The 49,631-nt window shown below is 69.5% G+C and carries 39 protein-coding genes, 1 pseudogene and 4 riboswitches; of the genes and pseudogenes, 29 read left to right on the top strand and 11 right to left on the bottom strand.

Annotated features, from left to right (window positions below; translation table 11 throughout):
- The 9 genes from mycP to AWC19_RS05820 all read left to right on the top strand — a co-directional run.
- On the top strand, nucleotides 1-1,060 hold a 1,060-nt coding region (mycP, locus tag AWC19_RS05860), incomplete at its 5' end, for a type VII secretion-associated serine protease mycosin (RefSeq protein WP_085077139.1).
- Between the two features lie 20 nt (nucleotides 1,061-1,080).
- Entirely contained in the window at nucleotides 1,081-2,277 is a 1,197-nt protein-coding gene (gene eccE, locus AWC19_RS05855) for a type VII secretion protein EccE (protein WP_085077132.1), read from the top strand.
- Complete coding sequence (gene eccA / locus AWC19_RS05850; protein WP_085077131.1) at nucleotides 2,274-4,106, top strand: type VII secretion AAA-ATPase EccA; 1,833 nt, start codon at nucleotides 2,274-2,276, stop codon at nucleotides 4,104-4,106. Before eccE ends, eccA begins: the two co-directional genes overlap by 4 nt.
- A gap of 505 nt (nucleotides 4,107-4,611) precedes the next feature.
- Nucleotides 4,612-4,789: riboswitch (M-box (ykoK) riboswitch) on the top strand.
- Nucleotides 4,790-5,075: 286 nt separating this feature from the next.
- Complete coding sequence (locus AWC19_RS05845; RefSeq protein WP_085077130.1) at nucleotides 5,076-5,375, top strand: PE family protein; 300 nt, start codon at nucleotides 5,076-5,078, stop codon at nucleotides 5,373-5,375.
- A 16-nt stretch (nucleotides 5,376-5,391) separates the two neighbouring features.
- Nucleotides 5,392-6,603, top strand: coding sequence for a PPE family protein (locus AWC19_RS05840; RefSeq protein WP_085077129.1), 1,212 nt, complete (start codon nucleotides 5,392-5,394; stop codon nucleotides 6,601-6,603).
- Nucleotides 6,604-7,418: 815 nt separating this feature from the next.
- Entirely contained in the window at nucleotides 7,419-8,714 is a 1,296-nt protein-coding gene (locus AWC19_RS05835) for a PPE family protein (protein ID WP_085077128.1), read from the top strand.
- Nucleotides 8,715-8,779: 65 nt separating this feature from the next.
- On the top strand, nucleotides 8,780-10,186 hold the full coding sequence (locus tag AWC19_RS05830; RefSeq protein WP_085077127.1) for a PPE family protein: 1,407 nt from the start codon (nucleotides 8,780-8,782) through the stop codon (nucleotides 10,184-10,186).
- 29 nt (nucleotides 10,187-10,215) lie between these two features.
- Nucleotides 10,216-10,539 (top strand): DUF732 domain-containing protein, encoded by a 324-nt coding sequence (locus tag AWC19_RS05825; RefSeq protein WP_085077138.1) that lies wholly within the window; start codon nucleotides 10,216-10,218, stop codon nucleotides 10,537-10,539.
- A gap of 117 nt (nucleotides 10,540-10,656) precedes the next feature.
- Nucleotides 10,657-11,364 (top strand): MgtC/SapB family protein, encoded by a 708-nt coding sequence (locus AWC19_RS05820; protein WP_085077137.1) that lies wholly within the window; start codon nucleotides 10,657-10,659, stop codon nucleotides 11,362-11,364.
- 4 nt (nucleotides 11,365-11,368) lie between these two features.
- Here the strand turns inward: AWC19_RS05820 and AWC19_RS05815 are convergent, their stop codons facing one another.
- On the bottom strand, nucleotides 11,369-12,568 hold the full coding sequence (locus AWC19_RS05815) for an NAD(P)/FAD-dependent oxidoreductase (RefSeq protein WP_085077136.1): 1,200 nt from the start codon (nucleotides 12,566-12,568) through the stop codon (nucleotides 11,369-11,371).
- A 75-nt stretch (nucleotides 12,569-12,643) separates the two neighbouring features.
- Here AWC19_RS05815 and AWC19_RS05810 point away from each other — a divergent pair.
- Together AWC19_RS05810 and AWC19_RS05805 are read left to right on the top strand one after the other, a co-directional pair.
- Nucleotides 12,644-13,589, top strand: a pseudogene (locus tag AWC19_RS05810) (sterol desaturase family protein).
- Nucleotides 13,590-13,685: 96 nt separating this feature from the next.
- Entirely contained in the window at nucleotides 13,686-14,360 is a 675-nt protein-coding gene (locus AWC19_RS05805) for an Rv1815 family serine proteinase (protein WP_085077126.1), read from the top strand.
- A 6-nt stretch (nucleotides 14,361-14,366) separates the two neighbouring features.
- Here AWC19_RS05805 and AWC19_RS05800 read toward each other — a convergent pair whose 3' ends face one another.
- A complete protein-coding gene (locus AWC19_RS05800; RefSeq protein WP_085077125.1) occupies nucleotides 14,367-14,813 on the bottom strand; it encodes a nitroreductase/quinone reductase family protein in 447 nt (148 codons plus the stop codon).
- 112 nt (nucleotides 14,814-14,925) lie between these two features.
- On the opposite strand from AWC19_RS05800, the gene AWC19_RS05795 reads away from it, so the two are divergent.
- The 3 genes from AWC19_RS05795 (at nucleotide 14,926) to AWC19_RS05785 (ending at nucleotide 17,856) form a co-directional block, all read left to right on the top strand.
- Nucleotides 14,926-15,609, top strand: a complete 684-nt coding sequence (locus AWC19_RS05795) for a TetR/AcrR family transcriptional regulator (RefSeq protein ID WP_211284858.1) — start codon at nucleotides 14,926-14,928, stop codon at nucleotides 15,607-15,609.
- Between the two features lie 115 nt (nucleotides 15,610-15,724).
- Complete coding sequence (locus AWC19_RS05790; RefSeq protein WP_085077123.1) at nucleotides 15,725-16,225, top strand: VOC family protein; 501 nt, start codon at nucleotides 15,725-15,727, stop codon at nucleotides 16,223-16,225.
- A 155-nt stretch (nucleotides 16,226-16,380) separates the two neighbouring features.
- Entirely contained in the window at nucleotides 16,381-17,856 is a 1,476-nt protein-coding gene (locus tag AWC19_RS05785) for an FAD-binding protein (protein WP_085077122.1), read from the top strand.
- A gap of 3 nt (nucleotides 17,857-17,859) precedes the next feature.
- On the opposite strand, the gene bacA is transcribed toward AWC19_RS05785, so the two are convergent.
- The gene (gene bacA / locus AWC19_RS05780) at nucleotides 17,860-19,779 is read right to left on the bottom strand and encodes a vitamin B12 ABC transporter pemease/ATP-binding protein BacA (protein ID WP_085077121.1); all 1,920 of its coding nucleotides are present in this window, start codon (nucleotides 19,777-19,779) and stop codon (nucleotides 17,860-17,862) included.
- 71 nt (nucleotides 19,780-19,850) lie between these two features.
- On the opposite strand from bacA, the gene AWC19_RS05775 reads away from it, so the two are divergent.
- The 13 genes from AWC19_RS05775 (at nucleotide 19,851) to AWC19_RS31125 (ending at nucleotide 35,465) form a co-directional block, all read left to right on the top strand.
- Nucleotides 19,851-21,494: an acetolactate synthase gene (locus AWC19_RS05775; RefSeq protein ID WP_085077120.1), complete on the top strand. Its 1,644-nt coding sequence runs from the start codon at nucleotides 19,851-19,853 to the stop codon at nucleotides 21,492-21,494.
- A 95-nt stretch (nucleotides 21,495-21,589) separates the two neighbouring features.
- On the top strand, nucleotides 21,590-23,914 hold the full coding sequence (secA2, locus tag AWC19_RS05770; RefSeq protein ID WP_085077119.1) for an accessory Sec system translocase SecA2: 2,325 nt from the start codon (nucleotides 21,590-21,592) through the stop codon (nucleotides 23,912-23,914).
- Between the two features lie 91 nt (nucleotides 23,915-24,005).
- Nucleotides 24,006-24,626 (top strand): CDP-alcohol phosphatidyltransferase family protein, encoded by a 621-nt coding sequence (locus AWC19_RS05765; protein WP_085077118.1) that lies wholly within the window; start codon nucleotides 24,006-24,008, stop codon nucleotides 24,624-24,626.
- Nucleotides 24,619-25,542: a DUF881 domain-containing protein gene (locus AWC19_RS05760; RefSeq protein ID WP_085077135.1), complete on the top strand. Its 924-nt coding sequence runs from the start codon at nucleotides 24,619-24,621 to the stop codon at nucleotides 25,540-25,542. The genes AWC19_RS05765 and AWC19_RS05760 overlap by 8 nt, the downstream gene beginning before the upstream one ends.
- A gap of 52 nt (nucleotides 25,543-25,594) precedes the next feature.
- Complete coding sequence (locus AWC19_RS05755; RefSeq protein ID WP_067118246.1) at nucleotides 25,595-25,927, top strand: small basic family protein; 333 nt, start codon at nucleotides 25,595-25,597, stop codon at nucleotides 25,925-25,927.
- A gap of 22 nt (nucleotides 25,928-25,949) precedes the next feature.
- Entirely contained in the window at nucleotides 25,950-26,804 is an 855-nt protein-coding gene (locus AWC19_RS05750; protein ID WP_085077117.1) for a DUF881 domain-containing protein, read from the top strand.
- A gap of 37 nt (nucleotides 26,805-26,841) precedes the next feature.
- Nucleotides 26,842-27,240, top strand: coding sequence for a glycine cleavage system protein GcvH (gene gcvH, locus AWC19_RS05745; RefSeq protein ID WP_085077116.1), 399 nt, complete (start codon nucleotides 26,842-26,844; stop codon nucleotides 27,238-27,240).
- A 274-nt stretch (nucleotides 27,241-27,514) separates the two neighbouring features.
- Entirely contained in the window at nucleotides 27,515-27,979 is a 465-nt protein-coding gene (garA, locus tag AWC19_RS05740) for a glycogen accumulation regulator GarA (RefSeq protein WP_276043226.1), read from the top strand.
- A complete protein-coding gene (gene ftsR / locus AWC19_RS05735; protein ID WP_085077114.1) occupies nucleotides 27,980-28,747 on the top strand; it encodes a transcriptional regulator FtsR in 768 nt (255 codons plus the stop codon).
- Nucleotides 28,748-28,809: 62 nt separating this feature from the next.
- On the top strand, nucleotides 28,810-29,304 hold the full coding sequence (locus AWC19_RS05730; protein WP_085077113.1) for a bifunctional nuclease family protein: 495 nt from the start codon (nucleotides 28,810-28,812) through the stop codon (nucleotides 29,302-29,304).
- A gap of 278 nt (nucleotides 29,305-29,582) precedes the next feature.
- Nucleotides 29,583-30,212 carry a MerR family transcriptional regulator gene (locus AWC19_RS05725; protein WP_085077112.1) on the top strand — a complete coding sequence of 210 codons (630 nt, stop codon included), beginning with the start codon at nucleotides 29,583-29,585 and terminating at the stop codon, nucleotides 30,210-30,212.
- Nucleotides 30,213-30,279: 67 nt separating this feature from the next.
- Nucleotides 30,280-30,377, top strand: a riboswitch (glycine riboswitch).
- 2 nt (nucleotides 30,378-30,379) lie between these two features.
- A riboswitch (glycine riboswitch) is annotated at nucleotides 30,380-30,502 on the top strand.
- Nucleotides 30,503-30,547: 45 nt separating this feature from the next.
- Entirely contained in the window at nucleotides 30,548-33,412 is a 2,865-nt protein-coding gene (gene gcvP / locus AWC19_RS05720; protein WP_085077111.1) for an aminomethyl-transferring glycine dehydrogenase, read from the top strand.
- 712 nt (nucleotides 33,413-34,124) lie between these two features.
- Entirely contained in the window at nucleotides 34,125-35,465 is a 1,341-nt protein-coding gene (locus AWC19_RS31125; protein ID WP_142281018.1) for a PE family protein, read from the top strand.
- A 101-nt stretch (nucleotides 35,466-35,566) separates the two neighbouring features.
- Here AWC19_RS31125 and AWC19_RS05710 read toward each other — a convergent pair whose 3' ends face one another.
- From AWC19_RS05710 to AWC19_RS05675, 8 genes are all read right to left on the bottom strand, one after another.
- On the bottom strand, nucleotides 35,567-37,690 hold the full coding sequence (locus AWC19_RS05710) for a vWA domain-containing protein (protein ID WP_085077109.1): 2,124 nt from the start codon (nucleotides 37,688-37,690) through the stop codon (nucleotides 35,567-35,569).
- Between the two features lie 52 nt (nucleotides 37,691-37,742).
- Nucleotides 37,743-39,932: a malate synthase G gene (locus AWC19_RS05705; protein WP_085077134.1), complete on the bottom strand. Its 2,190-nt coding sequence runs from the start codon at nucleotides 39,930-39,932 to the stop codon at nucleotides 37,743-37,745.
- Nucleotides 39,933-40,207: 275 nt separating this feature from the next.
- A complete protein-coding gene (locus tag AWC19_RS05700) occupies nucleotides 40,208-41,257 on the bottom strand; it encodes a hemolysin family protein (protein ID WP_085077133.1) in 1,050 nt (349 codons plus the stop codon).
- A 5-nt stretch (nucleotides 41,258-41,262) separates the two neighbouring features.
- On the bottom strand, nucleotides 41,263-42,633 hold the full coding sequence (locus AWC19_RS05695) for a hemolysin family protein (protein WP_085077108.1): 1,371 nt from the start codon (nucleotides 42,631-42,633) through the stop codon (nucleotides 41,263-41,265).
- A 223-nt stretch (nucleotides 42,634-42,856) separates the two neighbouring features.
- A complete protein-coding gene (locus AWC19_RS05690) occupies nucleotides 42,857-44,293 on the bottom strand; it encodes a GuaB1 family IMP dehydrogenase-related protein (protein WP_085077107.1) in 1,437 nt (478 codons plus the stop codon).
- A 46-nt stretch (nucleotides 44,294-44,339) separates the two neighbouring features.
- Nucleotides 44,340-45,803 (bottom strand): NADP-dependent phosphogluconate dehydrogenase, encoded by a 1,464-nt coding sequence (gene gndA / locus AWC19_RS05685; protein WP_085077106.1) that lies wholly within the window; start codon nucleotides 45,801-45,803, stop codon nucleotides 44,340-44,342.
- Between the two features lie 98 nt (nucleotides 45,804-45,901).
- Nucleotides 45,902-46,852, bottom strand: coding sequence for a M56 family metallopeptidase (locus AWC19_RS05680; RefSeq protein WP_085077105.1), 951 nt, complete (start codon nucleotides 46,850-46,852; stop codon nucleotides 45,902-45,904).
- 14 nt (nucleotides 46,853-46,866) lie between these two features.
- On the bottom strand, nucleotides 46,867-47,286 hold the full coding sequence (locus AWC19_RS05675; RefSeq protein ID WP_085077104.1) for a BlaI/MecI/CopY family transcriptional regulator: 420 nt from the start codon (nucleotides 47,284-47,286) through the stop codon (nucleotides 46,867-46,869).
- A gap of 293 nt (nucleotides 47,287-47,579) precedes the next feature.
- On the opposite strand from AWC19_RS05675, the gene AWC19_RS05670 reads away from it, so the two are divergent.
- On the top strand, nucleotides 47,580-48,002 hold the full coding sequence (locus AWC19_RS05670; RefSeq protein WP_085077103.1) for a PaaI family thioesterase: 423 nt from the start codon (nucleotides 47,580-47,582) through the stop codon (nucleotides 48,000-48,002).
- A 204-nt stretch (nucleotides 48,003-48,206) separates the two neighbouring features.
- Nucleotides 48,207-48,269, top strand: a riboswitch (guanidine-III (ykkC-III) riboswitch).
- A gap of 120 nt (nucleotides 48,270-48,389) precedes the next feature.
- Complete coding sequence (locus tag AWC19_RS05665) at nucleotides 48,390-49,553, top strand: agmatinase family protein (RefSeq protein ID WP_085077102.1); 1,164 nt, start codon at nucleotides 48,390-48,392, stop codon at nucleotides 49,551-49,553.
- Nucleotides 49,554-49,631 lie beyond the last annotated feature (78 nt).

Raw genomic sequence — 49,631 nt, 5'->3', positions numbered from 1 at the left:
CGACAACTTGAGTGCCCCACGCCCGCTGGACCCGCCCAAACCGCCACCGCCGCCGCCACCCCCGCCGGGGCCGGCCCCCGACGCGTTCAGCGGCGTCGCGCCGGACGTCGACATCCTCTCGATCCGCCAGTCCAGCCAGGCCTTCGGCCTCAAGGACGCCTACACCGGCGACGAGGACCCGCAGACGCGGGCCAAGATCGACGACGTCGAGACGATGGCGCGCGCGATCGTGCACGCGGCGAACCTGGGCGCCACGGTCATCAACATCTCCGACGTGACGTGCATGAGCGCGCGCAACATCATCGACCAGCGCGCGCTCGGCGCGGCCGTTCGCTACGCGGCGGTCGACAAAAACGTCGTCATCGTGGCCGCGGCGGGCGACACCAGCAAGAAAGACTGCAAGCAAAACCCGGCGTTCGATCCCATGCAGCCGAAGGACCCGCGCGACTGGGCCGGTGTCAGCACCGTCGTCACCCCGTCATGGTTCAGCGACTACGTCCTGACGGTTGGCGCGGTCGACACCGACGGCCGGCCGCTCACCCAGGGCGGACAGGGCCAAGGGTCCACCAGCGTCGCCGGCCCGTGGGTGGGGATCGCCGCCCCGGGGACCGACGTGGTCGGGTTGTCGCCGCGCGACGACGGCCTCATCAATGCCATCGACGGTCCGGACAACTCGCTGCTGGTTCCGGCCGGCACCAGCTTCTCCACCGCGATCGTCTCCGGGGTCGCCGCGTTGGTGCGTGCCAAATACCCGCAGCTATCGGCCTACCAGGTCATCAACCGGTTGGAACGCACCGCCAGGGCACCCGCCCGGGGCGTCGATAACCAGGTGGGCTACGGCGTCATCGACCCGGTGGCAGCCCTCACCTGGGACGTGCCCGACGGTCCAGCAAAGCCGCCGCAGCAGCTGTCGGCGCCGCTGAACCTGCCTAAACCGGCCCCGCACCGCGATATGGTGCCAATATGGGTGGCGGCCGGTGGATTGACCGGAGCTTTACTGATCGGCGGCGCCGTGTTCGGTATTGCGATGTTCATGAAGCGAACACGTAAGCAGCAATGAGGTCGGAGCAGCAATAGCACATGAAGGCTCAGCGCAGTTTTGGATTGTCATTGTCGTGGGGCCGCGTCACCGCGGTTTTCCTGATCGACATCGTGATATTGCTGGTGGCCAGCCACTGCCCGGAATCCTGGCAGGGTGACCACCGCATCGCGTTCTGGGTGGGTGTCGGCCTCGCGGCGGTGATCACCCTGCTGTCGCTGGTGACCCACCACGGCCTCACCGTGACCTCGGGTCTGGCCACCTGGCTGTGGGATTGGTCCGCCGACCCGGGCACCGCGCTGACCGCCGGCTGCACCCCGGCGATCGACCACCAGCGGCGCTTCGGCCGCGACAAGGTGGGCGTGCGCCAGTACGAGGGCCACCTGGTCTCGGTGATCGCCGTGGACGGCGGCGAGGAGGAGGCGCCCGGTCGTCACCGCCACCGCACGACGTCGGCCACCCTGTCGCTGCACGCGGTCGCGGAAGGCCTGCGCCAGTTCGACATTCACCTCGACGGCATCGACGTCGTCACCTTGAAGGTGCGCCGCGGGGGTAACGCCGCCGAGAAGTCGAAGCTGGACGACTGGGGGCCCGAGGAGTGGGGCGTGGTCAGCGACCAACCCGCCTCCTACCTCCGCCGCACCTGGCTGGTGCTGCGGATGAACCCGCAACGCAACGTCGCCGCGGTGGCGGCCCGGGACTCGCTGGCGTCGACGTTGGTGGCCGCCACCGAGCGGCTCGCCCAGGACCTCGACGGGCAGAGCTGCGCGGCCCGGCCGTTGGGCGCCGACGAGCTCGCCGAGGTCGACAGCGCCGTGCTGGCCGACCTGGAACCGACGTGGAGCCGCCCCGGATGGCGCCACCTCAAGCACTTCAACGGGTTCGCCACCAGCTTCTGGCTGACGCCGTCGGACATCACCACGGAGACCCTCGAAGAGCTGCTGACGCCCGACGTCGGCGCCGCAGTGGTCACGATCCGGCTCGTCACCAGCGGTGGCCGACCCCAGCTGGCGGCGTGGGTGCGCTACCACAGCGAAAAGCGCCTGCCCCGGGCCGTGTCGTCGGGGCTCAACCGGCTCACCGGCCGCCAACTGGCCGCGGTGCGCGCCAGCTTGCCCGCCCCGGCCGCCCACGCGATCCTGGCCGTGCCCAGCCGAGAGCTGCGCGACGACGACGACCTGGTGCTGTCGGTCGGCCAGGTGCGGGAAAGCTCTGCGAGCGTGCCCGTAGCGCAATGACGCGCCCGCAATCAACCGCCGAAGACGCCCGTAACGCCCTGGTCGCCGGTTTATTGGCGTCGGGCATCTCGGTCAACGGACTACAGCCCAGCCACAACCCGCAGGTCGCGGCGCAGATGTTCAACACGGCGACGGCCCTGGACCCGGGGATGTGCGACGCGTGGCTCGCGCGGGTACTGGCGGGGGAGCAGGGCCTCGACGTGCTCGCCGGCGCGTGGGCGTCGGTCAGGACGTTCGGTTGGGAGACCCGCCGGCTCGGCGTCACGGACCTGCAGTTCCGTCCCGAGGTCTCCGACGGGCTGTTTTTGCGGCTGGCGATCACCAGCGTGGAGACGCTGGCCTGCGCCTACGCCGTGGTGCTCGCCGAGGCGAAACGCTACGAGGAGGCGGCGAAGCTGCTCGACGGCGTCGAACCCCGCCATCCCTTCGACGAGGAAGTGGTCAACTACGTGCGGGGCGTGCTGTACTTCCGCACCGGACGCTGGCCCGACGTGCTGGTCCAATTCCCCGAGGGCAAAACGTGGCGGCAGCCGGAGCTGAAGGCGGCCGGCGCGGCGATGGCCACCACCGCCCTGGCGTCGCTGGGCGTGTTCGAAGAGGCCTTCCGGCGCGGCGAGGCCGCCGTCGAGGGTGACCGGGTGCCGGGCGCGGCCAACATCGCGCTGTACACCCAGGGCATGTGCCTGCGGCACGTCGGCCGCGAGGAGGAGGCCGTCGAGCTGTTGCGGCGGGTCTACTCCCGGGATCCCAAGTTCACCCCGGCCCGCGAGGCGTTGGACAACCCCAACTACCGGCTGGTGCTGACCGACCCGGAAACGATCGAGGCCCGCACCGACCCCTGGGACCCGGACAGCGCGCCGACCCGCGCCGAGACCGAGGCGGCCCGCCACGCCCAAGAGGCCGCCAAGTATCTGGCCGAGGGCGACGCCGAGCTCAACGCGATGCTCGGCATGGAACGGGCCAAGCGGGAAATCAAGCTCATCAAGTCGACCACCAAGGTCAACCTGGCCCGCGCCAAGATGGGCCTTCCGGTCCCGGTGACGTCGCGGCACACGCTGCTGCTCGGACCGCCCGGCACCGGCAAGACCTCGGTGGCCCGCGCCTTCACCAAACAGCTGTGCGGCCTCACGGTGCTGCGCAAGCCGCTGGTCGTGGAGACGAGCCGCACCAAGCTGCTGGGCCGCTACATGGCCGACGCCGAGAAGAACACCGAGGAGATGCTCGAGGGAGCGTTGGGCGGGGCCGTGTTCTTCGACGAGATGCACACTTTGCACGAGACGGGCTACTCGCAGGGCGACCCCTACGGCAACGCGATCATCAACACGCTGCTGCTCTACATGGAGAACCACCGTGACGAGCTGGTGGTCTTCGGCGCCGGCTACGCCAAGGCCATGGACAAGATGCTCGAGGTGAATCAGGGTCTGCGGCGGCGCTTTTCGACCGTGATCGAGTTCTTCAGCTACACCCCCGAAGAGCTGGTCGCGCTGACCAAACTGATGGGGCGGGAGAACGAGGACGTCATCACTGACGAGGCGGCCGACGCGCTGTTGCCGTCGTACACGAGGTTCTACCTCGACGAGAGCTACTCCGAAGACGGCGACCTGATCCGCGGCATCGATACGCTCGGCAACGCCGGCTTCGTGCGCAACGTGGTGGAGAAGGCCCGCGACCACCGGAGCTTCCGGCTGGACGACGAGGACCTCGACGCGGTGCTGTCCAGCGACCTCACCGAGTTCAGCGAGGCCCAGCTGCTGCGGTTCAAGGAGCTGACCAGCGAGGACCTGCTCGAGGGCCTGAGCGCGGCCGTGGCCGAGAAGAAGTCGTCGTAGTCCGCATCGGCGCGGAACCCGCCGGCTAACCCGTTCGCAGCCGTCGGCGCCGCCGGGTGTGTGGGATTTCTATGAAGTCTCTCTCGATTGCGCGGCGAAGACTCGTCGAGTTGCCGGGCGCGGGCACCGGCGCGACCCATGGCGCTGAATGCTCATCGCCGAGCCCGGTTCTCCTGCGAACGCCATGACGGCATCTTTTCCGATCCGGTCGCGACGCCGCTTCGGCCCCGCGGCTGGATCGGGTTATCCATTGTCGAGGACAAGTCCAATGAGTTCTACTGTGCCACAAGTAGATTCGCGGGTCACCGGCGGCCGCGCCGCGCACGAAACCACCATAACCGCCGCCGCGACGGGGTGGGGGTTCGGCCACGGGCCCCGCCGGCTTGCGGCCCACGGTGATGCCCCGCCGGCCCGCCGCCGAATGACGGCGCGGCCCCGCAAATTGTTGCAACCGCGTGGCAGCTGGGTTGACTCGCCCGCTTCCCGAGTGCCACCATTGCCTCTGCATGCACCTCGCTAGGTGAGGCTTCCCTACGGATACAGGCCACTGACCTCGAACGTCGAAAGACGCCCAGGGTCAGGACAGCTCTTCCCGGCTTAAGGGTTGAGCCCAAGTGGCTTCCGGCCGTTGCGTCGGCCGGATACGCCGTGCGGTGCCGAAGCTCTGACGAGAGGGGTGTTGCGCCCGGGCCGTGGGTCCGGACGCTCCTCCCCGTGTGTGACGCAAAGGCAGTCGAAAGGCATCCACGTGTGCCCAGGCCGTGAGGAGGTGAGAGCGAAATGAGTCCCGGCGATAGTCCGTATTCCAGATCGACCATTTCGTTGCGATCCGGCCCCGGCCCTGTGCCCTTACTCTGAATCGCCTATCCCGACGGACCCCGCCCGCGCGCCGGCGGGTTCGTCGCGGCGGCGCGCGGAAATGTGGCCCCCGCCGGGGTGCGATCGCCCTTTTCCGTGAGGAGAACTCCGATGTCCTTTGTCATCACGCGTCCCGAGGAGCTCGCCGCCGCCGCCGGTGAGCTGAACGGTTTCGGGTCGGCGCTGGCCGCGGAGAATGCGGCCGCCGCCGCCGCCACGACCGCGCTGCCCCCGGCCGCAGCCGACGTCGTATCGGCTTTGGCCGCAACGCAATTCAGCGCCCACGCTGCCCTGTACCAGGCCGCGGCCGCCCAGGCGATGGCTGTGCACGAGCTGTTGACCGCGTCGCTGGGCGCGAGTGCCGGCTCGTATGCGGCCACCGAAGCGGCCAACGCGGTCGCGACAAGCTAGGGGGGAGGCGAAAACGATGACCTTCACACTGGACTTCGCGATGCTTCCACCCGAGGTGAATTCCGGTCGGATGTACTCGGGGGCGGGGTCCGGGCCGATGCTGGCCGCGGCGTCGGCCTGGCATGGGCTGGCCGCCGAATTGCGTTCCGCCGCTTTGTCGTACGGCTCGGTGCTGACCGCCCTGACCGGTGAACAATGGCACGGTCCGGCCTCGGCGGCGATGGCCGCCGCGGCCGCGCCGTACGTGGCGTGGCTGGGCGGGGCCGCCGAGCAGGCGGCCCAGAGCGCCACGCAGGCCCAGGCCGCCGCGGCGGCCTACGAGGCCGCCTTCGCCGCCACGGTGCCGCCGGCGGTGATCGCGGCCAACCGCGCCCAGCTGATGGCGCTGATCGCCACCAACATCCTGGGGCAAAACACCGCGGCGATCGCGGCCACCGAAGCCCACTACGCCGAGATGTGGGCCCAGGACGTCGCAGCCATGTACGGCTACGCCGCCGCCACCGCCAGCGCCACCCGGCTCAGCCCGTTCACCGGTCCGCGACAGGCCACCACCCCCACCGGGCTCGCCGCCCAATCCGCGGCGGTCGCCCAGGCCGCGGCCACCCCCGCCGGCACCCAGCAATCCATGCTGACCCAACTGATCTCGGCGCTGCCCACCGCCGTGCAGCAACTGGCCGCCCCGCTGTCCGGCGGCTGGAACCCCCTTGCCGCCGGGTCGGCGGCCGACACCACCGGGCTCAACGGCCTGCTCAACATGGCCAGCGGATCCGACACCGCCCTGGGCCAGCTGCTCAACGCCAATGTCTGGAACACCGTCTTCTCCTCCGGGTTCTACATGCCCAGCAACACCATCGCCCCCTTCCTGGGGCTGCTCGGCCAGGAGGCCGGAGACGCGGCGGCGGCCGCCGGGGATGCGGTCGGGCAGGTCGCCGGCGAGGCCCTCGCCGGGCCCGTCGGCGGGGGCGTGGGCGGCTCGGTGGCGGCCAGCCTCGGGCACGCGCCGGTGATCGGCGCGTTGTCGGTTCCGCCCAGCTGGACCGCGCCCGCGCCGGTGGCCGGTCCGCTGGCGTCCGCGCTGGGCGGGACCCCGATGATGCCGCCCCCAGCCGTGGCGGCCGGCATGCCCCCGATGCCTCTGGGCGCCACCGGCGGACAGCCCTACGGGCGCGCCGTACCCCAGTACGGTTTCCGCCCGACGTTCGTGGCGCGCCCGCCCGCCGCCGGATAGCGGGCGGGCCGCGCCGCGACTCACAGCGATTTGTTAGCTGCCAATCAGCGTCGGCGCAGCGACGCCTGCCTAACCTATGCGAAGTTCAGGGGAGCAGCGCATGACGAGAAGTTGTCCATTCGGTGATGCCCGGGCGCGCGCAGATCGCGTCGTCGGCCCGCGGCGCCGCACCGGATTGCGCAACAATGGCGGCACCAACATTGGCACGCGGGCCGAATGCGGATCGGCTCTCAGCGTTCTCTGCCCACATAATTACCACTCGATGCCGCAACAATTAGATCCGCGTGGAACCTAAACCACTCGTCATTCGTCTAACAGGGCGATAAGTCAAAAATCGACGCAGTGAATTACCCATCGTCGGCCGGACGTCCAGCGCGATATCGCAATGACGCCCGGCTCATTATATGCAGAACATACAAACCATTCCTGGCGGATTGCTGAAAGCAAACTTATAATATCCTGGGCACAGGTTTCAGGAAAGTAGTGAATTAGCTAGTCGCACCCCTTTCACGACGTGTAACGGCGGGGTGACAATAATTATTTACGTTCGCGTTACACACCACGAACGGATTCTGAATACCCTTTGTTGGCGATGATCGCTACGTTCGGCAACGACGCCTGAATGAGGGGGACGGCCGTCCCTCACACATTTCCAGCCGGGGCGATCCGGGCCCGTTGTTTTTGAATTAGCGGGCACCCGGGCGCGGGTTTGACGGCGGATTCGATGGATTCGCTTAGAGCATCCCCGCGGGCCCGCCCGGGCTGATGTCACGGTGCATACCATTGGCGGCCACTCAGGGGACCGGAGGGAATAGATGGTCGATTTCGGGGCGCTACCACCGGAGATCAACTCCGGCCGGATGTATGTCGGCGCCGGGGCGGGACCGATGCTCGCAGCGGCGGCGGCCTGGGACGAATTGGCGACTGAGCTGCAATCGACGGCGGCCTCGTATGGCTCCACGGTGCAGACCCTGGCGGCCGGGCCCTGGACGGGCCCGTCGTCCATCGCGATGGCGGCCGCGGCGGCCCCGTACGTGGCGTGGCTGAGCGCGACGGGCGCCCAGGCCGAAGCGGCGGCCAGCCAGGCCAAGCTCGCCGCGGGCGCCTACGAGACGGCGTTCGCGGCCACGGTGCCGCCGCCGGTGATCGCGGCCAACCGCGCCCTTCTCATGACGTTGATCGCCACCAACTTCCTGGGTCAGAACACGCCGGCGATCGCCGCCACCGAGGCCGATTACGCCGAGATGTGGGCCCAGGATGCCGCCGCCATGTACGCCTACGCCAGTTCCTCGGCGGCGGCAACTCAGCTGGAGACGTTCGTCGAGCCGCCACAGACCACCAGCGGTTCGGCCGGTGCCGCCCAGTCCGCGGCGGTCGGCCAGGCCACCAGCACTCCGGCCGCGTCCATCGGTGCGCAGGTTTCCCAGTTGATGAACTCGATACCGACGGCGCTGCAAAGCCTGGGGTCGGGCCTGGCGTCGTCGCCCACGACCGGCTCGACGAACCTGTTGTCGGGGCTCTCGTTGCCCCAGTTGGTCAACGCTTCGCTGCCGGCCGGGCTCTCCACCGACCTGGCGAATTGGAACACGATCACATCGACCGTTGCCTCCGGGTCGTATTCGCTGCAGGGCCTGACTTCGATACCCGGCGGTCCGTTCCTGTCCTTCGGCCAGGTCTATTCCTACGCGCAGAACGGGCAGGGCCTCGCCGCGTTCAACACCATCAAACCGATCACGGGGGCGCTGGCGCCGCTGGGCGGCGCCGCCGCCCACCTGGGCTCGGCGGTCGGGGAAGCACCGGCGTCGGCGGCGATGGGCAAAGCCGCGCTCGTCGGGAGCATGTCGGTGCCGCAGGGCTGGACCCAGGCCGCCCCGGCGATCAGAACGCTCGCGCAGGTGCTGCCCGCCAACGCGGCCGCGCCGGCCGCCGCCTCACTCGCCGGCGAGGAGGGCGTGTTCAGCCAGATGGCGCTGTCCGGCCTGGCCGGGCGGGCGGTGGCCGCGGCCGGGGTCGGCTCCACCGGCGGCGGCGCGGCCAGTGCGCTCGGCGGTGGGGTCGCGGCGGACGCCGGTACCGCCACCATCATCGTGATCCCGGCGCTCGAGGAGTGACCGCGATGACTTCCGCGACGGCCCACACCACCCGGGCGCGCTCGACCAGGCAAGGAGACTAGACGATGTCTTACGCAGCTTTTCCGCCGGAGTTCAACTCGGGCAGGATGTACGCCGGACCCGGTTCGGGGTCGATGCGGGCGGCCGCGGCGGCCTGGGCGGGGCTGGCCAGCGAACTGCAGTCCACGGTCTCGTCCTATTCGTCGGTGATCGACGGCCTGACCAGCGGGGTGTGGACGGGCCCGTCGTCGGTGAGCATGGTCGCCGCCGTCACCCCCTACCTGAGCTGGATGCAGGGCACCGCCGCCCAGGCGGCCGAAGCCGCCACCCAGGCCACCGCGGCGGCAACCGCCTATGAGGCCGCCTTCGCCGCCCACGTGCCACCGGAGGAAATCGCCGCCAATCGAAGCCAACTCGCGTCGCTGGTGGCGACCAACGTCTTCGGACAGAACACGGCCGCGATCGCGGCGACCGAGATCCAGTACGCCGAGATGTGGGCCCAGGACGCCGTGGCGATGGACACGTACGCGAGTTCGTCGGCGGCCGCCTCCGACTTGACGCCGTTCACCGAGGCCCCGCAGATCACGAACGCCGGCGGGCTGGCCGGCCAGGCCGCCGCGGTGAGCCAAGCGGCCGCCACTCCGGCCGGCAGCGTGAGCTCACTCGTGTCGGCGGCGGCCGCGCCGCTTTCCACGGCCGACCCTTTGCTGCAGACACTCGCGAATCTCAGCTCCGACTACACCAGCACGATCAACGGCTTGCTGAACTCGCTGTTCGGCCCAAGCGGCGCGTCGATGTATACCGCCCTCTACAACGCCATCAAGACCCCGCTCGGCTTCACCACGGGGTTCAACGACATCGGTCTGCTGATCAACCTGCCGGCGTCGCAGTTCCTCAAGTTCGCTCCGCACGCCGCGGCGGCGGGCGCGCTCCCCAAGGACGCGCTGGGAGCCGGGCTCGGGGCGGCCAACTTCGGCCGCGGCACGCTGTTCAACTCGGTGTCGGGAACCATGGGCAATGCCGGCACGCTGGTGGGAAAGTTGTCGGTCCCGCCCAGCTGGGCCACGGCCACGCCGGCGGTCAGAACGGTGGCCGCCGCGCTGTCGGCGGCCGGGCCCGACGCGGTGCCGGCGGCCGCGCTCGGCGCGGGCGGGCTGCTCAGCTCGATGTCGGTGGCGGGGATGCTCGGCAGCGCGCTCGGCGCCGGGGCGCCCACCGTTGTCGGCGGTGCCGGGGTTCGCGGGCGCATCAAACCCATCAAGGACCTTAAGGACGCCAACTCCCCGGAGCACCTCAAGCGTCTGGTGGCACAAATATCGGAGAAGCCCGAAAGCGTGCAGCACCACAACGTCGATCAACAGGGCCTGGACGCCCTGCTGGATCAGCTGTCGAAGAAACCCGGCATTCACGCGGTGCACCTGCGAAGGGGCGACAAGCCGCAGGCCGTGCCCTCTGACGCGCAAATCGGTTAGGGCACAACGTGATTGGGAGAGCGATGAAGATGAGACTGCTACTGGCAGCCGTCGGCGCCGCGGCCGCGCTGGGCTTCGCCGCGCCCGCGTGCGCGGACCCGCCGCCCGAGCCGCAGGGTGACGACGGGGGATTCCTCGCCGCGCTGCAGCAGGTCGGCATCCACTATGCCAGCCCGGACGCGGCGATCACGTCCGGCAAGGCAGTGTGCACCTGCCTGAACAACGGCGAATCGGGGCTGGAGCTCGTCCACGACGTCAAGACCCACAACCCCGGGATGGACATGGAGAACGCGTCCAATTTCGCGATGATCGCGGCGAAGTTCTACTGCCCCCAGCAACTGTCCAAGTCGTAGCCACCGTTTCCTGAAGGTGGCCGCGGGGCAACCGGATTGGCCCGCGGCCACCTGCTGTTCACCCGCGCGTGGTTAGCTGCCGCCGAGCGGCGCTCGGCGGGGAAGGAGGACGCGCCCATGCAGACGTTGACCGTCGCGGACTTCGCCCTTCGCCTTGCCGTCGGGGTGGGTTGCGGCGCGTTGATCGGCTTGGAGCGCCAATGGCGGGCCCGCCTGGCCGGCCTGCGCACCAATGCGCTGGTCGCCGGTGGCGCGACGCTGTTCGTGCTGTACGCGGTGGCCACCGAGGACACCAGCCCCACACGGGTCGCCTCCTATGTGGTCTCGGGGATCGGGTTTCTCGGCGGAGGGGTGATCCTGCGCGAGGGGTTCAACGTGCGCGGGCTCAATACCGCCGCCACGCTGTGGTGTTCGGCGGCCGTCGGCGTGCTGGCGGCTTCGGGGCACCTGGTGTTCGCCGCGATCGCGACGGGAACCGTCATCGCCATCCACGTGCTCGGGCGCCCGTTCGGCCGCTGGATCGACCACGACAACGCCGCCGAGGAGGACGAAAGCCTGCAGCCCTACCTGGTGCAGGTGGTGTGCCGCCCGAAATCCGAGAAGTACGCCCGCGCGCACATCGTGCAGCACGCCGCCGGCAACGACATCACCCTGCGCGGCATCCACACCGGTCGGGCCGCCGACGACGAAATCACCCTCACCGCCCATGTCCTGATGAACGGCAACACGGCGGCCCGGCTCGAGCGGCTGGTCGCCGAGCTGTCCCTGCAGCCGGGGGTCCGCGCGGTCCAGTGGTACGCCGGCGACACGGCGCAACCGGACTGAGCTTTCAGGGTCGTGCCTGCAGCTCCGGAGCGGCGGCGGCGAGCAGGTCGGCCGGGTCGCCGGTGAGCGGCGGGTAGATGCGCCGGGTGTTGATGGCCTGCTTGGTCGCCTTGGCCTGCGCGCCCTGAGAAACGACCACCCGGTCCCACCCTTCGGTGTAGACCGCGCCGGCCGGCCCGAGGTCGAGAACGGTGACGTACCAAGGGATTCGAAGGGCCAGCATGGGTTCGCCGATCAGGTCACTGACGACGTTGTAGCCTGCATAGCGGCCCATCGGCCGCCCGTGTTGACACGACATCACCGATAGGTGCTCGTCGTCCATCCGGGCGGCCGCCACGTCGCCCGCGGCGAACACTGACTCAACGCCGACCACCCGCAGGTAGTCGTCGACCTCCACGCGGCCGAGCCGGTCGCGCGGCACCGGCAGCTGCTCGGTCAGCGGGCTGGCCCGCATGCCCGCGCACCACACCACGGTCGGCGCGTCCAGTCGCTCGCCCGTGGACAGCGACACACCGCGCTCGGTGACCGCCGCGACGCCCACCCCGGTTCTGATCTCGATCCCGTTGGCGCGCAACGCCTTTGCGATCACCGGCCGCGCGGAGGCGCCCATGTCGGAGCCCACGTGGGGGTTGCGGTCGACCAGAATCACCCGCGGGGGAAGGCCCGCCCGGGAAAACAACGCGCGCAGCCGCTTTGGCAACTCGCAGGCCGTCTCGATTCCCGTCAGCCCGGCACCGACCACCACCACCGTGGCCGCCGCCGGGCCCGGCGGACCGTCGGCAAGCTCGTGCAGGTGACGCCGCAACGCCAGCGCCCCGTCGTAGGTGTCGACGTCGAAACCGAACTCGGATAGCCCCGGTATGGCGGGCTTGAGCACCCGGCTGCCCGACGCCAGCACCAGCCGGTCGTAGCCGTACGTCGCGCCGGCCGATGTGGTGACGGTGCGCCCGGCCGTGTCGATCGCCGTGACCTCGGCCGGCACGTGCGCCACCCCGACGGGGTCGAGCAGCTCGGCGAGCGGGAGGCGGCAGTCGCGCAAATCCGCTTCGTAGTTGCGCACGCGGATGTCGTGAAACGGCTTGGCGCTCAGCACGGTGATGTCGATCGCGCCGGCCGGCACCGCGAGCTCGTCGCGCCGGCGCGCGGCCCCGAGCGCCGCCCATAGCCCGGCAAACCCCGAGCCGATCACCACCACAGCGCTCACGGAGTCCACCCCTTTTCGATCCGGGCCCGAGCGTGGGCCTGACGGCGGCGGCGCCGATGGTCGTAATCTATCGGGGTGAACGCCGTCACCGGGTTTTTCTCCGCGCTGCCCCCGCCGATGCGGGATCCGGTGCTGTTCGCCATCCCGTTTTTCCTGCTGCTGTTGGTCCTCGAATGGACCGCGGCCCGCAAGCTCGAACGCATCGAGGCGAGCGCCGGGGGTGAGGCGCGGCCGCCATCGGGCTCCCACTTGGCCCGGGATTCGATGGCGAGCATCTCGATGGGTCTGGTTTCGGTGGCCACCACGGCCGGCTGGAAGGCGCTGGCCCTGCTCGGCTACGCCGGCATCTACGCCTATCTGGCGCCGTGGCATTTGTCGCCGGGGCGGTGGTACACGTGGGTCGTCGCGATCGTCGGCGTCGACCTGCTGTATTACGCCTACCACCGCGCCGCGCACCGGGTGCGGTTGATCTGGGCGACGCATCAAGCCCATCACTCCAGCGAGTACTACAACTTCGCCACCGCGCTGCGCCAGAAGTGGAACAACAGCGGCGAGATCCTGATGTGGGTTCCGTTGCCGCTGTTGGGAATTCCGCCTTGGATGGTGTTCTTCAGCTTCTCGCTGAACCTGATCTACCAGTTCTGGATCCACACCGAACGCATCGACAAGCTGCCGCGGCCGTTCGAGTTGGTCTTCAACACCCCGTCGCACCACCGGGTGCACCACGGGATGGACAAGGTCTACCTGGACAAGAACTACGGCGGCATCCTCATCGTCTGGGACCGGCTGTTCGGCACCTTTCAGGCCGAGCTGTTTCGCCCGCACTACGGGCTCACCAAACCCGTCGACACGTTCAACATCTGGAACCTGCAGACACGCGAATACGTCGCGATAGCCCGCGACTGGCGCTCGGCGCGCCGCCTGCGCGACCGGCTGGGCTACGTCTTCGGCCCGCCCGGCTGGGCGCCGCGGGGGGGCGGCCCAAACCGGCAACGCGGTACCGATGGTCACGGCGAGGTAACGTCGAGCCTGGCCGGGGCGATAAGCATCGATGTGGGGGACGGGTTACGCCACCCGTGCCCCACCGGTCGTCGGTTTCCCCGAGGGATGGGAGCTCATGGTGCGCCGCCTGGCACTTCGCGCAATCATCGCGTCGGCTTCCGTCGCGGCACTCGCGGCCTCGACGCCGATTGTGACCGCCGGGGCCGACGGGCCCTTGGTGTTCCCGGGCATGGAAATCCACCAGGACAATCGTGTCTGCACGCTGGGCTATGTCGACCCGGTCCTGAAGATCGCGTTCACGGCGGGGCACTGCCGGGGCGGCGGGCCGGTCTTCGATAAGCAACACAATGCCATCGGCCGGATGGCGACGTTCCGCGACAACACACCGAGCGGCACGACCGTGGCCACCGACCAGATCATCACCGACTACGAGGCGATCGTCTTGGACGGCGGCGTCACCGCGAGCGACGTCATGCCGGGCGGGCGCCGGCTGGAGTCCAACCCCGCCGTCGCGCTCGCGCCGGGGCAGGCGGTCTGCCATTTCGGCGTGGTCACCGGCGAGACGTGCGGGACGGTCGAAAGCGTCAACAACGGCTGGTTCACCATGTCGCACGGCGTCCAGAGCCAGCGCGGCGACTCCGGCGGGCCGGTGTATTTGGCGGGCGGCGGCCCCACGCAGATCGTCGGGATTTTCAACAGCGTGTGGGGGGACCTGCCCGCGGCGGTGTCCTGGCGGGCCGCCTCAGATCAGGTGCGTCAGGACCTCAGCGGGGCCACCAACCCCCGGTGATGCCGCTCAGCGCGACGGGCCGAGCGCGAACACCGGGATCGTTGGCGCGGCGGCCAGCAGCTGCTCGTCGGTGGAGTCCGGGGTCAACCCCGCGACGTAGTCCTTGACCTGCCAGTACCACCGGGCCAGGTAGCGCCGCAGCACGTCCGGCTTGGCCGCGTCGGCCAGCTCGCTGGCCGCGGCGCGTTGGCGGCGCCACCGCGGGCCGACCTCGACGACGCCGGCGGCCCTCACGTTGCGCGCCCACTGGGTGTCGCCGCGCGGCGAGACGAGGTAGTCCGTGCCGCCGAGGGTGAGCAGGTTGACCACCACGGCCCGCTGTTTTCCGCTCTTGCGGCCCCGGACCCGCAGCGCACGGGTTCCGGCGATGCTGATGCCGATGTCGGCAAGCCAACGGATCACGGTGTTGGCGGCCCGGGCGGCCCGGTTCGGTTCCCGGTAGCGGGTGGGCATGGTCGGTCCTCTCTCCGGCTAAATCGAGAGCGGTGCTCTCGTTAGTCGACACGCTGCCATAAGCCCCGCAGAAAAGCAAGAGCGGTGATCTCGGTTGTGCCAAACTTGCCGCGTGGGCAAACGCGAGGAATCGCGAGCGCAGATCGAGGCGCGCATCGTCGAACTCGGCCGCCGCCAGCTGGTGGACCGCGGCGCCGCCGGGCTGTCGGTGCGGGGGATCGCCCGCGAGCTCGGCATGGTGTCCTCGGCCGTGTACCGCTACGTGTCCAGCCGCGACGAGCTGCTGACCGTGCTGCTGATCGACGCGTACTCCGAGCTGGCCGACACCGTGGAGCGGGCCCGCGAGACCGTCGGTGACTCCTGGAGCGACGACGTCATCGCCATCGCCCGGGCCGCGCGGCGGTGGGCCGTGGCCCATCCGGCCCGCTGGGCCCTGCTGTACGGCAGCCCCGTGCCCGGCTATCACGCGCCTGCGGACCGCACCGTGCCGGCCGGCACCCGGGTCGTCAGGGCGCTGTTCGACGCCGTGGCCGCCGGAATCGCCACCGGTGACATCCGGTTGACGGATGACGTTGCCCCACAACCAATGTCGTCAGACTTCGAACGCATCCGCCAGGAGTTCGGGTTTCCTGGCGACGATCGGGTGATCGCCAAGTGCTTCCTGCTGTGGGCGGGGGTGCTGGGCGCCATCAGCCTGGAGGTGTTCGGGCAATACGGTGCCGACACCCTGACCGATCCTGCCGCCGTGTTCGACGCTCAGCTTCGCCTGCTGGTCGACGTCCTCACGCAGCACTGACCGGCCCGCAATTAGAACGTGTTCATCCGCATTTTCCGGGCCGGCTGCGGGTGATCGCGGCAAATGCTTTTTAGACCCTTTCTGGCGGCGGGCGGCCTGGGATATCCTGCGAGCGATGCCCCTTCCCGTTCAATCACCGACGCAGATCGCGTGGGTCACCCCGGACCTGGACGCCACTGAAACCGCCCTCACCGGCCTGTTAGGCGTTCGCAAATGGGTGCGGATACCCGACGTGCACTTTGCCCCCGACTCCTGTAGCTATCACGACGAGCCGGCGGATTTCGTCGCCAGCATCTCGCTGAGCTATCTCGGCGAGATGCAGCTGGAGCTCATCTCGCCGGTGCGCGGGCAGAATATCTATAGTGACTTTTTGCGGGAGTCCGGCCCCGGTCTACATCACATCTGCGTGGAGGCGCCCAGCCCCGAACGATTCGACGCGGCGCTGTCGGAGGCCACCGGCCGGGGCATCGCGGTGGTGCAGCGGGGCGTGATGCCGGGCGGACTCCAGTTCGCCTACGTGTCGGCCCCCCAGGCGGCGGTGCCATTCGTCGAAATCGCTTATATCTCGACCGAGATGAGGGCGTTCTACGACTACATCAAACAGGAGCAGCGATGAGTCGCGCCGACGACGATGCAGCGCGCAGCGGTGAGGAGGAGTGGCGCCGATGAGTCGCGCCGACGACGATGCAGCGCGCAGCGGTGAGGAGGAGTGGCGCCGATGAGTCGCGCCGACGACGATGCAGCGCGCAGCGGTGAGGAGGAGTGGCGCCAATGAGTACCGAGATACCAGCAACGGTTAACGCGGAGACGGTCCAATCCTGGTCGGATGACGTCGACGTCGTGGTGATCGGCTTCGGTATCGGCGGCGGATGCGCGGCGGTCAGCGCGGCGGCCGCCGGCGCGCGGGTGCTTGTCCTCGAGCGCGCCGCCGCGGCGGGCGGCACCACTTCGCTTGCCGGAGGCCACTTTTACCTCGGTGGCGGGACCGCCGTCCAGCAGGCGACGGGTCACCCCGACTCGCCCGAAGAGATGTACAAGTACCTCGTCGCCGTTTCGCGGCAGCCGGACCACGCGAAGATCCGCGCATACTGCGAAGGCAGCGTCGAGCATTTCAACTGGCTCGAGGACTTGGGATTTCAGTTCGAGCGCAGCTACTTTCCGGGCAAGGCGGTGATCCAGCCCAACACCGAAGGATTGATGTTCACCGGCAACGAAAAGGTGTGGCCTTTTTTTGAGAAGGCGGTGCCGGCGCCGCGCGGCCACAAAGTGCCCGTGCCCGGTGACACCGGCGGCGCCAGCATGGTGATCGACCTGCTCCTCAAGCGCGCCGCCAGCCTGGGCGTGCAGATCCGGTACGAAACCGGCGCCACCCAGCTCGTCGTCGACGGCTCGGGGGCGGTGACCGGGGTGATGTGGAAGCGCTTCTCCGAAACCGGTGCGATTAAGGCAAAGTCGGTCATCATCGCTGCCGGGGGGTTCGTGATGAATCCGGAGATGGTTGCCAAGTACACCCCGAAGCTGGGCGAGAAGCCGTTCGTGCTCGGCAACACCTACGACGACGGCTTAGGGATACGGATGGGGCAGTCGGCCGGTGGTGCCACCCAGCACATGGATCAGATCTTCATCACCGCTCCGCCGTACCCGCCGTCGATTTTGCTCACCGGCGTCATCGTCAACAAGCTCGGGCAGCGGTTCGTCGCCGAGGATTCGTACCATTCCCGCACCGCCGGGTTCATCATGGACCAGCCCGACAGCGCGGCGTATTTGATCGTCGACGAGGCACACCTCGAGCACCCCAAGATGCCGCTGGTGCCGCTGATCGACGGGTGGGAGACGGTCGCCGAGATGGAGGCCGCGCTCGGCATTCCGGAGGGCAACCTGGTCGCGACGCTGGACCGCTACAACGCCCACGCCGCCCGCGGCGAGGACCCCGATTTCCACAAGCAGCCCGAATTCCTTGCGCCGCAAGACAAAGGGCCATGGGGCGCGTTCGACATGTCGCTGGGCAAGGCGATGTACGCCGGGTTCACCGTCGGCGGGCTGGCGACGTCGGTGGACGGGCAGGTGCTGCGCGAGGACGGCAGCGTGATCCCCGGCCTGTACGCGGTCGGGGCCTGCGCCTCCAACATCGCGCAGGACGGCAAGGGCTACGCCAGCGGGACGCAGCTGGGGGAGGGCTCGTTCTTCGGCCGCCGCGCCGGAGCGCACGCGGCGCGCAGCGCCGGGGGGCGCGCAGGCGGTCGCTAACACCTAGACCCGCGCGGGCTCCTTTTCCACCGGACCGAGCCGCCATTCGCCGCCGCCCAGCAGGTGCAGCTGCTGGGCATGGTGCTGCTCGACGGTGGGCCGGTGGCTGACGCTGACCAGGACGGTGTTCGGCAATTCCGTGCGCACCAATTGGTAGAGCGCGAACTCCAGCCCCTCGTCCAGCGCCGACGTGGCCTCGTCGAGGAAGACCGCCTTCGGCTTGGTGAGCAGGATGCGGGCGAACGCCACCCGCTGCTGCTCGCCGGGGGATAGCACCTTGGCCCAGTCCTGCTCCTCGTCGAGCCGCGCCGCCAGCGGCGCCAGCGCCACCTTCGTCAGCACCTCGTGCAGCTCGGCATCGGAGACGTCGTCGGGCTCGTTCGGGTAGCACACCACGGTGCGCAGGCTGCCCAGCGGAACATACGGAAGCTGCGACAAAAACATCGTCGCGTTGTCCCCCTCGGGGCGGCACAGGGTCCCCGAGGCGTACGGCCACAACTCGGCCAGGCTGCGCAGCAGCGTGGTCTTCCCGGCGCCCGAGCGTCCGGTGATGACCAGCGAATCGCCTTCGTCCAGCTGCACGTCGAGCGGGTCGATCAGCCGGTCGCCGGCCGGGGTGCGCACCTCGATGTCGCGGAGCTCGACGGTGGCCTCCTCACTCGGCTTGACCAGGATCGCCGGCAGGGCGCGGCCCTTGCTGTTGGCGTCGACGAGCCCGTGCAACCGGATGATCGCCGCCCGGAACGCCGCGAACGCGTCGTAGTTGTTGCGGAAGAAAGATAACGATTCTTCGATGTTGCTGAATGCGGTCGCGGTTTGGGTCACGTCACCGAAGTCAAGTTTGCCGGCGAACAACCGCGGCGCCTGAATGATCCACGGCAGCGGGACGATCGCCTGGGTCATCGAATAGTTCCATCCGCTGAAGATGATGGTGCGGCGCACAAACCTGCGGTAATTGCTGATGATCGGCGTGAAACGCCGCCACAGTTGTGCTCGTTCGACTCGCTCGCCGCGATAGAAGCCCACCGCCTCGGCGGCGTCCCGCAATCGCATCAGGGCGTAACGAAATGCGGCGTTTAGCTTTTCGTTGTTGAAGCTCAGTCGAATCAACGGACGCCCCAGCCAGATTGCGGCCACCGTCGCGACCAACACGTAAATCAAGACGGTCCAGAACATCGCGCGCGGCACTTCAACACCGAAGACATTCAGGCCCCCGGATAGGTTCCAGAGGATTGCGGCGAAAGAGAGCACCGAGGCCACCGCGTTCACAGCGCCAAACAGCAAGGTGTTCGTGGTGCCGTTGGACGGGGTGTTCGGGGTGCCGCCGGCGTTGGTGGTGAAGATGTCGATGTCCTGCTGGATGCGCTGGTCCGGGTTGTCGATCGTGTTGTCGATGAACAGATCTCGGTAGTAGGCCCTGCCGCCGAGCCAGTCGTCGGTGAGGTTGGCGGTCAACCACACGCGCCAAGCGATGATGAAACGCTGCGTGAGGTAGATGTCGGCCATGACCCGAATGATGAAGATCGTTGCTAACAACGTGAAAATCGCAATCGATACCCAAAAGCCATGGATACCGGATTGCTTCAGTTTCTCGTCGTCGGCGGCGATGCCCTGAACCGCCTTCTGCACCGCCGTGGCCAAGTCATTGCTTTGGTAACTAAACAACACCATGAGGCGCACCGAGAGCAGTACAGACAGCAACAACACGCCGAGCATCAGCCACACCTTGATGCTCGACCGGCCGACGAAGTAACCGCGGGTGATCCGCCAGAACTGGCGGCCCCAGGGGGTGAAGTACCGGAACAAAATCAGCGTTGCCACAACGCAGACGGCGCTGATCACCCAAGCGATGGCGACCCATCGCAGGGAATCCAACGGCGCCGCCGACCAATCGATCGACGGCTTGAACAGCTTCGGGCCCAACTTCGACGTCTCCTCTTGAGGCGGATGCTTCCCCGCGAAGGTACCCGAGCAACTATCGATAGGCTGCTCGGATGAGCATCGACGCTCCGTCCACCCAGACCCTGCACGCCGGCCGGCTCATCGCGCGCCGCCTCAAGGCCAGCGGCATCGACACCGTGTTCACCTTGTCCGGCGGCCACCTGTTCTCCATCTACGACGGTTGCCGCGACGAAGGCATCCGGCTGATCGACACCCGCCACGAGCAGACCGCGACCTTCGCCGCCGAGGGCTGGTCGAAGGTGACCAGGGTGCCCGGCGTGGCCGCGCTCACCGCCGGGCCGGGCGTCACCAACGGGATGAGCGCGATGGCCGCGGCGCAGCAAAACCAGTCACCTTTGGTGGTGCTCGGCGGGCGGGCCCCCGCGGGGCGCTGGGGGATGGGCTCGCTGCAGGAGATCGACCACGTCCCGTTCGTGGCCCCGCTGGCCCGGTTCGCGGCGACGGCGCAGTCGGCCGCGGACGCCGGCCGGCTGGTCGACGAGGCGCTGCGGACGGCCGTCGGCGCCCCGTCGGGCGTCGGATTCGTCGACTTCCCGATGGACCACGTGTTTTCGATGTCCGAAGATGACGCGCGCCCGGGGGCCCTCGCCGACCTGGCGCCCGGGCCGGTCCCCGACGGGGAGGCGCTGAGCCGCGCCACCGGGCTGCTGGCGGCCGCGCGCCGGCCGGTGATCATGGCCGGGACCAACCTGTGGTGGGGCCACGGGGAGGCCGCCCTGCTGCGCCTGGCCGAGGACCGCCAGATCCCGGTGCTGATGAACGGGATGGCTCGCGGCGCGGTGCCCGCCGACCACCCGATGGCGTTCTCGCGGGTGCGAAGCAAGGCGCTGGGGGAGGCCGACGTCGCGCTGATCCTCGGGGTGCCAATGGATTTCCGGCTCGGGTTCGGCGGGGTGTTCGGCCCGCAAACCCAGCTCATCGTGGCCGACCGCGTCAAGCCCCAGCGCCACCACCCGCGGCCGGTGCAGGCCGAGCTCTACGGGGACCTGCTGACGATCCTCGCGGCGCTGGCCACCGCGGGCGGCGCCGACCATCGGCAGTGGACCGACGAGCTGCGAGCGGCCGAGACCGCGGCGCGCAGCGGGGAGAAGGCCGAGCTCGCCGACGATCGCGTGCCGCTGCACCCGATGCGGGTCTACGCCGAGCTGGCCCCGATGCTCGACCGCGACGCCATCGTCGTCATCGACGCCGGCGACTTCGGCTCGTACGCGGGGCGGGTGATCGACAGCTACCTTCCGGGCTGCTGGCTGGACAGCGGCCCGTTCGGATGCCTGGGCTCGGGCCCCGGTTACGCCCTGGCCGCCAAGCTGGCGCACCCGGACCGGCAGGTCGTGCTGCTGCAGGGCGACGGCGCGTTCGGCTTCTCCGGCATGGAGTGGGACACCCTGGTGCGGCACAACGTGCCCGTCGTGTCGGTGATCGGCAACAACGGAATTTGGGCCCTGGAGAAGCACCCCATGGAGGCGCTGTACGGCTATTCGGTGGTGGCCGAACTGCGGCCGGGCACCCGCTACGACGAGGTTGCGCGCGCCCTGGGGTGCCACGGCGAGCTGGTGTCCGCCCCGGCCGAGCTGCGCCCGGCGCTGGAACGCGCCTTCGCCAGCGGCCTGCCCGCCGTCGTCAACGTCCTCACCGACCCGACCGTCGCCTATCCGCGCCGCTCCAACCTGGCGTAGGTCCGGCCCGGGGCGAGCGTGCACGGTTGTACGCCGGCGCCGGGCGCGCGAACACGCGCGCCCGCGGGGGTCGGGCGGTCACGTACCGTTGACCTGTGCCAAAGACCACCCGTACCCAACCCGGCCGGCTGAGTAGCCGGTTTTGGCGACTGCTTGGCGCCAGCACCGAAAAGGACCGCGCCCGATCGCTCGCCGCGGTCGCCGCGTCGGCGGAATACGACGAGAAGGCCGCCGAGCTCAGCGACGAGAAGCTGCGCGAGGCCACCGGCCTGCTCAAGCTCGACGACCTCGCGGAGTCCGACGACATCCCGCAGTTCCTGGCCATCGCGCGGGAGGCGGCCGAACGCGCGACCGGGCTGCGGCCGTTCGATGTTCAGCTGCTGGGAGCGCTGCGGATGCTGGCCGGCGACGTGATCGAGATGGCCACCGGCGAGGGCAAGACGCTGTCCGGCGCGATCGCCGCGGCCGGCTACGCGCTGGCCGGGCGGCACGTGCACGTGGTGACCATCAACGACTACCTGGCCCGCCGCGACGCCGAGTGGATGGGCCCGCTGCTGGAGGCGCTGGGACTGAGCGTCGGCTGGATCACCGCGGAGTCCACGAGCGAGGAGCGCCGGGCCGCCTACGGCTGCGACGTCACCTACGCCTCGGTCAACGAGATCGGCTTCGACGTGCTGCGCGATCAACTGGTCACCGACGTCGCCGACCTGGTGTCGCCCAATCCCGATGTGGCCCTCATCGACGAGGCCGACTCGGTGCTGGTGGACGAGGCGTTGGTGCCGCTGGTGCTGGCCGGGACCACGCACCGCGAGACGCCACGGCTGGAAATCATCCAGCTGGTCGGCGAATTGGAGGCCGGAACCGACTACGACACCGACTCCGACAACCGCAACGTCCACCTGACCGACGAGGGCGCGCGCAAGGTCGAAAAGGCGCTCGGCGGCATCGACCTGTACTCCGAGGAGCACGTCGGCACCACCCTGACCGAGGTCAATGTCGCGCTGCACGCGCACGTGCTGCTGCAACGCGACGTGCACTACATCGTGCGCGACGACGCGGTGCACCTGATCAACGCCTCGCGCGGCCGGATCGCGCAGCTGCAGCGCTGGCCGGACGGCCTGCAGGCCGCCGTCGAGGCCAAGGAGGGCATCGAGACCACCGAGACCGGCGAGGTGCTCGACACCATCACCGTGCAGGCGCTGATCAACCGCTACGCCACGGTGTGCGGCATGACCGGCACGGCGCTGGCCGCCGGCGAGCAGCTGCGCCAGTTTTACAAGCTCGGCGTGTCGCCAATTCCGCCGAACGCCCCCAACATTCGCGAAGACGAGTCCGACCGGGTCTACATCACCGCGGCCGCGAAGAACGACGCGATCGTCGAGCACATCGCCGAGGTGCACGAGACCGGGCAGCCCGTGCTGGTCGGCACCCGCGACGTCGCCGAGTCCGAGGAGCTGCACGAGCGGCTGGTGCGCCGCGGCGTGCCCGCCGTCGTGCTCAACGCGAAAAACGACGCCGAGGAGGCCAAGGTGATCGCCGAGGCCGGCAAGTACGGGTCGGTGACGGTGTCGACGCAGATGGCCGGGCGCGGCACCGACATCCGGCTGGGCGGCTCCGACGAAGCCGACCACGACCGGGTCGCCGAGCTGGGCGGGCTGCACGTGGTCGGCACGGGCCGCCACCACACCGAGCGGCTGGACAACCAGTTGCGCGGCCGCGCCGGTCGCCAGGGCGACCCCGGTTCGTCGGTGTTCTTCTCGAGTTGGGAGGACGACGTCGTCGCGGCCAACCTCGACCGCAACAAGCTGCCCATGCAGACCGACGAAAACGGCCGGATCGTGAGCCCCAAGGCGGCGGGGCTGCTCGACCACGCCCAGCGGGTGGCCGAGGGCCGGATGCTCGACGTGCACGCCAACACCTGGCGCTACAACCAGCTGATCGCCCAGCAGCGCGCCATCATCGTCGACCGGCGAAACACGTTGCTGCGCACCGCAACCGCGCGCGAGGAGCTCGCCGAGTTGGCGCCGGATCGCTACCAGGAGCTGTCCGAAGACCTCTCCGAGGAAAGCCTCGAGAAGATCTGCCGGCTGATCATGCTGTATCACCTCGACCGCGGCTGGGCCGATCATCTGGCCTACCTGGCCGACATCCGGGAAAGCATCCACCTGCGCGCCCTGGGCCGGCAAAATCCGCTCGACGAGTTCCACCGGCTGGCCGTCGACGCGTTCGCGTCGCTGGCCGCCGACGCGATCGAGGCGGCCCAGCAGACGTTCGAGACCGCCAACGTGCTCGAAGAGGAGCCGGGGCTGGACCTGTCCAAGCTGGCGCGACCGACGTCGACGTGGACCTACATGGTCAACGACAACCCGCTGGCCGACGACACGCTGTCCACGCTGAGCCTGCCCGGGGTCTTCCGCTAGGGCGCGACCCGCCGAATGTGCAGCCGGCTGCGCGCTCGAGCCCGAGCGTGCGGCCAGCCTCACGTTCGGCGTTCGGCTAAGGTCACGGCTCATGGAGCCGGTGCTTCCGCCCGACAGGGTGCTGACGGTGCCCAACGCGCTGAGCGCCATCCGCCTGGCGCTCATCCCGGTGTTCGTCTACGTCTTGCTGTTCGCCCACGCCAACGGCTGGGCGGTCGCCATCCTGATATTCAGCGGGTTCTCCGACTGGGCCGACGGCAAGATCGCCCGCTCGCTGAACCAGTCGTCGCGCCTGGGCGTCCTGCTCGACCCGGCCGTCGACCGCCTCTACATGGTCACCGTCCCCGTCGTCATGGCCCTGGACCACGTGCTGCCGTGGTGGTTCGTCGTCACGCTGCTGGTGCGCGACGGGCTGCTCGCGGCGACGCTGCCGCTGCTGCGCAGCCGCGGGCTCACGGCGCTGCCGGTGACTTATGTCGGCAAGGCCGCGACGTTTGCGTTGATGTCGGGCTTCCCGTTGGTGCTCCTCGGCACCGGCGGCGCAACCTGGAGCCGCGTGCTGCGGGCATGCGGCTGGGGGTTTTTGGGTTGGGGCCTGTATGCGTATCTGTGGGCCTTCGCGCTGTATGCCGTGCAGATGACGCTGGTGATGCGCCGGATGCCCAAGCTGAAACGCGTTGCCCTTCAGCCGAAAGCGGGTGAACGTGGCTGACGCCGACCGCCTGCTCGGCGGCTACGACCCCAACGCCGGCCGCAGCGCCCACGCCGCGGCGCGGCCGCAGCTGATCCCGGTGCCGTCGCTGCTGCGCGCCCTGCTGTCCGAGCACCTGGATCCGGGGTACGCGGCGGCCGCGGCGAAGCACGGCGACCCCGACGCCCCGCAGGGCGGGCGGCGACGCGCGTTCGGCTGGCTGTGGCAGGCCCTGGCGGCGCTGCTGATCGCCACCGTCTTCGCCGCCGCGGTCGCCCAGGCCCGCTCGGTCGCCCCCGGCGTGCGCACCGCGCAGCAGCTGCTGGTGCAAAGCGTGCGTTCGTCGGAGGCCACGGCCACCAAGCTCGGCCAGCAGCGCGGCGCGCTGTCCCGACGGGTCGATGCGGTGCAGCGGCTCGCGCTGACCGACAACGCCGAGGGGCGGCGCCTGCTGACCCGCCTCGACGCGCTGTCGCTGGCGGCGGCCAGCAAGCCGGTCATCGGGCCCGGCCTGAGGGTCACCGTGACGGACCCCGGTGCCAGCCCGAACCTTTCGGACGTGTCCAAGCAGCGCGTCAACGGCAGCAGGCAGATCATCCTGGACCGCGATCTGCAGCTGGTCGTCAACTCGTTGTGGGCGAGCGGCGCCGAGGCCGTCGCGGTCAGCGGCATCCGGATCGGACCGAACGTGACCATCCGTCAGGCCGGCGGCGCCATCCTGGTCGACAACAACCCCACCAGCAGCCCCTACACGATCCTGGCGGTCGGCCCCCCGCACGGGATGCGCGACGCCTTCGACCACAGCCCCGGCCTGCAGCGGCTGCGGCTTCTCGAGGCCTCGTACGGCGTCGTCGTCACCGTCAACGTCGCCGACGGCCTGTCGCTGCCCGCCGGATCCGTCCGTGATGTCAAGTTCGCCAAACAGATTGGGCCCTAGTGAGCAAAGTTCTGGAAAGGCAGGTGCCCGTGGCGGGGATGGGACGCCGAGCATGATCGGAATCGCGGCGCTGGCCGTCGGTATCGTGCTGGGCCTGGTCTTCCACCCCGCCGTCCCCGAGGTGGTCCAGCCCTACCTGCCGATCGCGGTGGTGGCGGCGCTGGACGCGGTGTTCGGCGGGCTGCGGGCCTACCTGGAACGAATCTTCGACCCCAAGGTCTTCGTCGTCTCGTTCGTGTTCAACGTCTTCGTGGCCGCCCTGATCGTCTACGTCGGTGATCAGCTCGGTGTCGGCACGCAGCTGTCGACGGCGATCATCGTCGTGCTGGGCATCCGCATCTTCGGCAACGCCGCCGCGCTGCGGCGCCGGCTGTTCGGGGCGTGACCGTGATCGAGATGAGGGCACCGTGAGCCAGCATCCGCCCGATCCCGGCGGGGACGAAACCCGCGACGCGCCAACGCGACACGGCCAGGCCGAGTCCAAGGGGCGCCACGAGCTGCCGGCGCACACGCCACGCCCGCAGATCGGATCGGTGCGGCGCACCGGATGGGCCGCAACGCTGCGGGGCGGCCGTACCCGGCTAATCTTCGGGGCGCTGGCGACCGTGCTGTGCGTCGTCCTGGGCGTCGCCATCGTCACCCAGGTCCGCCAGACGAAGTCGGGCGACTCGCTGGACACGGCTCGACCGGCCGACCTGCTGGTACTGCTGGATTCGCTGCGCCAGCGCGAGGCCACGCTGAACACCGAAGTGAGCGAGCTGCAGAACACGCTGAACTCGTTGCAGGCCTCCGGCAACACCGACCAGGCGGCCATTCAGAGCGCGCAGGCGCGGCTGGCGGCGCTGTCCATCCTGGTCGGGGCCGTGGGAGCCACCGGGCCCGGCGTCACGATCACGATCGAGGACCCGGGGCCCGGGGTATCGCCGGAGGCGATGCTCGACGTCATCAACGAGCTGCGCGCCGCCGGCGCCGAGGCCGTCGAGATCAATGATGCCCACCAGTCCGTGCGGGTGGGTGTCGACACCTGGGTGGTGGGTTCGCCGGGCGCGCTGACCGTGGACGGCAAGACGCTGTCGCCGCCGTATTCAATTCTGGCCATTGGCGATCCGCCCACCCTGGCCGCGGCGATGAACATTCCCGGCGGCGCGCAGGACAGCGTCAAGCGGGTCGGCGCCCGGATGTCGGTGCAGCAGGCGGACCGGGTCGACGTGACCACCTTGCGGCAACCAAAACCGCACCAATACGCTCAGCCCGTCAAATGAGCCAGCCCTATCGGACCCGACCAGAACAGGATCACCCGTGAGCGATATCCCACCCGACCTGCACTACACCGCCGAGCACGAGTGGGTTCGACGAAGCGGTGAGGACACCGTGCGGGTCGGCATCACCGACTTCGCGCAGTCGGCGCTCGGCGATGTCGTCTTCGTCCAGCTGCCCGACGTGGGCAGCCAGGTCACCGCCGGCGAGTCCTTCGGCGAGGTGGAGTCGACGAAGTCCGTGTCGGATTTGTTCGCCCCGGTCTCGGGCACGGTGACGGCCGTCAACGGCGACCTGGACGGCAGCCCGCAGCTGGTCAACTCCGACCCCTACGGGGCCGGCTGGCTGGTGGATGTCCAGGTGTCGGACGCCGGCGAGCTCGAGGCGGCGATCTCGGCGCTGCTGGACGCCGAGGCCTACCGCGGAACACTGACCGAATGACGGTTGCTAATGTGCCTGCCAGCCGCGCGCGGCGACGCGGGCGGCGCACCTGGTCCAAGGTGTCGGTGGGGGTACCAAGGCCCGGCGTTCGGGCGTTTGATCCTCAGGTGGTGGGCGCATTGCGGACCAGTGCGCGGTACCGTCGACACAGCGAGCACTTGTAGGACACCAGCAGTCATCCAGCAGTACGGGGCGAAGGAATCTAGCGGAAACCCGGCCGAGCGGCCCGGTCAGATACGCCACAGCGGCCAGTTAGGAGCAGCGCGTGACGGACATGGATAACGACCAGACTTCCGACGAAGTCACTGTGGAGACGACGTCGGTCTTCCGGGCCGACTTCCTCAACGAACTGGACGCTCCCGCCCAGGCCGGCACCGAGAGCGCGGTATCGGGCGTCGAAGGGCTGCCCGCCGGCTCGGCGTTGCTGGTCGTCAAGCGGGGGCCGAACGCCGGCTCGCGGTTCCTCCTCGACCAGGCCATCACCTCCGCCGGTCGGCACCCCGACAGCGACATCTTCCTCGACGACGTCACCGTCAGCCGCCGCCACGCCGAATTCAGGTTGGAAAACAACGAGTTTCACGTCGTCGACGTCGGTAGCCTCAATGGCACCTACGTCAACCGGGAGCCCGTCGACTCCGCGGTGCTGGCCAACGGCGACGAGGTGCAGATCGGCAAGTTCCGCCTGGTGTTTTTGACCGGGCCGAAGCAAGGTGACGACGATGGAGGATCCGGAGGGTAAGTGAGCGCACCCGATAGCCCGGCGCTCGCCGGGATGTCGATCGGGGCGGTGCTGGACCTGCTGAGGCCCGATTTCCCCGATGTCACGATCTCCAAGATTCGTTTCCTGGAGGCCGAGGGACTGGTGACGCCGCAGCGCGCTGCGTCCGGATACCGGAGGTTCACCGCATACGACTGCGCTCGGCTGCGGTTCATCCTCACCGCGCAGCGCGACCACTACCTGCCGCTAAAGGTGATCCGGGCGCAGCTGGACGCCCAGCCCGACGGCGAGCTGCCCCCCGTCGGATCGCCTTACGGCGTCCCGCGATTGGTGTCGGTGGCCGGCGGCCCGGACGCCCGCCCGGACACCGGCGCCAGGCCGGATGCCGCGTCCGACGCCGCCGCCGTGGCCCCGCCGCGGATCCGGTTGAGCCGGGAAGACCTGCTCGAGCGCTCGGGGGTGGACGACGAGCTGTTGACGGCGCTGCTCAAGGCCGGGGTGATCACCACCGGCCCGGGCGGCTTCTTCGACGAACACGCCGTCGTCATCCTGCAGTGCGCGCGGGCGCTGTCCGAATACGGCGTCGAGCCGAGGCACCTGCGGGCCTTCCGGTCGGCGGCGGACAGGCAGTCGGATCTCATCGCCCAAATCGCCGGGCCGCTAGTCAAAGCGGGCAAGGCCGGCGCCCGCGACCGCGCCGACGACCTGGCGCGCGAGGTCGCCGCGCTGGCTATCACATTGCACACGTCGCTGATCAAGTCCGCCGTTCGCGACGTACTGCACCGCTGAGGATTAGACTTCGTTGAACAGCTTGATGTTCAGCGGCTTAAATGTGCGGAGGGCAGACACAGATGGGTGAAGTACGTGTTGTCGGCATTCGCGTCGAGCAGCCGCAGAACCAGCCGGTGCTGTTGCTGCGCGAAGCCAACGGTGACCGCTACCTGCCAATCTGGATCGGTCAGTCCGAGGCGGCCGCGATCGCGCTGGAACAGCAGGGCGTCGAGCCGCCGCGCCCGTTGACGCATGACCTGATCAGGGATGTTATTGCTGCGCTTGGGCATTCGCTGAAAGAGGTGCGGATCGTCGACCTGCAGGAGGGCACCTTCTACGCCGACCTGGTCTTCGATCGCAACATCACCGTGTCCGCGCGGCCGTCGGACTCGGTGGCCATCGCGTTGCGCGTCGGGGTTCCGATCTACGTCGAGGAGGCCGTGCTCGCGCAGGCCGGGCTGCTGATCCCCGACGAGAGCGACGAGGGGGCCAACACCGCCGTCCGGGAGGACGAGGTGGAGAAGTTCAAGGAGTTCCTCGACAGCGTGTCGCCCGACGACTTCAAGGCGACCTAGCGGGCGATCGACCCGGCCCGCCGACGATGCGGCCCGCGGGCGGGGTGAGAGAGGAGCCGGGCGATGTCACGGATGCGTCTCATCTGGCGGCGCGATGTCGACACGCTGGCCGATAGCGCGCCGACTTGGCGCCCGGGCGGCCATACTTTGATCACGACTTAAGGCGCGGCAGCTACCGAAAAGCGTAAGCTCTCTAGCACTCGGGCCTGAGCAAATGTGGCTGCGGTGCAGCCAGACGCAGCTAACAACGACAGCGCGATCGGCGAGAGGAAACCCCCGTGAGCGAGCAGCCACGTCAACAGCAGCTGGACCTAGCTGACCACGCGAACGACGCGAGCAGTGACCCCGACGTCGCCGCGGCGAGCGCACCCGTCCAGCCGGGGCTGTTCCCCGACGACTCCGTGCCCGACGAACTGGTCGGCTACCGCGGGCCGAGCGCCTGCCAGATCGCCGGGATCACCTACCGTCAGCTCGACTACTGGGCGCGCACGTCGCTGGTGGTCCCGTCGATCCGCAGCGCGGCCGGGTCCGGTAGCCAGCGGCTCTACTCGTTCAAGGACATCCTGGTCCTCAAAATCGTCAAGCGGTTGCTCGACACCGGCATCTCGCTGCACAACATCCGCGTCGCCGTCGACCATCTGCGCCAGCGCGGCGTCCAAGACCTGGCCAACATCACGCTGTTCTCCGACGGCACCACGGTCTACGAGTGCACCTCGGCAGAAGAGGTCGTCGACCTGCTGCAGGGCGGACAGGGCGTGTTCGGCATCGCCGTGTCGGGCGCGATGCGGGAGCTGACCGGCGTGATCGCCGACTTCCACGGCGAACGGGCCGACGGCGGCGAGTCGATCGCCGCGCCCGAAGACGAGCTGGCGTCCCGGCGCAAGCACCGCGACCGCAAGATCGGCTGAGGCCGCGATCCCCGCGCGGCGCACCGTCGCCGCCGAGCGGGGCCCCGGAGTAGAGTGGTCCACGCATCGCACTCGAGCGGGAGAGTTTCGCGGCGGCCAGCCGCGGACGCCGAAGGAGCAACACCTCTCCGTCAACCTCTCAGGCACCCGGACCGCGTGAGCTAACGATGCCTCTGGAAAGCGGTGGAGGCCCGCCACGGTCCCCGCCCGCCGATGGGGAAAGGCGACCGGACGCACCGGCGCCGAATCTCTCAGGCGCCCGGCGAACGGGTGAAGACAGAGGGAGAGGGCCGCCAGTCCTCTGCCTTTGCGCGCCCGTCTCCAAGGAGATCGCCTTGCCTCAGAATTCGACGCCCGACCAGTCGACTTTCGCTGCGCGGCACATCGGCCCGGACGGCCGGGCCGTCGCGGCCATGCTCGCCGTCATCGGTGTCGGTTCGCTCGACGAGTTGGCCGCCAAGGCCGTCCCCGCGGGCATCCTGGACAAGCTCACCGAGAAGGGAGCAGCCCCGGGCCTCGACGCGCTACCGCCGGCCGCCAGCGAGGCCGAAGCGCTGGCCGAGCTGCGGGCGCTGGCCGACGCCAACACCGTGGCGGTGTCGATGATCGGGCAGGGCTACTACGACACGCTCACCCCGCCGGTGTTGCTGCGCAACATCCTGGAAAACCCGGCCTGGTACACCGCCTACACGCCGTATCAACCCGAGATCAGCCAGGGCCGGCTCGAGGCGCTGCTGAACTTCCAGACCATGGTCGCCGAGCTCACCGGCCTCGAGGTCGCCAACGCCTCGATGCTCGACGAGGGCACCGCCGCGGCCGAGGCGATGACGCTGATGCACCGCGCGGCGCGCGGCGCCTCGAACCGGCTCGCCGTCGACGCCGACGTCTTCGCCCAGACCGCGGCGGTCCTGGCCACCCGGGCCAGGCCGCTGGGCATCGAGATCGTCACCGCCGACCTGCGCTGCGGTCTTCCAGAGTCGCCCGACGGCGGCGAGTTCTTCGGCGTCATCGCGCAGCTGCCGGGCGCCAGCGGCCGGATTACCGACTGGGCCCCGCTGATCCAGCAGGCCCACGAGCGGGGCACGCTGGTCGCCATCGGCGCCGACCTGCTGGCGCTGACGCTGATCACCCCGCCCGGCGAGATCGGCGCCGACGTGGCCTTCGGCACCACCCAAAGGTTCGGCGTGCCAATGGGATTCGGCGGACCGCACGCCGGCTACCTGGCGGTGCACACCAAGCACGCCCGCCAGCTGCCCGGGCGGCTGGTCGGAGTGTCGCTGGACGCCGACGGGTCACCGGCCTACCGGCTGGCGCTGCAGACCCGCGAGCAGCACATCCGCCGCGACAAGGCGACGAGCAACATCTGCACCGCGCAGGTGCTGCTGGCGGTGATGGCGGCGATGTATGCCAGCTACCACGGCGCCGAGGGGCTGACCGCGATCGCCCGCCGCGTGCACGGCCACGCCGAGAGCATCGCCGGCGCCCTGCGCTCGGCCGACGACACGGCGCTGGTGCACGACAAATTCTTCGACACCGTGCTGGCCAGGGTGCCGGGCCGCGCCGACGAGGTGGTGGCCGCGGCCAAGGCGAACGGCGTCAACCTGTGGCGCGTGGACGCCGACCACGTGTCGGTGGCCTGCGACGAGACCACCACCGACAAGCACGTCGCGATCGTGCTGGACGCGTTCGGGGTGACCGCCGCCGAACCGGCCCGCAGCGAGATCGCGACCCGCACCTCGAAATTCCTCACCCATCCCGCGTTCACGCAGTATCGCACCGAGACCGCGATGATGCGTTACCTGCGCACGCTGGCCGATCGGGATATCGCGTTGGACCGCAGCATGATTCCGCTCGGCTCGTGCACGATGAAACTCAACGCCGCAGCCGAGATGGAACCGATCACCTGGCCGGAATTCGGCCGCCAGCATCCGTTCGCGCCGGCGTCTGACACCCCGGGGCTGCGCCGCCTGATCGCCGACCTCGAGCGCTGGCTGGTGGCCATCACCGGCTACGACGCCGTCTCGCTGCAACCCAACGCCGGCTCGCAGGGCGAGTACGCCGGCCTGCTGGCGATCCGCGACTACCACGCCAGCCGCGGTGAACCGCACCGCGACATCTGCCTCATCCCGTCCAGCGCGCACGGCACCAACGCCGCGTCGGCGGCGCTGGCCGGCATGCGGGTGGTCGTGGTGGGCTGCCACGAGAACGGCGACGTCGACCTCGACGACCTGCGGGCCAAGGTCGGCGAGCACGGGGACCGGCTGTCGGCGCTGATGATCACCTACCCGTCCACCCACGGCGTGTACGAGCACGACATCGCCGAGATCTGCGCGGCCGTGCACGACGCCGGGGGCCAGGTCTACGTCGACGGCGCCAACCTCAACGCGCTGGTCGGCCTGTCGCGGCCCGGCAAGTTCGGCGGCGACGTCAGCCACCTGAACCTGCACAAGACGTTCTGCATCCCGCACGGCGGCGGCGGGCCCGGCGTCGGCCCGCTTGCGGTGCGCTCGCACCTGGCGCCATTCCTGCCGGGCCACCCCTACGCCCCCGAGCTGCCGGAGGGGCATCCCGTGTCGTCCGCGCCGTACGGGTCAGCGTCCATCCTGCCGATCTCCTGGGCCTACATCCGGATGATGGGCGCCGACGGCCTGCGGGCGGCCTCGCTGACGGCGATCGCGTCGGCCAACTACATCGCCCGGCGCCTCGACGAGTACTTCCCGGTGCTGTACACCGGCGAGAACGGCATGGTCGCCCACGAGTGCATCCTGGATTTGCGGGGGATCACCAAATCGACCGGGGTCACCGTCGACGACGTCGCAAAGCGGTTGGCGGACTACGGCTTTCACGCGCCCACCATGAGCTTCCCGGTGGCCGGCACGCTGATGGTCGAGCCCACCGAGAGCGAGAGCCTGGCCGAGGTTGACGCGTTCTGCGAAGCGATGATCGCCATCCGCGGCGAGATCGACCGCGTCGGCGCGGGGGAGTGGCCCGCCGACGACAATCCGCTGCGCGGCGCCCCGCACACCGCCGAGTGCCTGCTGGTGCCCGACTGGGATCACCCGTACAGCCGGGAACGGGCGGCCTATCCGCTGGGCAAGGATTTCCGGCCCAAGGTGTGGCCGCCGGTGCGTCGCATCGACGGCGCCTACGGGGACCGCAACCTTATGTGCTCGTGCCCGCCCGTCGAGGCCTTCGCGTAAGGCTTCGCGCACGGCGGCATTCCAAATGTCAAAGGGGCACGGACAATTGGCGGTCGCATTGCCGCCGGCCGCCCCAAAGGCCGTCGCTTTCGATAGCTAGGCGGACGCACGCGTGCGCGGCCCGCCGAACCCGGCCGTTCCGCACAGCATTGGCTAGCTGCAATGCAGCTAACGCGCGCGAGTCGCAATTGCCCTCGTTATTGACGCTTTTGTAAACAAATCGGCAATCGTTTAGCAAATTAGATTGACAAACGGAATTTCGGCGGCAGCCCTGAGCGCCGAGATAGCTGGGTGTGACATGCGTCAACTAGCGACGCGCTTCGGCTCTAAGCCGCAGGTCAGCGCGCGGAAGAATTATTCGACAGACGTCTTGTCTAGGAACTTACCGTCAGGTAATCTCCCGGCTCGGGCGATTGTTTCCCTCATTGTAGCGATAGCCAGCAAAGGAGAAACTCGTGAGACCGGCCAGCGTTGGTCCTCGTCCCGCGTGGTCATTCCGCTCCGGATACGCCGTCCGCGGTCGTGGGCGCGCGGCAATACCCGACGCCCGCATCGCGCTCCTCGACGCAGCCGGATCAGCCCGGATGCCAATTGCGGGGAGTGAAAGCAAAAGCCGCGTTGAAGGTGCGCCATTCCGATCCCGACGGGACTGCGCACCCGCTTTATGCGGCGCCGCAACCAAGCACGCAATCGACTTCGTAAGGGGTGCATAATGTCGCTTTTGACCGCAGCGCCGGAATTCATTACCGCCGCCGCGTCGGATCTGGCCAGCGTCGGTTCGACGATCGAGACGGCGATTTCGGCGGCCGAGGGCCCGACGACGGAAATCGCGGCCGCGGCCGCCGACGAGGTGTCGACGCAGATCGCGGCGTTGTTCGGGGCGCACGCCCAGGAGTACCAGGCGCTCGGCGCGCAAGCGGCGGCGTTTCATTCGCAATTCGTGCAGGCGTTGACGGCGGGGGCTTCGTCGTACGAGGCCGCCGAGGCCGCGAATGTGGCGGCGCTGGACAGAATTGAGCGGGAAGTGGTCGGCATCGTGACCGCGCCCACCACCCTGCCGCGGATCAACAGGCCGCCGACCGCTGTCGGCACGATCAGCGGCCAGGCCACGGCCATCGCCAAGGCGACCTCCGACTTGATCGGTGCCAGCGAGGCGCAGGCGGGGACGACCATTTCGGCGGCGACATCTTCGCTCGGTGTTGGGCAGGGCGTCTCCAGCCTTGCCGGCTCCATCCAGACCGGCGCCGTCAACGTCGCGGCCGATCTCGGCGCCGGCCTGAACCTGACCAGCGTTCCCGGGCTCGGGCCGTGGGCGAACGTCGTCACCGGCGCATGGACCAACCTGCAGCAGATCGGTGCCGAGATGCAGGCCGATCCGCTGCCGATCCTGGCGCAGGTGATGCATAACCAGCTCGGCTTCGCCAGCCGGGCGGGCAGCGACCTACAGACGATCTGGACCGGCGGCCTGCAGCCCCTCCTGCAGCAGATGCCGCAAAACCTGCAAACGCTGTTCAGCGGCATCGCCGCCGGCAACATCAGCGCGTCGGTCAACGCCTTCAACACCAATATCCTGGTGTCGCTGATACCGACGGAGATTTCGCTGGTCGACCTGCTCGGTATCCCCGGCGCCGAAGCGCAGAACTTCACCGATGTGCTGTCTCAGCAATTGTCGAACGTCGGGCTGGAGACGCTGCTCGCGCCCCTGGGCATCACGTTCGGCACCACCCAGGCGATGGCCGACGGCATGCAGGCCGCCGTGGACGCGTGGAACGCCGGGCAACCGCTGGTGGGCCTCGCCGACGCGATTAACGTGCCCGCGATGGCCACCGGCGCGTTCCTCAACGGCTACCAGACGTCGTTCGGCATCGATTATGTCGGGATGTTGTCGTCGGCCACGAGCCCCGTCGGATCCGGCCTCCTCGACACGATGACGGTGCAGATCCCGCAGGAGGTGGCGGCGTCGCTGGCGAACGGGTCGACGCCGGTGACGCTGCCGGAGGCGCTGAGCGAGCTGCAGACGTTCCTGATCAACGGCTTCCGGACGGCGTTCTAGGCCCGCGGACCAAACGCCGCGAGCGTAGCCGCACCGCGAAATGCCTCCGCATTTTTCGCGGCGTGGTTACGCTCGCGGGAACCTTTGAGCGCGCGGCCGCGTCAGCCCAAGAAGGTGGTGAGGGCCGCGGCGAGGTCGGGCGACGCCGAGGTGCCGAGGTTCTGGTAGCCCCCGCCGCTGAGCTGGGCGACGGCCTCCCAGGTGGCCCGGTCGGGGTCGGCGCCGAAGTCGATGACGTTGACCGCGATCGGCTTGGCCGGGTCGGCGGCCTTGCGGATGAAGTCCTGCAACCCCGGCCCGTCCAGCGTCTGGTCGGTGTGGGGCCCGGACGTGATCACCAAAATCGAATTCGCTTGGCCCGGCTGGTATTTCGCCTGCAGCTCCTGGTAGATCATGCGCAGCGTGGTGAAGGACACCGCGCCGCCGGCCGACGAGTACTGCTTGTCCAGGGCGGCGGTGAGCGCCGCCGAGCGCGGTTGGCCGTTGACGGGGTCGGACAGCGGCCCGCCCGGCACCTCGGAGCGGCCCTCGTGGCCGTCAAACGTCCACAACCCCACCGACGCGGTCGGCGGCAGGGATTTGATCCTGTCCTGCAGCGCGCCGATCACGTTGGCCAGCCGGGTCTTTCCGCCCTCCTCGACGGGCATCGACTGGTCGAGCATGATGGTCGCGGCCAGCCCGCTCGAAGGGGCGGCCATGGCCTCGGCCAGCGTCGCGCGCATCCCGTCGTCGCCGATCGACAACGTCGACGGCAGCGCCGCGAAGCTGGTGACCGGGCTGTTCGGCGGCTTGACCCCGTTGACGCGGAAGCCGGCCTTGGCCAGCTTGGCGAGCTGCTCGGGCTTCTGCATGAAGTGGACGAACTCGCTGGCCGCCGTGGTCTGTTCGCGCGTCAGCCACTGACCGCCGAGCTGCACCGCGGGGTAGTCGGCGACCGGCACGGGCCCGGGCGGCACCCAGGAGGTCAGCGTGCTTTTGGCGTCGGCGAGCGATTGGCCGCGCTGGAACAGCTGCTGTTCGGTGGTCACCACCGCGTGCACGGGCGCGGTCGCCGGGTCGCCGGGCTTGAGCAGCGTGTTCAGCGCCTCGGTCAGCGAGTTGTCGGCCAGCTTGGGTTGCGCGCTCAGCAGCGTGCGCACGGCGCCGGTGCCCTGGGCGGCCGGTGCGCCGGGCGGCGCGGCCGCGGCCGCCACCGCCTCGCCGGCCAGGAACGCGGCGTCGCCGTTGCCGTTCATCGGCAGCGCGAGCCGCAGCGATCCCCAGTTCGCCAGGTTCAACCCGGCCAACGCGTTCGGGTTGGTTTGCAGGCCGGGCAGCGCCGCCCAGCCCTGGCCGCCCAGGGCCTGCGCGAGTTCGGGGTGCACCCCGAGCATCACCGGTGAGGTCACCAGCGACCGGCTTTCGGTGATCGTTTTCTGGGGCATGGCCGCCGCGAGCCGCGCGGCCGAGACCGAGCTGCCCGGAATCCACAGCGCCGGCTGGGCGCCCAGCTCGGCCGGCCACTTGCCGACGAACCCGTTGAGGACGGCGTCGGCGCCGGCCGATTTGACGCTGACCGCCATGCAGCGGTCGCCGACCGGGCCGGCGATGGCGTTGTAGCTTTCGGCCAGCTGCCCCACGGAATCCGAGATCGAGGGGTCGGCGATGACGGCGACCGTGTCCTTGCCGCCGACACAGCGCGCCGCGGCCTGGTGCGAGCGGTGCGACAGCGCGTCACCGAAGAAGCTCCACAGGATGACCGCGCCCACCACGACGACGACGGCGACCAGGGCGACGATCACGCCGATGCTGACTCCGCGGCGGCCGCCGTCGCTGCGGTGCCCGCCTCGCCAGTCACCGAGCCCGCGGTGCCCGCCGCGGAAGCGGGACGCCGGCGACGGCGGCGAGGTCGGCGGCTCGGCGCCCGCGGTGCCCGCCTGGCGCGGCGGAAATTCCGGGTAGTCGTCGGCGCTCAGGGCCGACGTGTCGTCGTCGCCCCGGAAAAAGCCCTCGGAGCCCTCGGAGCCCTCGTCGCCGTAGCCGTGCTCGGCCGCGAGCCCTTCCTCGTAGGGGTAGGCGCCGTAACGAGCACGCGGGCCGGGGTAGCCCGCGGGGCCCCGGTCGGCGGGGTCGACGTGGTGATGGCCCGTCTCGGCGTACAAATCGTCGTCGAGGTATTCGTCGGCGGCGGGTTCCTCTACCGAATCCGCGGAGTCCTCGGGGTCGGGCAAACTGTGCCTACCCATACCGGTGTCCGCCGCCTTTCCGTCGACTCATCGCGTGACCTGATGAGTGAATTTAGCCGCCCGCGGCGCGCGCTTTGAACTCGCGCCGGCGCCGATGCAGGATCGGCTCGGTGTACCCGTTGGGCTGTTGGGTGCCCGACAGGATCAGCTCCTGGGCCGCCAGGAACGCGATGCTGTCGTCGAAGTTCGGCGCCATCGGCAGGTACTTGGCGTCGCCGGCGTTCTGCTGGTCCACCATCGGGGCCATCCGCTCCAGGCTGGCCCGGATGTCCTCTTCGGTGATGACGCCGTGCCGCAGCCAGTTGGCCAGCAGCTGGCTGGAGATCCGCAGCGTGGCGCGGTCCTCCATGAGGGCCACGTTGTGGATGTCGGGCACCTTCGAGGACCCCACGCCCTGGTCGATCCAGCGCACCACGTAGCCCAGGATGGACTGGCAGTTGTTGTCGACCTCCTCGCGGATCTCCTCGGGCGCCCAGGCCAGCTCCTTGGCCAGCGGAATGGTCAGCAGCTGATCGACGGTGGTGCGCTTCTTGCCGGCCAGCTCCTTTTGCACCGCGATCACGTCGACCTGGTGGTAGTGCAGCGCGTGCAGGGTGGCCGCCGTCGGGGAGGGCACCCACGCGGTGCTGGCGCCGGCCTTGGGCTGGCCGATCTTCTGCTCGACCATGTCGGCCATCAGCTCGGTCATGGTCCACATGCCCTTGCCGATCTGGGCGTGCCCGGCGAAGCCGGCGGCCAGGCCGGTGTCGACGTTGTTGTCCTCGTACGCCAGGATCCACGGCTGGCTCTTCATGGTGCCCTTGCGCACCATCGGTCCGGCCTCCATCGAGGTGTGGATCTCGTCGCCGGTGCGGTCCAAGAAGCCGGTGTTGATGAACACGATCCGGTCGGCGGCGGCCTTGATGCACGCCTTGAGGTTGACCGTGGTGCGCCGCTCCTCGTCCATGACGCCCACCTTGAGCGTGTTCTGCGGCAGGCCCAGCACGTCTTCGACCCTGCTGAACAGCTCGGTCGTGAAGGCCACCTCGTCGGGACCGTGCATCTTCGGCTTGACGATGTAGATGGAACCGGTGCGGCTGTTGAGCAGCGGACCGTTGGCGTCGGTGGCCTTGAGGCCGTGCAGGGCGCACAGCCCGGTGAACAGGGCGTCCTGGATGCCCTCGAAAACCTCGTTACCGTCGGCGTCGACGATCGCGTCGTTGGTCATCAGGTGCCCGACGTTGCGCACGAACAGCAGCGCGCGCCCGGGCAGGACCAGCTCGCCGCCGTCGGGGGTGGCGTAGTGACGGTCCTGGTTGAGCACCCGGGTGAACGAGTCGCCGTTCTTGTCCACCTGCGCCGACAGGTCGCCCCTGTTGAGGCCCAGCCAGTTTCGGTAGGCGGCGGTCTTGTCGTCGGCGTCGACGGCGGCCACCGCGTCCTCGAAGTCGATGATCGTGGTGACCGCGGACTCCAGCACGACGTCCTTGATGCCGGCGCGGTCGGTCTTGCCGATGGGCGACTCGGGGTCGATCAGGATCTCGATGTGCAGGCCGTTGTTTTCCAGCAGCACCGACCAGGAGGGGGAGCCGAGTTCGCCGGTGTAGCCGACGAACTTTTCCGGGCTGGCCAGCCCGACGGCGCCGTCGGCCGTCGCCACCCGCAGGCGGCCGTCCTCGAGGCTGAGGCCCGTCGCGTCGGCCCACGACCCGGATTCGAGCGGCACCGCCCCGTCGAGGAAGTTGCGGGCGTAGGCGATCACCTTGTCGCCGCGGACCTTGTTGTAGCCGGTGCCCTTCTCGGCCTCGTCGGTTTCGGGGATGACGTCGGTGCCGTAAAGGGCGTCGTAGAGCGAACCCCAGCGGGCGTTGGCCGCGTTGAGCGCGAACCGGGCGTTGGTCACCGGCACCACCAGCTGCGGGCCGGCGGTCGTGGTGATCTCGGGGTCGACGCCGGAAGTGGTGATCGTGAAGTCGTCGGGTTCGGGCAGCAGGTAGCCGATCTCGGTGAGGAACTCGCGGTAGGCCTCCGGGTCCACGGGTTCGATCACCCGGTGCCGATGCCACTTGTCGATCTGGGCCTGCAGCTCGTCGCGGCGGCGCAGCAAATCCTGGTTCTGCGGGGTGAGGTCGGCGACGACCTTGTCGACGCCCGCCCAGAAGCTGTCGGGGTCGATGTCGGTGCCGGGCAGGGCCTCGTTGTTCACGAAGTCGTAGAGCACTCGGGCGACCCGCAAGTTCCCCACCGACACGCGATCAGTCATCATTCTCCTCCGTAAATGGGCCTGGTAGAGCCGTGCTGGCTCGAGACAGGCTCGAAACAGGCTTGTCGTCAGCCTACCGACCAGCAGCCTCACGACCGTCATCCGGCCGACCCGCAGCCGCAGGTCGCGCCCGCTACAGAGCCAGCGATGGCGCCGCGGTGAACCCGGCGGGATCGCCGCCTGGCAACGCCGCGCCGCGGGCCAGGTTGCGCTTCGCTGACTGGTAGCCGTTGGAGATCATACGGGCTGTGCGCCGCGCCGCCCGGCGCCGCCTGCTACGCGTCGCGCATGGTGCCGACGAGGTCCTCCACCAGATCCTCCATCGCCACCATCGCGACCACGCCGCCGCTGCTGCCGTCCCCGTCGGTCACCAGCGCCAGGTGACTGTTGCTGCGGCGCATCCGCGACAGCGCGTCGGCGAGCGGCAGCGACCGGGGCACCCGCGGCAGCGGCCGCACCAGGGCCAAATCGATCACCGTCTGCGGGTCCGCGCCGAGCGTCAGGACGTCCTTGATGTGCAGGTAGCCGACGAACTTTCCGGCGCGGTTGGTCACCGGGAAGCGGGAGTACCCGGTCTCGGCCAGGGCGCGCTCGACCGCGCCGACGGTGGGCCCCGAGCCCGCGGCGGCCACGGGCACCGCCCGGATCTCGGCGAGGGGCCGGGCCACGTCGCCGACCACGCGGTTGCGGATCTGCAGCGCCCGGGTCAGCCGGGTGTGTTCCTCGGGATCCAGCAGGCCCTCGGAGACCGATTGGGAGATCATCTCGCCCAGCTCGGCGGTGGACACCGCGATGTCGAGTTCGTCCTTCGGCTCGACGCCCAGCGCGCGCAGCACGACGTTGGCGCACTTGTTGTAGAACACGATGAACGGCCGCGCGGCGCGCACGTAGACCAGGTACGGCGGCACCAGCAGCATCGCGGTGCGCTCGGGGCCGGCCAGCGCGATGTTCTTGGGCACCATCTCGCCCAGCAGCACGTGCAGCGTCACCACGACCGCCAGCGCGATGACGAACGAAAGCGTGTGCAGCAGCGCCGCATTCATGTCGGTCAGCCCCAGGCCGCTGCGCAGCAGGCTGGCCACCGCGGACTCGCCGATGCGGCCCAGCAACAGCGAGGCGACCGTCACGCCCAGCTGCGCGCCGGCCAGCATGGACGGGAGCTGTTCGCCGGCCCGGATGACGGTGACGGCCCGGGCTTTGCCCTGCTCGGCCAGCGCCTCCAGGCGGTCCCGCCGGGCCGAGATCAGCGAGAACTCCGCTCCGACGAAGTACGCGTTGACGCCGATCAGCAGGATCGCCACCAAAACTCCGAGGACCTGGTCCATCAGGGTCATCGGGCGCCCCGTCCCGCCGCCGGCTCCGCGTGGGAGCCCAGGTCTTGCAGCTCGAGCAGGTCGATGCGGCGGCCGTCCATCCGGACCACGGTCGCCTGCCAGCGCATCGAGGCGTCCAAGAGGCCGTCGGGGTCGAGCGCGGTCAGCTCGACCGTCTCCCCGGCCACCGGGATGTGCCCGAGTTCGCGCAGGACCAGGCCGCCGATCGTTTCGTAAGGGCCTTCGGGGGCCCGGAATCCGGTGGCGGTGGCCACCTCGTCGATGCGCAGCAGGCCCGAGACCCGCCAGCCGGTGCCGGATGCGACCACGTCGGGGGTGGCGTCGTCGTGTTCGTCGCGCACGTCGCCGACGATCTCCTCGATGAGGTCCTCGACCGTCACCATGCCGGCCGTCCCGCCGTATTCGTCGACGACCATCGCGGTTTGCAGGGGGTTGGCCCGGATCTCGGCCATCACCGCGTCGCCGTCGAGCGTCGACGGCACCACCGGAACGTGTTGGGCCAGCGTGGTCAGCAGCGTGCGGTCGCGGTCGGCCGCCGGAATCCCGAACACCTGCTTGACGTGCACGATGCCGACGGTCTCGTCGAGGTCGCCGTCGACGATCGGGAACCGCGAGAAGCCGGACTCGGTGGCCGCGGCGACCAGGTCCGCGACGGTCTCGTCGGTCTGCAGCGCGACGATCTTCGATCGGGGCGTCATCAGTTCCTCGGCGCTCAGGGTGCCGAACTGCAGCGAGCGCCGCACCAGGGCGGCGGTGGCCGGGTCCAGCGTGCCGCTGCGCGCCGAGGTGCGCACCAGCGACAGCAACTCCTGCGGCGAGCGGGCCGACCGCAGCTCCTCGGCCGGCTCGATGCCCAGCTTCCGAACGATCCAGTTGGCCGCGCCGTTGGTCAGCCGGATGGCGGGGGTGAGCAGCAGCGAGAACAGCAGTTGGAAGCCCGCGACGGCGCGGCCCGTCGACAGCGGCCGGGCCACCGCGAGGTACTTGGGCACCAGCTCGCCGAACACCATCGACACCGATGTCACGATCACCAGCACCATGAACGCGGTGATGGCGTCGGCCACTGGATCGGACACCCCGACCGCGTCCAGCCAGGGGTGCGGCAGGTCGGCCACCATGGGCTCGGTCAGATAACCGGTGACCAGCGTGGTGATGGAAATGCCCAACTGGGCGCCGGAGAGCTGAAACGACAGCCGGTTCTGGGCGCGCTGGATGAATTGGTCGCGGCGACCGCCGTTGCGGGCGTTGGCCTCCACGATGCTGCTGTCCAGGGCGGTCAGCGAGAATTCGGCCGCGACGAAGACCGCGTTGCCGAAGACGAGGACCGCGACGGCCAGCACGCTGATCACGGTGACGGTGATGTTCATCGGTCGGGCCGGCCCGTCACCGGTCGCCGGGGACGCCTCGCAGAGGGAGGCTCCGCATCCGGCGGCTCGTCGGATGGCCGCTCGGCCGGGAAGCCACCGGCGTCGACACGTGCCTGCGGCACGTCATCCCTTTCCCTCGATGCCGCGCAGCGCTTTGCTGCCGGCGTTAGACCGCGTGAATTCACATGGTAGCCAACGCGTCCAGCGGCGCCCGACCTCGCGGTCACCATCCCAACGGCAGCGGGTGGCCCTCGGCGAACCCCGCGCGCGACTGCACACCGACGACGGCCCGCTCGTGCAGCTCCGCCAGGGTCGAGGCGCCGACGTAGGTGCAGGTGCTGCGGACCCCGGAGGTGATGTGGTCGATCAGGTCCTCCACGCCGCCGCGCTCGGGGTCGAGGTCCATGCGCGCCGTGGAGATGCCCTCCTCGAACAGCGCCTTGCGGGCGCGGTCGAACGGGGTCTCGGCGCCGGTGCGGGCCACCACGGCACGCTTGGACGCCATGCCGTAGCTCTCCTTGTAGGGCTGGTTGTCGCGGTCGCGCAGCAGGTCGCCGGGCGACTCGTAGGTGCCGGCGAACCACGACCCGATCATCACGTTGGACGCCCCGGCGGCCAGGGCCAGCGCCACGTCCCGCGGATGGCGGATGCCCCCGTCTGCCCACACGTGACCGCCGAGTTCGGCTGCCGCAGAAGCGCATTCGAGGACGGCGGAGAATTGCGGGCGGCCGACGCCGGTCATCATCCGGGTGGTGCACATCGCGCCCGGCCCGACGCCGACCTTGACGATGCTCGCCCCGGCAGCGAGCAGATCCCGGGTGCCCTGCGCCGACACCACGTTGCCGGCGGCCAGCGGCAAGCCCAGGTCCAACGACGCCACCACCTCGATCGCGTCCAGCGTTTTGACCTGGTGCCCGTGAGCGGTGTCGATCACGAGCACGTCGACCCCGGCCTCGGCCAGCGACCGGGCCTTGGCCCCGACGTCGCCGTTGATGCCGACGGCAGCCCCGATGCGCAATCGCCCCCGGGCGTCGGTGGCCGGGGTGTACAGCCCGGCGCGGATCGCGCCCGTGCGGGTCAGCACGCCCGCGAGCGTGCCCTCGGCGTTGGTCACCACCGCGACGCCGATCGGGGAGTGCTCGAGCAAATCGAAGATCTTGCGCGGCTCGGTGCCCGCGGGTGCGGTGACGAAGTCGGTGACGGCGACGTCGCGCACCCGGGTGAAGCGGTCCACCCCCAGACACGACGCCTCGGTGACCAAGCCCATGGGGCGGCCCTCGAACGCGACGACGGCGACGCCGTGCGCGCGCTTGTGGATCAGCGCGGTGGCGTCGGACACCGAATCGTCGGGCTCCAGCACCACCGGGGTGTCGAGGACCAAGTCGCGGCTCTTGACGAACTGCACGGTCTGCTGCACCGCCGTGATCGGCAGGTCCTGGGGCAGGATCACCAGGCCGCCCCGCCGCGCCACCGTCTCGGCCATCCGCCGCCCGGCGACCGCGGTCATGTTGGCGACCACCACCGGGATGGTGGTGCCCGAACCGTCGGTGGTGGACAGGTCGACGTCGAACCGCGACGCCACCTCGGACCGGTTCGGCACGATGAAGACGTCGTCGTAGGTCAGGTCGTACGCGGGTCGATGCCCGTCCAGGAACCTCATCGTTAGTCGGCTTGCCCCCGTTTCGCCCTGTTACACGCGGCCGCGGTTAAGCGGGCACTTCGCTGCGGTCGCCGCTCCACAGGGTGTGGAAGCGCTTGTCGGGCTCGTCGTCGATGCGGCCGTAGGTGTGCGCGCCGAAAAAGTCGCGCAGGCCCTGGGTGAGTGCGGCGGGCAGCCGCTCGGTGCGCAGGGCGTCGTAGTAGGACAGCGCCGAGGAGAACCCCGGGATCGGGATGCCCAGCTGGGTGGCGGCCACGACGACGCGCCGCCAGCCGTCGACCGCGGCCTCGATCGCGCTGCGGATGTACGGCGCGACGATCAGCGTCGGCAGGTCGGGGTCCTCGTCGAAGGCCTCCTTGATGCGGTTGAGGAACTTCGCCCGGATGATGCAGCCGCCGCGCCAGATGGTGGCCAGATCGCCCGGCGTGATGCCCCAGTCGTATTCGGCGCTGCCGGCCTGGATCTGGTTGAAGCCCTGGGCGTAGGCGATGATCTTCGAAGCGTACAGGGCCTGGCGCACGTCCTCGACGAATCGCTCTGGGTCGCTTGGCTTTTCGCCCAGCTGGCCGGACGCCAGCCCGGTGGTGGCCTTGCGTTGTGTCACCGAGCCCGACAGCGCCCGGGCGAACACCGCCTCGGCGATGCCGGTGACGGGCACCCCGAGGTCCAGCGCGGACTTGACCGTCCAGCGGCCGGTGCCCTTCTGCTCGGCCTCGTCGAGGATGACGTCGACCAGCGGCTTGCCGGTCTTGGCGTCGGTCTGGCGCAACACCTCCGCGGTGATCTCGATCAGGAAGCTGTCCAGGTCGCCCTTGTTCCACTCGGCGAACACGTCGGCGATCTCGGGCGCGGTCTTGCCCAGGCCGTCGCGCAGCAGCTGGTAGGCCTCGCCGATCAGCTGCATGTCGGAGTACTCGATGCCGTTGTGCACCATCTTGACGAAATGCCCGGCGCCGTCCGGCCCGATGTGGGTGCAGCAGGGCACCCCGTCGACGTGCGCGGAGATCTCCTCGAGCAGCGGCCCCAGCGAGGTGTACGACTCGGCCGGGCCGCCCGGCATGATGGACGGCCCGTTGAGCGCGCCCTCCTCGCCGCCGGAGATGCCCGCACCGACGAAGTGCAGCCCGCGCTCGCGCATCGCCTTCTCGCGGCGGATGGTGTCGGTGTAGAGGGCGTTGCCGCCGTCGATGATGATGTCGCCTTCCTCCATGGCGGCGGCGAGCTGCTCGATGACGGCGTCGGTGGGCTCGCCCGCCTTGACCATGATCAGCACCCGCCGCGGCTTCTCCAGCGCGTCAAGGAATTCCTCGATGGTTTCCGACCGCACGAAGTTGCCCTCGTCGCCGTGCTCTTTGAGCAGGGCGTCGGTCTTGGCGACGGACCGGTTGTGCAGCGCCACCGTGTAGCCGTGGCGCGCGAAATTGCGGGCGATGTTGGAACCCATCACCGCCAGGCCGGTGACCCCGATCTGCGCGGTACCGGTCTTGGATTCCTTATCCGGGGCACTCATCTCTCGCCTCTCAGTTGAGAACTGCTACGACAAGCCTTCGGTCACACTGTGGCACAGCGGACTCGTATCCGCCCGGGGTGCTTGGGTTCTGGCGCGCGCTACAGGTTGAACAGCCGCTGCAGTTCCGTGAGCCACGGGACGGCCAGCGCGATCGTGGGCACCACGAACACGGCCGCCGCGGCCAGGTACGCGGCCGCCGAAAGGGCCAGGCTGTTGCCGCGTCCGGACAGCCGGCGGACCCGCACCACCGTGCTGGTGCCGCCCGCCGCCAGCGCGCCCGACGGCGCCCGCCCGGACGCGCACGCCACCAGCGCCCGGGCCAGGGGAGTGCGCCCCGTCGCGCGCACCGCGGCGTCGTCGGCCAGCAGCTCGACGAGCAGCTGCACCGCGCGCAGCGCGTTGACGCTGCGCACCAGCCGCGGGAAGGCGGCGTGCACCGCGGTGAAGGCTTCGAGCACCAAATCGTGGCGGGCCCGCAGGTGCGCCCGCTCGTGGGTGAGGATCGCCGCGACCTCGTCGCCGGTGAGCGCGCTGAGCGTCCCCTCGCTGACCACCACGCGGCTACGCACGCCGGGCAGGCAGTAGGCCAGCGGTTGGGGGACGTCCAGGACGCGCAGGTCGCGCCGTCGCGCGCAGGGTTGGGCGGCGGCCGCGCCGTGGCCGACGCCGACCAGGTCGACGACCATGCGGTGGTAGGCGCGGCGCCGCCGATTGGCGATGGCGACCCGCAGGACGGCGACCATCAGCCGCGCGCCGACCAGCACGGTCAGCGCGAACACCGTGATGTACGCCGTCCACAGCGGCCACCCGAGCCGGGCCTCGGCGCCGACGATGCTGGTGGTGGGCCGGCCGTCGGGGCCGGGCATCAGCAGCCGGCTGGCGATCGCGATGCCGGCGCTGAACGCCGACAGCACCGCGGCCAGGGCGATGGCCTGCCATAACACCATGGCGGCGCGCGGGGCGCGCAGGGGCCACGTCGCTCGTGCCAGTAGGGCCGGCGCCGGGCCGACTAACAGCACCGCGAGGATGGTGAAGGCCAGCGCGGACACGCTGTAAGTCTCCCTCAGTGCTCCGCTGGCGCGCCAGCAGGCGGGACGTTTCTGCGCTGATTGGCTTCCAGCTCGGCCAGAGCGCGCCGAAGCGCCTCGGCCTCGTCGGCCCCGACGCGCTCGACGAAGTGGACGAGCGCGGCCTGCCGGCTGCCGGAGTCCTCGGCCTGGTCCAGGGCGTCGACCATCAGTCCGGCGACCAGCTCGTCGCGGCCGTGCACGGGCGCGTACCGGTGGGCCCGGTCGTCGCGGATCTGGGATACCAGGTTCTTCTTCGCCAGCCGTTGCAGCACGGTCATGATCGTCGTGTAGGCAAGGTCGCGTCGCGCCGACAACGCTTCGTGGACCTGGCGGACGGTTTGGGGTTCCGGCGTGGACCACAGATGGTCCATCACCGCGCGTTCCAGATCCCCGAGCCCGGTCAGCTTGGCCATAGTGTCTTCATCTCCCGATAGTCGCCAATCAGCGTACTCCGCTAACTACTGCCGGTCGTACCGAAAATTCGACCGGCGAAGCCCGCGTGAATGCGCCCTGGGCTTGCGAAGTTAGGGCAGCCTTGCCTATGCTAAACCCGGTCGAGCCGCAATGACCGCGGAGAGTCCTGAGGGCTGCAGTGACCCCCGGTCTACTCGATCGGCGAGCCCCGCGCCCAAGCGCGGGGCTCGCCCGTTTTGCGGCGCCGGTTCTCACGCCCGGCGCGGTCGGGCCCCGCGCATGGTGTAGACACATGGGCGTGACGACGCCGCCCCAAGCGGGCCTCCCGCGCGATTTCACGGCCCCGTTCGACGCGGAGCTGGGACTGCGGTTCACCGAGCTCGGCCCCGACGGCGCCCGCGCGCAGCTCGAGGTTCAGCCCAAGCTGTTGCAGCCGATGGGCCTGGTGCACGGCGGCGTCTACTGCTCGATCATCGAGAGCATGGCCAGCGTGGCCGCCTACACCTGGCTCAACACCAAGGGCGACGGCGGCAACGTGGTGGGCGTCAACAACAACACCGACTTTCTACGGTCCGTGACGTCCGGGACGATCTATGGCGCCGCCGAACCGATTCACCGCGGCCGGCGCCAGCAGCTGTGGCTGGTCACCATCACCGACGGCGACGACCGGGTCGTCGCCCGCGGCCAGGTGCGGTTACAAAACCTCGAGGCCTAGCAAACTCCCAGCGATTTCTCAGCGACCCTGAGGTGGTCACCCAGGCCGGAGGCCGAGCGGTTGCGTTTGGCGCGAAATCCCTTGGCGCAGAACATGATCGGCTCTGCCGCCGGTGCCTGAGGCGCGGCGCCCGGGCCGGCCGGCGCCGGGGACACGCCCCCGGCGGAGGTTGCGGTCGCCCACCGAGCCGGTACGTTATGGGGCGGCGCGCCGCGGGGGCCGCCCGGACGAGTTCGCCGTACCCGGAGAGCGACAAGACGGCGACCACGGGATGCCCGGCGCGCCGGCTTCACCCACCACGGGTGCCCCTGTGATCGCCGTCCGCTTAGACACCCGTCGCCCGGGCATCCTCCGCCGTGAATCGGTTCGCGATGAGAGGAAGAGTTGATGACAAATCCTTTTGCCGGACAGGCCGACATCCCCAATCGGGAAGGGCGGTGGGCGCAGCAGGCGGAGGCGGAACTTCCGACCCGCCGGCATCGCGAGGAGATCGACCGCTGCATCGCCCACGGCCTCGAGGCGGCCCCGACGATCAATGACCGGACCCTGTCGACCTTCGCCCGCGGGGAGCTGCCGCACTTCGCCGGGGAACGCGGCACCTTCCTGAAGGCCCCGTTCCTCGAGGACGTCAACGACGTCTCCGACGCCGAGGTGGCGGTCTTCGGTGCGCCGCTCGACGCCGGCACCACCTATCGCCCGGGCACCCGGTTCGGGCCGACGGGGATCCGCCGCTCGACCAACCTGTTCGGCACCTACTGCTACGAACTGGGCGTCGACTTGCGCGAACAGCTGAACATCGTCGACATCGGCGACGTCGTCACCATCCCCGCAAACATCGAGAAGTCGTTCGACCAGATCAGCCAGGCCATGTCGCACGTGGTCTCCCAGGGCGTGTTTCCGGTCGTCCTCGGTGGTGACCATTCGATCGGCTTCCCGACCGTGCGCGGCCTGGCCCCGCACATGGACGGCAACGTGGGCATCATCCACTTCGACCGCCACGTCGACACGCAGGAGACCGACCTCGACGAGCGGATGCACACGACGCCGTGGTTCCACGCGACCAACATCAAGAACGCGCCGGCCACCAACCTGGTGCAGATCGGCATCGGCGGATGGCAGGCGCCTCGCGCCGGCGTCCAGGTGGGTCGCCAGCGCGGCAGCACCGTCATCACGGTGGGCGACGTGGAGCGGGTCGGCATCGAAAAGGTCGCCGAGATCGCGCTCGAGACGGCGTGGAAAGACGCCAAGGCGGTGTATCTGTCGTTCGACATCGACGTCATCGACGCCGGATTCGTGCCCGGCACCGGGTGGCCCGAGCCGGGCGGCCTGCTGCCCCGCGAGGCCCTCAACCTGATCCGACTGATCTCCGAACCCGGACTTAACGGCATCGAGGTGGTGGAGTGCTCGCCGCCCTACGACTGGGCCGAGCAGACCGCGTTGATGAGTAGCCGGGTCATTTTGGACAGCCTGGCGGTCATGGTGCGGGCCGGCAAGCTGGGCAAGAAGCCGGCGCGCCTGAAGCGGCACGCATGGGGGCCGTTCAACGACTAGGTGTACTCGGCCAGGACGTTGGTAGCAGGCGTGTCGGCTTGATATGAGGAGAACCCCCGGGTGGGGTGTGGCGTGTCG

The sequence above is a fragment of the Mycobacterium palustre genome (assembly GCF_002101785.1).
Taxonomy (GTDB): Bacteria; Actinomycetota; Actinomycetes; order Mycobacteriales; family Mycobacteriaceae; genus Mycobacterium; species Mycobacterium palustre.
This window is presented reverse-complemented; position numbering and strand designations above follow the sequence as displayed.

Bases quoted from the DNA above. Each gene is read 5' to 3' on its own strand.
- AWC19_RS05820 (WP_085077137.1), top strand. From the start codon at position 10,657: ATGCAGACGTTGACCGTCGCGGACTTCGCCCTTCGCCTTGCCGTCGGG.
- eccA (WP_085077131.1), top strand. From the start codon at position 2,274: ATGACGCGCCCGCAATCAACCGCCGAAGACGCCCGTAACGCCCTGGTC.
- AWC19_RS05730 (WP_085077113.1), top strand. From the start codon at position 28,810: ATGGGTGAAGTACGTGTTGTCGGCATTCGCGTCGAGCAGCCGCAGAAC.
- garA (WP_276043226.1), top strand. From the start codon at position 27,515: ATGGATAACGACCAGACTTCCGACGAAGTCACTGTGGAGACGACGTCG.
- AWC19_RS05765 (WP_085077118.1), top strand. From the start codon at position 24,006: ATGGAGCCGGTGCTTCCGCCCGACAGGGTGCTGACGGTGCCCAACGCG.
- AWC19_RS05800 (WP_085077125.1), bottom strand. From the start codon at position 14,813: ATGCCCACCCGCTACCGGGAACCGAACCGGGCCGCCCGGGCCGCCAAC.
- AWC19_RS05775 (WP_085077120.1), top strand. From the start codon at position 19,851: ATGAGCATCGACGCTCCGTCCACCCAGACCCTGCACGCCGGCCGGCTC.
- AWC19_RS05665 (WP_085077102.1), top strand. From the start codon at position 48,390: ATGACAAATCCTTTTGCCGGACAGGCCGACATCCCCAATCGGGAAGGG.
- eccE (WP_085077132.1), top strand. From the start codon at position 1,081: ATGAAGGCTCAGCGCAGTTTTGGATTGTCATTGTCGTGGGGCCGCGTC.
- AWC19_RS05825 (WP_085077138.1), top strand. From the start codon at position 10,216: ATGAGACTGCTACTGGCAGCCGTCGGCGCCGCGGCCGCGCTGGGCTTC.
- AWC19_RS05755 (WP_067118246.1), top strand. From the start codon at position 25,595: ATGATCGGAATCGCGGCGCTGGCCGTCGGTATCGTGCTGGGCCTGGTC.
- AWC19_RS05845 (WP_085077130.1), top strand. From the start codon at position 5,076: ATGTCCTTTGTCATCACGCGTCCCGAGGAGCTCGCCGCCGCCGCCGGT.
- AWC19_RS05695 (WP_085077108.1), bottom strand. From the start codon at position 42,633: ATGAACATCACCGTCACCGTGATCAGCGTGCTGGCCGTCGCGGTCCTC.
- AWC19_RS05675 (WP_085077104.1), bottom strand. From the start codon at position 47,286: ATGGCCAAGCTGACCGGGCTCGGGGATCTGGAACGCGCGGTGATGGAC.
- AWC19_RS05840 (WP_085077129.1), top strand. From the start codon at position 5,392: ATGACCTTCACACTGGACTTCGCGATGCTTCCACCCGAGGTGAATTCC.
- gndA (WP_085077106.1), bottom strand. From the start codon at position 45,803: ATGAGTGCCCCGGATAAGGAATCCAAGACCGGTACCGCGCAGATCGGG.
- AWC19_RS05705 (WP_085077134.1), bottom strand. From the start codon at position 39,932: ATGACTGATCGCGTGTCGGTGGGGAACTTGCGGGTCGCCCGAGTGCTC.
- AWC19_RS05805 (WP_085077126.1), top strand. From the start codon at position 13,686: ATGGTGCGCCGCCTGGCACTTCGCGCAATCATCGCGTCGGCTTCCGTC.
- AWC19_RS31125 (WP_142281018.1), top strand. From the start codon at position 34,125: ATGTCGCTTTTGACCGCAGCGCCGGAATTCATTACCGCCGCCGCGTCG.
- AWC19_RS05700 (WP_085077133.1), bottom strand. From the start codon at position 41,257: ATGGACCAGGTCCTCGGAGTTTTGGTGGCGATCCTGCTGATCGGCGTC.
- AWC19_RS05690 (WP_085077107.1), bottom strand. From the start codon at position 44,293: ATGAGGTTCCTGGACGGGCATCGACCCGCGTACGACCTGACCTACGAC.
- AWC19_RS05710 (WP_085077109.1), bottom strand. From the start codon at position 37,690: ATGGGTAGGCACAGTTTGCCCGACCCCGAGGACTCCGCGGATTCGGTA.
- AWC19_RS05785 (WP_085077122.1), top strand. From the start codon at position 16,381: ATGAGTACCGAGATACCAGCAACGGTTAACGCGGAGACGGTCCAATCC.
- AWC19_RS05830 (WP_085077127.1), top strand. From the start codon at position 8,780: ATGTCTTACGCAGCTTTTCCGCCGGAGTTCAACTCGGGCAGGATGTAC.
- AWC19_RS05790 (WP_085077123.1), top strand. From the start codon at position 15,725: ATGCCCCTTCCCGTTCAATCACCGACGCAGATCGCGTGGGTCACCCCG.
- AWC19_RS05670 (WP_085077103.1), top strand. From the start codon at position 47,580: ATGGGCGTGACGACGCCGCCCCAAGCGGGCCTCCCGCGCGATTTCACG.
- AWC19_RS05835 (WP_085077128.1), top strand. From the start codon at position 7,419: ATGGTCGATTTCGGGGCGCTACCACCGGAGATCAACTCCGGCCGGATG.